The following is a 41,121-nucleotide window of genomic DNA, read 5'->3' as shown; positions in this document are numbered from 1 at the left end:
ACCTACATATTCCGTCGGTACTGCCCGCCGACTTCATATAAAGCTGTTGTAATTTGGCCTAAGCTTGCGACTTTCACGGTTTCCATCAATTCTTCGAAGATGTTGCCGCCCGTCTTCGCGACTTGCTTCAGGCGCTCCAACGCTTCGGTGGAATCGTTGCGTTCCTGGAAGGCGCGCAAGTTGTTGATCTGTGTTTCTTTTTCTTCGGTTGTGGCGCGGGCGATTTCCATCGCGTTGATGTCGTCGTCTGATTGCGGATTCGGGTTCAAGTAGGTATTGACTCCGATGATCGGCAATTCGCCTGTGTGTTTCTTCATTTCGTAATGCATGGATTCTTCCTGAATTTTGCCGCGCTGGTACTGTGTTTCCATTGCGCCCAGAACGCCTCCGCGGTCGTTGATGCGGTCAAACTCGGTCAATACCGCTTCTTCCACCAATTGCGTCATTTCTTCGATGATGAACGCGCCTTGCAGCGGATTCTCGTTTTTCGACAATCCATGCTCTTTGGTGATGATCATCTGGATCGCCATCGCGCGGCGAACCGATTCTTCGGTCGGCGTCGTGATCGCTTCATCGTAAGCATTGGTATGAAGCGAGTTGCAGTTATCCTGCAGCGCCATCAATGCCTGTAACGTTGTGCGGATGTCGTTGAAATCAATTTCCTGTGCATGCAGACTGCGCCCGGATGTCTGTACATGGTATTTCAGTTTCTGGCTGCGTTCGTTGGCGCCGTATTTATCGCGCATGACAACTGCCCAGATGCGGCGTGCCACACGGCCGATGACGGTATATTCCGGATCCAGCCCGTTCGAGAAGAAGAACGACAGGTTCGGCGCAAAGTCATCGATGTTCATGCCGCGGCTCAAGTAATATTCCACATACGTGAAGCCGTTGGACAGTGTGAAGGCCAATTGGGAAATCGGATTCGCTCCCGCTTCGGCGATATGGTAGCCCGAAATCGATACAGAGTAGTAATTGCGCACTTTGTGATCGATGAAGTATTGCTGGATATCGCCCATCATGCGCAACGCGAATTCAGTCGAGAAGATGCAGGTGTTCTGCCCTTGGTCTTCTTTCAAAATATCGGCTTGTACGGTGCCACGAACGACTTGCAGCGTGCTTTCACGGACTTCTGTAAATTCTTCGACAGTCAACGTGCGGCCCAGTTTTTCTTCATTCAACTTGACCTGCTGATCAATTGCCGTGTTCATGAACATCGCCAAAATGATCGGTGCCGGTCCGTTGATGGTCATGGAAACTGAAGTCGAGGGCGCACACAGATCAAATCCTGCGTAAAGTTTCTTCATATCATCAAGCGTACAGATTGATACACCTGATTCGCCGACTTTCCCGTAAATGTCTGGACGGTGATCCGGGTCTTCGCCGTAAAGTGTCACCGAGTCAAAAGCTGTAGACAAGCGTTTCGCATCGTCATCTTTCGATAGATAATGGAAACGGCGGTTCGTGCGTTCAGGCGTTCCTTCTCCCGCAAATTGGCGCTTCGGATCTTCCCCTTCGCGTTTGAACGGGAAAACCCCTGCCGTATACGGGAATGAACCCGGTACGTTCTCTGCGTAAACCCAAGACAGGATCTCGCCGTAATCAACAAATTTCGGCAATACCACACGCGGCACTTTGATGCCGGATAGGCTTTCCGTACGCAGGATCGTGCGGATTTCCTTGTCTCGTACTGATGTGACGAATTCGTCTCCGGCATACATCTCTTTCAAAGCATCCCAGTTAGCGAGAATGCGTTTTGATTCAGTCGTCAGTTCGTCGCGGACGCCGTCAGCCAGCGATTCGAGTGACGCGACCAATGCATCATCCGGCGCTTTTTCCTTAACCGCTTCGATGGCGCCTTCCAATTGGAACAAGCGGCGCGCAAAGGCGGCTTGTTCTTTGGATTTTGCGTGGTAGCCACGGATCGTGTCCGTCAGTTCACGCAAATAATAACGGCGATCATTTGGAATGATCAAGTTTTCTTTCTGGGTTTTGACGAATTTATCGTAATCCGTCTCCCAGTCGGTTCCACATTTTTCATTGACCGTAGCCACAAGTGCCGCGAACAGGGAGTTGGTCCCTTTATCGTTGAACTGGCTGGCGATTGTGCCGTAGACCGGCATTTCATCCAGGTCTTTATCCCATAGCAGATGGCTGCGCTGATACTGCTTCTGCACTTGGCGAAGCGCATCCTGCGAACCGCTGCGTTCGAATTTATTGATGACAATCAAATCCGCGTAATCGATCATATCGATTTTTTCAAGCTGTGACGGTGCACCGAATTCACTGGTCATGACGTACATGGAAATGTCCGAGAAGTTGGCGATTTCCGCATCTCCCTGGCCGATCCCACTTGTTTCCACAACAATCAAATCGAAATCCGCCGCTTTCACGACGTCCAAAACATCTCCGATTGCACCAGACAGCTCTGAGCGTGAACCGCGTGTTGCCAGGCTTCTCATAAAGACACGTTTATTGAAGATGGCGTTCATGCGGATGCGGTCACCCAAAAGCGCGCCGCCTGTTTTCTGTTTGGTCGGGTCGATCGACAGAATTGCGATTTTCTTGTCCGGAAGTTCAGACAGGAATCGGCGAATCAATTCATCGGTCAGCGAGCTTTTCCCAGCTCCGCCTGTTCCGGTGATGCCGAGGACCGGCGTGTTTTTCGTCTGTTCCCGTACCGCTCTCAACAATTCGTCGGTATCGGTGTCGCGCGTATGCGCTTCTTCCGCAGCCGTAATCAGGTTTGCCAGTACTACCGGTTCGTCGGCAGAAAGGTTTTCGATTTTCTGATCCGGTTTCACCGTCGAGAAATCACATTCCTCAACGATTTCCGTAATCATGCCCTGCAGGCCTTTTTTGCGGCCATCTTCCGGTGAGAAAATGCCGGCAATGCCGTATTCTTCAAGTTCTTTGATTTCACGCGGCAAAATAACGCCTCCGCCTCCGCCATAAATCCGGATATGCGATGCGCCTTTTTCCTGCAGCAAATCATACATATACTTGAAGTATTCCATATGGCCGCCTTGGTAGGACGAAATGCAGATCCCCTGAACATCTTCTTGGATAGCCGCATTGACCACTTCTTCAACCGAGCGGTTATGGCCCAAGTGAATCACTTCGGCACCGCTTGATTGCAGAATCCGGCGCATGATGTTGATGGACGCGTCATGGCCGTCAAAAAGACTGGAAGCCGTGACAAAGCGAATATGGTTTTTCGGCTGATAGGTTTTCGTTTCTTCGATTGTAGCCATTATGATCAAGCCCCCTGTATTGAAATGTTTTCTCCTGCCATCCCCTGCAAAAGAAATTTGGTTTGCATGTCGATAAATTCCTGAATGGTGAAGTCGCGCAACGCCCAGCGTCTGAAAGCCCACATTTGGCCTTGTACGAATAAATGATGGGAAGCCATGACCACTTCTTTCGGCGTCATTTTGATTTCCCCGTTGTCGACGCATTGCGTCAGCAAACGTTCAAAAAGCGCCACCATTTCAATTTCTTTATTCAGTACATAACTTAATGCGTCCTTCGGCAACGATTTGGATTCCTGGTACATGACCACGAATTCATCCTGCATATCATCGATCAAGGTGTAGTAATGCTCGATCGCCGTCACAAGGACATTAATGGAACCCTGTTCGATATCAAGCCGGTCCAGACGTGTGTGCACTTCGTCATAAATGGAGTCACAGACGAGGTACAGCACATCTTCCTTGGTCCGGATGTATTCATACAACGTACCGATACTGAAACCCGCGGCTTTGGCGATTTCCCGTGTCGTCGTCCGGTGAAAGCCTTTTTCTTTAAAAAGCGTGACAGCACCGCGAATCATCTGTTCGCGGCGCTTTTCAATCAAGCTTTCGTCTTTCACGGAGGACGCTATTTCACGCTTTTTGTTCATAAGGCAACCCTCCGCTTATTTCGTAACCATCCGGGAAATAACCAGACGCTGAACTTCCTGTGTGCCTTCGTAAATTTGAGTGATTTTCGCGTCGCGCATAAAGCGTTCAACCGGATAATCTTTCGTATAGCCGTAGCCCCCGAAGACTTGAACCGCTTCAACCGTTACTTTCATCGCTGTATCGCCGGCCATCAATTTCGCCATCGCCGACTCTTTGCTGTAAGATAATTTATTCGATTCCAACCAAGCTGCCTGGTAAGTCAATAGACGGGAAGCTTCGATTGAAGTCGCCATATCCGCCAGTTTGAATGACACGCCTTGATTGGCAACAATCGGCTTGCCGAATTGCTCGCGTTCTTTCGCGTAGTCGATTGATGCATCAAGTGCTCCTTGTGCGATTCCGACAGCCTGTGCCGCGATGCCGTTGCGTCCACCGTCAAGCGTCTGCATAGCGATTTTGAAGCCTTGGCCAAGTTCGCCCAAAACGTTTTCTTTCGGTACACGGCAGTTGTCGAAGATGATTTCAGTTGTCGGGCTTGAGCGAATGCCCAGCTTGCGCTCTTTTTTGCCGACCGAGAAACCTTCAAAGTCTTTTTCAACGATGAATGCTGTCGTGCCTTTATGCTTCGATTCCGGATCTGTTACCGCAAATACGATGTAGATGTCCGCAATTCCGCCGTTGGTGATGAAGATTTTCGAACCGTTCAATACATAATGGTCTCCATCTTCTTTCGCTGAAGTGCGCATAGCGCCTGCATCCGAGCCTGAAGCGGGTTCCGTTAAGCCGTAAGCGCCGATTTTCGTGCCTTCCGCCATTGGGCGAAGGTATTTTTGTTTTTGTTCTTCCGTTCCGAATGTATAAACCGGCCATCCTGCCAGAGACGTGTGGGCAGATAATGTAACGCCTGTCGATGCGCAGACACGTGATAATTCTTCAACTGCGATGCAGTACGCCAAATAATCCGAGCCGATTCCGCCGTATTCTTCCGGCCATGGAATACCCGTAAGGCCAAGTTCAGCCATTTTATCGAAAATCTCACGGTCAAAGCGTTCTTCTTCGTCGCGCTCTTCCGCTGTTGGCGCCACTTCTTTATTAGCGAAATCTCTTACCATTTTGCGGATCATTTCGTGTTCTTCAGACAGTTGAAAATTCATTTTCCATTCCTCCAATAAATTATTTAAGTAGTTGTTTGCTGATGACGATGCGTTGAATTTCGCTTGTGCCTTCATAAATTTCCGTTACTTTAGCGTCGCGGAACAGGCGCTCGACTGGGTAATCTTTTGTATAGCCATAGCCTCCGAACACTTGAATGGCTTCAATCGTGACATCCATCGCTGCTTTCGAGGCGAAAAGCTTGGCCATGGAAGCTTCTTTATTGCAATCCTTGCCTTGTGAATACAAGTCCGCCGCGTTGTAGACCAGCAGTTTCGCCGCTTCCACCTGAGTAGCCATATCCGCCAGCTTAAAGCCGATGCCTTGCTGCTGGGCAATTGGTTTGCCGAACTGTTCGCGTTCTTTGGCGTAAGCCACAGCATATTCATAAGCCGCTTCAGCAATGCCGAGCGCTTGTGCCGCGATGCCGATGCGTCCGACGTTCAAATTCGCCATGGCGATGCTGAATCCTTTATTTTCTTCGCCCAGCAAGTTTCCAGCCGGTACCCGCATATTTTCAAAGGTCAATTGGACCGTTTTCGAACCATGGAGACCCATTTTCTTTTCGTTTTTGCCGATGACCAAGCCCGGTGTATCCTTTTCAACAATGAAAGCCGAAATTCCACGGGAGCCTGCAGAAGGCTTTGTCGAAGCGAAGACGATATACGTATCCGCTGCGCCGCCATTGGTAATAAAGACTTTCGAGCCATTCAAAACGTAATGGTCTCCGTCTAGGACCGCTTTTGTCTTCAGGCTTCCTGCATCCGAACCTGCCGCCGGTTCTGTCAGACAGAAAGCGCCAAGGTATTCGCCGCTCGCCAGTTTTGGTACGTATTTTTCGATTTGCTGCTGTGATCCGAAATTGAGGATCGGGTTGGTGCCGACCGACGTATGGACTGACAGGATAACTCCTACCACGCCGCTCGCTTTCGATAATTCGTGGATAGCCGTGATATAGGAAGTGAAGTCCATTTCCGCACCGCCGTATTTTTCAGGAGCTGTGATTCCCATCAATCCGAGCTCGCCCATTTTCTTTAAAATCGCCGTTGGAAATTCATCGTTTTCCATGTTTTCGATAAACGGTGTAATCTCTTCTTTCGCGAAATCTCGCACCATGTTGCGCATCATAAGCTGTTCATCTGTAAAGTGCAAATCCATTGCGGTTTTCCCCCTAATATTAAGTGTAGTCATAGAAACCGCGTCCGGTTTTCTTGCCTAGCCATCCTGCTTTGACGTATTGGCGCAATAACGGGCTTGGGCGGTACTTGCTGTCGCCGAACCCTTCATGCAGCACTTCCATAATGTACAGGCAAGTATCCAAGCCAATAAAATCAGCCAATTGCAACGGTCCCATCGGATGGTTCATGCCGAGTTTCATGATGTCGTCGATTGCTTCTTTGGTGGCGACCCCTTCTTGAAGTGTGAAAATCGCTTCGTTGATCATCGGCATCAAGATGCGGTTCGCAACGAATCCTGGGAAATCATTCACTTCCACTGGTGTTTTTGACAGCTGAACCGTCATTTCTTCCACTTTTTTATAAACCTCATCAGAAGTTGCCAAGCCGCGGATAATTTCCACAAGTTTCATCACCGGTACCGGATTCATGAAATGCATGCCGATTACTTGCTCCGGGCGGTTGGTGACTGCCGCAATCTCTGTAATTGGAAGAGATGACGTGTTTGTTGCCAAAATAGCATGCTGTGGCGCCACTTCATCCAGCGTTTTAAAGATGCTGTGTTTGATGGCCATGTTTTCAACAGCTGCTTCGATGACGATATCCACATCATGAGCATCCTTAAGATCAAGCGACGGTGTAATGCGTCCAAGGACCTCATTCTTTTCTTCTTCCGTCATGCGGCCTTTTTCAACATTGCGGGACAGGTTCTTGGTGATGGTCCCGATTCCGCGATCGTATGCTTCCTGCTTCATATCATTCAGTTTCACGTTCAATCCTGCCTGTGCGCAAACCTGCGCGATGCCGGAACCCATTTGTCCGGCGCCAATGACCATTACGTTTTGAATCGACATGCTTATTTTGCCTCCTTAGGAACTTCAATCATGATTGCGTCGCCTTGTCCGCCGCCTGAACAGATGGCTGCGATGCCGATGCCGCCTCCGCGGCGTTTTAATTCATAAGCCAATGTCAGGATAATGCGTGCGCCGCTTGCACCAATCGGGTGTCCAAGCGCTACTGATCCGCCGTTGACGTTCACTTTTTCAGCATCCAAATCAGCGATTTTCGAACTTGCCAGCGCCACTGCTGCAAACGCTTCGTTGATTTCAAACAAATCGATGTCATCCAGAGATTTGCCGGTTTTCTTCAATAACTCGTTGATGACGATGCCCGGCGTTTCCGGGAAACGGTGCGGCTCGATCGCCACTTCCGTATGGGACAATATGTGCGCCAATACGTTTTTTCCTTCGTTCTGTGCGCGTTCTTCGCTCATCAGTACAAGTGCAACTGCACCGTCATTGATGCCAGGTGCGTTTCCAGCAGTAATTGTTCCGTCTTTGCCGAATGCCGGTTTCAGTTTCGCCAATGCTTCAATAGTGGAATTGGCGCGTGGCGCTTCGTCCACGTCAACTGTAATCGGATCCCCTTTGCGTTGTGGAATGTCGATCGCGACGATTTCTTCAGAGAACAGATCTTTGGCTTTGATGGCGCGTTCATGCGAACGTGCCGACCACTCATCCTGAGCTTCACGCGTCAGATTGAAATCTTCAGCAGTTGAGTTTCCGTAAGTCCCCATGTGGACTTTGTCCGGGTGGAACGAACACGACAATCCGTCATGGACCATGCCGTCAATTACTTGGGCATCTCCCATGCGAAGTCCCCAACGTGCTTTCGGAAGATAATAGGGTGCGTTGGACATGGATTCCATGCCGCCTGCAACAATTACTTCCTCATCGCCCAAGCGAATGATCTGGTCTGCCAACGTGACGCTGCGCATGCCGGATGCGCAGACTTTGTTGATTGTTTCAGATTTGACGCTGTAAGGAATGCCGGCTTTTTTCGCGGCTTGGCGTGAAGGGATCTGCCCTTGCCCTGCCTGCAATACGTTGCCCATGATGACTTCCTGGACGTCTTCCGGCTGGATATCCGCCCGGCTCATTGCCGCTTTGATCGCTTCTGCCCCTAATTCACTTGCCGATAACGTGCTCAAGTTTCCTCCAAATTTCCCGAATGCTGTGCGTGCCCCATCGATAATAACTGTTTTTGCCATGATGATTTCCTCCCCTTTGCGTTTGCTTGTAAACGGTTTCAAGTATAGTGAAAAATATAAATGGTGAAAGTAGAGCAGGGTTTAAGAAGTCGCTCCAAGCAACATTTTCTGCTTTTTCTTTTATACATCATTTAATTACTTTTGAATGAGCAGCGGTTAAAAACATTGTTCCTGCATCGCTGCGCTAGCTTAGTCGCAAGTTCCACAAGCTGAATTTTATTCAGCCCATAAAGTTGACTGAACGCTCGCTCGGTATGAGTGCAAAAGAAAAGGGAGTACTTCACTCCCTTTCTTTTTTCTTGCTTATGCTGTTATTCTACTTAATTTTCTGTCATTTGGCAATTATTATTTACTCATTGGTGTTTCTTAGTGGAGCTTCAGCTTATTGGACCACTGACTCAGGCTCAGGCATTGGTGTTTCATTGCCAAGAACGGCCATTTCCAATAGCTCAGCTACATCGTATGTTCCAACTTCATCTTCGACTTCTTTCGCTTTCGTACCATCTGACAGCATTGTCAGGCAGTATGGACAGCCTGAAGAAATCATGGTCGGATTGACTTCAAGTGCTTGTTCCGTACGGGCAACGTTGACGCGATGGCCTGCATCTTCTTCCATCCACATCATTCCCCCGCCGGCTCCACAGCACATGCCGTCTTGGCGGTTGCGGACCATTTCGACCAATTCCACGCCTTCGATCGCTTTCAATATCTCGCGCGGTGCGTCGTAGACATCGTTGTAGCGGCCGAGGTAACAGGAATCGTGGAACGTGATTCGTTCGTTTACCGGGAATTGCGGTTTCAAACGGCCATCTTGGACCAGTTCGAACAGCATTTCGGTATGGTGGTAGACTTCTGCTTTAAAGCCGAAATCCGGGTATTCGTTTTTAAAGATGTTATAAGCATGCGGGTCAATCGTGACGATTTTCTTGATTTCCGCTTTTTCGAATTCTTTGATGTTGCCTGTCGCCAGTTCCTGGAACAGGAATTCATTTCCGAGACGGCGTGGCGTATCACCCGAGTTCTTTTCTTTGTTGCCCAGAATCGCGAATTTCACTCCTGCTTCGTTCATCAAACGGGCAAATGACAAGGCGATTTTTTGTGAACGGCTGTCGAATGAACCCATTGATCCAACCCAGAACAGGAATTCGAATTCTTCGCCGGCTTTGTTCATTTCTTTAACAGTTGGAATTGAAATATCTGGACGTGCATCTCTCCAGTTTTCTTTTTCTTTACGGTTAAGTCCCCAAGGATTCCCTTGCTTTTCGATGTTTGTCATCGCACGCTGAGCATCTTTGTCCATTTTCCCTTCCGTCATTACCAGGTAACGGCGAAGGTCGATGATTTTGTCGACGTGCTCGTTCATAACCGGACATTGGTCTTCACAGTTACGGCAAGTCGTACATGCCCAGATTTCTTCTTCTGTGATGACGTCTCCAATCAAGCTCGGGCTGTATAGCTCGTCGATGCTGATTCCTTCAGCGCCGGCAGCCATCGCCAATTGGTTTCCTTGCGTATTGTTGAATGCCATTGCCGGCACCCATGGTTTTTTCTGTGTCATGACGGCACCTGTATTCGTCAGGTTGTCACGAAGTTTTGTAATAAGATCCATCGGAGACAGCATTTTCCCTGTTCCGGTTGCCGGACACATATTTGTACAGCGTCCACATTCTACGCAGGCGTAGAAATCGATCATCTGCCCTTGTGTAAAGTCGGTGATTTTTCCGACACCGAACGAAGGCACAGCATCCGGATCTTCTTCATCTTCCATCTCTTCAAAGTTGATCGGCTTCAAACGGCCGACATGGTCCACTCGGTGGAACCATGTGTTGACCGGTCCGAAGATCAAATGAGCGTGTTTCGATTGTGGAACATAAACCAGGAATGTCAGCAGGAACAATAAGTGTGCCCACCACATAACATAGAAAATCGTTACAGTTGCAGCTTCAGGCAACCAAGAGAATGCAGCAGCGACAAGTGAAGCGACTGGTTCAGGCCAAGCACCTTCGTGTCCGTGCCAAAGCATGGCCATTCCGTTGCCGATTAATACAGTTACCATCAATCCACCGATGAAAATAAGCACCAGCCCTGATTTCCATCCGCGCTTCAAACGGACAAGCTTTTCAATGTAACGTCTGTAAAACGCCCAGACCACCGCTACCAGAATCGTCAATGTGACGATTTCCTGGAAGAAAGTGAAAGCCGGGTAAAGCGGTCCTAACGGCAAATGTGAATCCGGTGACAAGCCTTTGATGATGAAATCAATGGCACTTGCCTGAACCAACAGGAAGCCATAGAAGAACATCACGTGAATCGTTCCGCTCTTCTTATCTTTCATTAATTTCTTTTGTCCAAAAACATTGACCATAACTTTCCGTAAGCGCTCGTTGAAGTTTTCCTCAAACTCGACCTTTTGGCCAAGCTTGATGAAATCATATCTCGACTTCAATAAATAAATGAAGAGATAGATGGCGTAAGCGGTTACAGCTATGAATAAAACCCAGTTTGCAATGAGCAATGGCTCCATCGTGATATCCCCCTTGTGTGTATATTCTAAAAATTCCCTACCTAAAGTTTACGTGAACACTAATAGATTGTCGATACTATGTTCTAGTTTAAAATATGAATGAGCATTCAGTCAACCTAAATTTAAAAGAGTTTTCAAATATCAAGCATTGAATGTTTGCTACACATAAGATACCAGTTAACGATTTTAAAATCTACAGTTCTTTTGTATGGAGAATAATTGCCGGACGACAAAAAACCATCATCCATAAATGGATGATGGCTCTGCTTTATTGAAAATCAATCGAAAAAAGATATTCTCCGAAATAATCTTGAACATGTTTTCTCTTTTCTGGCATTGCACCGACCAGAACGCAAGTTGCCGGTCCGGCGGAGCTGCCGACGTCAAGATCCGCAGAAAATTCCACGGCATTGCCCATCAGCAATTCTGCTTCATGCGCAATGCCTTTCGATCCGACTGGCCAAACACGTTCGATCAGCTCCGATTCCAAAGCTTTTTTAATGGCAGCCAAATCAGCGATTTGATCGGCCTTCGTGAGGACGTCTTCTCCGACCAATGGAATCCCGTAGACAAACCAGTTCAAAGATCCAGCCGCTGCTTGTTTGCGAGACTGTTTTCCGATTATCGTCACGGCGATTCCGGATTGTAAAGTGGCCATATTGGTTTCCGTGCTGCCCGAAATCGGCGGCAGCCGGGTTTCGGCTTCAGCAAAAAGGTCAGCGATGCCCGCCGCATAGGCATCCCAATGAGCAGCACCACTAAAATTGTGAAGCAACACGGCCTGCGGTTCGCTGCCGGATGCCCATTGTTCAAGCAACGCGACCCGTGCGGCAAATTTAGCCGTGATGGAATCTGGAGCCTGGACCACATCCTGCTGTTTTTCACCGATGGCTGCAGAATTATCTGAAGTGATGACAAAACCATCTATCGAAATCTCATGACGCATGCAGTAAACCTCCACGTACTCTCAGCACGTAAGGCATCAGCAAAGCAGCCACTCCGGCATTAATGGAAGCCGCAATTACCAGACCCGGTACCGAAGCATAGAAAAATGCCGGCGACAAAAGAAAGTAGAACGGAACGGCTGCGACCATACCGTTGCCAACGATGAATGCTGGCCATTTCAACCACCGTTTTCCCGCACTATGCAATATCGCGAACAGCCAGACGACTGCCCACATTTCAAACGCAATGATCAGATGAAACGGTCCGAGCGGCATGCCGCCAAACAAAGCCGAAATCAAATGGCCGAATGCCGCGATGGTCCCTGCGAGCGGTGCTGAAAAAAACAACACGGCTACCAAGGCCGGCATTGAATCAAGTGCAATGGATGCAATGCCGAGCGGAATTTTGATCATGCCGCCAATTGCGGATAAGCTGATGAATAAAGCCGCCAGCGCCAGTTTCTGAGCCGTCATCCTATTCCACCGACTTTTTGCTGCGCCCGCCGTTCTTGAAAACTTTGGCGCTGCGTACGTATTCATTATCCGGAACGCCGGCACGTGAATTGACGACACGGGCTGCAGCGAACAGGTAATCGGACAAGCGGTTCAAATAGCGCTGGACTACAGGCGGGAAATCTTCTCCTGCTCTCATCAATGTTACTGTCTGGCGCTCAGCACGGCGTGTAATCGTGCGGGCAATATGCATAGTTGCCGCTGCCGGCGAACCTCCGGGCAGGATAAATCGTTCCAGCAATGGCGGCTCTTCCATCAATTCATCGATGCGTTTTTCTAAAACTTCCACCGGTTCTTCCGTCATTTTGTAATTGGGTTCTTTACGGACATCGGCCAAGTCGCCGCCGCAATCGAACAATTCGTTTTGGATGGCTTCCAAGTCCGCCAACAAGTCGGCGTATAAGTCAGGTGCCAATTCGGTCATCGCTTTGCCGATAAATGAATTCACTTCATCAATGGTGCCGTAAGCCTCAACGCGTGGTGCATCTTTGTCTGTGCGTGCTCCGATTAAACTAGTTTGCCCTTTGTCTCCGGTTTTTGTGTAAATTTTCATGTTCATCTGCCCCTTTTTCCGCTTTCACGGAATGAATTTTTACTTCAGTTTTTCTGGAATCCCATACCAAATGCGTGTAATGCTGTGTGCTTCAGCAAATAAGAACTGATAGATCCTGCCCAGAACGTCGCGCATTTCCCGTTCAATCCGCTCAGTCGGCACAATGCCGCGATTGAGATCTGTTAAAATCCAGGTTTGCTGCGTTTGTTCCCGACCGACCGTTTTTTTCACTTGCTCCATTAAATATTCTTCTGTAAAACCCTGTTCAAGCTGCTGTTTGACCCACAGCTCCAAACCGGCAATGACTATATTTATTTCTGTAGCTGAAGGTTCTGGCAACCGCCCTTCATTCCATTGGGCTACCTGGCCTTCCAGCCGGTCTTTCACATATTGCCGCTTGCCGTTAAAGGCTCCACCGAAAACGATGTGCATAATGCCCGCTCCTCGAACGCTTGGCGGTTTGGCCACGTTAAAATGTGGCAGCCCCCGTGTAGCGCAATTTGATCTTGAAATTTTTCATTCAATGCCTGAGCCATTAGGTAACGAATCGGACCGCCGTGGAGAACCAATGTAACTGTATTGCCTTCCGGCAGTTTTCGGATGCCTTGTTCAATCCGCTGAGCCATGTCCGTAAGGCTTTCACCGCCAGGAGGCTTGCTGTTCCAAGGATTATCTATCCAGTTGCGGTACAGTTCAATGTCTTTCAGCTCTTCATAGGTTTTCATTTCCCATTGGCCAAAATGGCATTCCCGTAAATCCCGGTTTGCCCGGTAGACTGCATTCGGAAACAGTATCGCTGCCGTCTGGCGGCACCGCTTCAGGTCACTGCCCATAACGGTTTGAAGTTTCAGGTCAGGTTGTGTCTGAAACGGAAGGATCGCTTCATCGGTCCAACCGATATAACACTTTTGTTGATTGCCTTTTGTAGGGGCATGGCGAATTAAACGAAGAATAAAAGGCTGATCCATAATAAAATCTCCACTCCTTCCACATACGCACCGAACAAATCACCCGTCACGCCGCCGAAATTCCGAAGGCACCAGGCGCGGAACAGCCAAAGCGATCCGGCCACTAGCACCAGCAGCGTCAGTGCAATCCAACTAGTTGTGCTCCAAACCAATAACACGAAACCGATGGCAATAAAAATCAGCGCAGCTATGAACAGCTTTCTGTGGTCTGCCCGTTGTTGGAAAAATGCTGCCAGCCCTTTTGGTTTTGCTGAACAGGTCGTGCTGAACAATGCCAGCAAGCCGATTCTGGCTAACACCGGGATGAATAAAATCAGCACCAGCGAAACGGCCTGTACCGATTCCGCCACCACAATGATTTTCCCGACAATCGCCAACAGCAAAATCATGGTGCCAAAAGCGCCAATCCGCGGATCTCCCATGATGTCTAACCGTTTATCCCGGTCCTGATAGGAAAAATAAGCATCCCCGGTATCCGCCAGGCCGTCCATATGGAGTCCCCCGGTCAGTACCATGCCAATGACTACGACGGTAAATCCGATCAACAGCGAACTGACATCCGTTGTTTCTCTCAAAAGCCATACTGCTCCGGCCAAGGCACTGCCAAAAAGCACACCCAGTACAGGCAACATCGCATACATCGCAGTGATATGGGCTTTTTCCATCGGCAGCTGTTTCTTTACCGGAATCACCGAGAAAAATTGAAGCGCCAATAGTAATCCTGTCCCTAACTGCCGGCTCATAAACTCGCCTCCATGATTTCTTCGACTTTCTGCCAGTCCAAGTGGCTCTTGACATGTTGTGCCCAGCGGTCAAATGGGTCTGCCACAGCTTCGGGTAATGGCACTGGCAAATTTTTCCGCTTGCGGATAGGTGCCAAGAAGGCAGTCCGGCACTCGCGATTCCGGAAAAATCCATGCAGATGCGTGCCCAGCACCTGTTCATGGAAATAGCCTTCTGCAGAACTTCCACTGCTTATGAGCGGATAGTCTGTTTGCTTCACGTTGCCGTGGTGGATTTCATAGCCGGTGACAGAAACTTTCGCATCTGAAAATGCAGCGAGGCCGTTCTTTCGTTGGACCACTTTCTGTTTTTCGAACTGGACATGCATATTCGGCACCAAGCCAAATCCCCGTTCTCTTTCTATTGCGATGCCATCATGGCCTTCGGGATCCGCCAGGGTTTCAGCCAACATCTGAAATCCGCCGCATAAGCCGACAATCCATGTATTCCCCTTCAATTCCTGGAGTTTTATGCCAAGCCCCTGCTTTCTCCAATAGCGCAAATCTGCAATCGTGCTTTTTGTGCCTGGCAGCAACAAGATATCCGGCTGTCCAATGTCTTCGACCGTTTCCGCCCAGCGGATGGTCACATCCGGTTCATTCAGAAACGGTTCTACATCTGTGAAATTCGAGATGTAAGGATGCCTGCAGATGACCAGTTCAATAGGATTTTCCACTCTGGCTATCCGCTGTACGGCCTGCACACCAAGTGAATCTTCCTGTTCGATTTCATGGCTGGCCATGTACGGGATGACCCCGAGCACCGGAATGCCTGTATACGATTCCAGAAACTGGACGCCGTCTTTAAAGAGCTGCGCATCGCCATGGAATTTATTGATGATCAAGCCTTTGATCCGTTCCGGTTCAGGCATCAAAGCGAGCGTTCCGACAATCGAGGCAAACACACCGCCGCGTTCGATGTCGGCGACCAAAATCACCGGCACATCCGCCCGTTTTGCCACCGCCATGTTGACCAGCTCCCGGTCGTTCAAATTGACTTCAGCCGGGCTTCCGGCTCCTTCGATGACCACATGGGAAAAGTCTTTGGCAAGGTTGGCAAGTGCCTGATCGATGACCTCCAGCCCTTTTTCATAAAACCGGGTCCGGTAATCCATGCCATCCATCGTCACCAGTTTTTTGCCGAACAGCACGACCTGAGATTTCATGCCGCTTTCCGGCTTCAGCAGAATCGGATTCATATCCACTGTCGCCAGTGTCCGTGCCGCTTCGGCTTGGACACCCTGGGCACGGCCGATTTCTTCGCCTTTTACTGTCACATAGGAATTATTCGACATGTTCTGTGATTTGAAAGGAGTTACTTTTATTCCCTGATCGGACATTATCCGGCATAAGGCCGTACAGATCATGCTCTTCCCGACATCTGAAGCGGTTCCTTGAATCATAATTCCGCGCATCTTGTCACTTCCTTCTGAATGCCAGGCCGTTTTCCATTTCAATGGCCTGATCGGCTTGCTGCACAAGCCAGATGTGGATACGCCCGAGCCAGCTTTGGTAAAGTTCGTCGCGCACGAAATCGTCCAGCACTTCGTTCGAAACGACTGTCAACAAGTCAACGGTATGCAGCATGGCAAGAATCGACTGCTGCAGGCCGTTCCATTTCTCTTCCATGCACCCCGGTTGATCGGCGCACATATTGCCCGTCTCCCAGCCCTCGTAAAGCTCATTAGCCAGCCACGTCGTCACACAATCCCATAACACCATGTCTTCCGGCTGCAGTTTTTCTAAAACACTCTCCATGCGGTAAGCTTGCTCAATGGTATGCCAACCGTCTTGAAAACGATCTAGACGGTGGCGTTCAATGCGTTTCTTCATTTCTTCATCATAAGCTTGCCCGCTGGCTATATATACTTTCCGCGCGCTTCCCGCAGCGCGGACGACAGATTCCGCATAGGCACTTTTGCCGCTTCGGACTCCGCCGCTGATAAATATCAATTGGCCTTGAGCCACTCCTTAATCGCCTCCCGCAATTTCGCCATGTTTTCCGTTGATTTCATGCCGATTCGAAACCAGTTGCCGTCCATTCCTTGAAATGATTCGGTATGGCGAAGGACGATTCCAGCTTTTAAGAAATCTGTAAAAAATGCTGCAGAACAACTTGAATCCGGCAATTGGAATGACAGGAAATTAACTGCGGAATCAGTGCTCCGGCAATTGTTTGCTGCTAAAAACTGCTGCATTTTTCGGCGTTCCCCGGAAGCGGCTTGGATGACGTTGCGGCGGTAATCTGCTTCTCCTAAACACTTGGCTCCGATAACAGCCGATAAGGCATTGACGTTCCAATGCGCTGCCCCTTGCTTCAATTGGCCGATCTTTTCTGCCGCACTGACCACATAGCCGAGGCGCAACCCTGGAATGGCGTACATTTTGGTCATCGAACGGACAATGAAAACATTCGGAAAAGCCGGCAAGAACGGCATGAAGGAAGCCTCTTCTCCAATAAAATCAATAAAAGCTTCATCAATCACAAGTTCACAGTGGTGTTCCAGGCAAATCTGCGCAATTTCCTGAAGGGTGTCGGTGTCCAGTAACGTACCTGTCGGATTATGCGGATTGCAGATGTACAGCGCTGCGCATCCCGGGATTATGTTCCGGACATCTTGAACGGTCAATTGCCAGCCGTTTTCCGGCACCAATTGCAGCGCTTTGATCTGGACATTTTCCGCTTCCAGCGTTTGGCGGTATTCGGAAAATGCCGGTTCGATCAAGACAACCTGCCGGCTCCGATATCTTCTGGCCAGCCAAGTGAAAATTTCAGCTGCCCCGTTGCCTGCAGCGACTTCACCGGCCGCCACATCATGGAATTTGGCAGCTGCCGTACGGAACGGTTCTCCATCGGGATCTGGATAAGAACCGGTCAAACCCAGCATATCGGGCCAAATCTCTTCCAAAAAAGCCGGTGGGCCAAAAGGATGGACATTTTCGCTGAAATCTAAAATCTGTGGCGGCGGGCTGATGCCTGCCTGTTTGTATAAACGAAGTGGATTGGCTCCATGATTAGGCAATTCCAAACAAAATTCCTCCTAAAGCAAATATGATGAAAAAACCAGTGGTGGCCGTCTGCATCTGGCTGACAGCTTCTTTAATGTGGCTTGCTTCCAGTGGATAAACCGGCATACCCATACGTGCACGCTCCGACTCGATTCCACGGTAGCGGTTCAATCCGCCCAGTTCTACACCTAATTGCACGGCTGTCGCCGCCTCCAGCCAGCCGCTGTTCGGGCTCGGATGCTTTGGTGCATCCCGCAGCCATTCCGCCAAACGCTGACGCATGGTCAGTGATCGTTTGTTAGATGTGAGGATTAAAATCAAAAATCCGGTCAGGCGGCTCGGAATGAAGTTTAGTACATCATCCGCTTTTGCAGAGGCAAAACCGAACTGCTCAAACTCTTCATTTCGGTAGCCGACCATCGAATCAAGTGTATTGACGGATTTATACAGCCACAAGCCCGGAGCGCCGAGCAGAAATGCCCAGAACAGCGGTGCAGTGACACCATCGCTGGTATTCTCCGACACCGTCTCCACGACGCCTCTTGTAATTTCACTTTCATTTAAACCTTCTGTATCCCTGCCGACAATCCAGGACAACTTTTCACGTGCCAGGACAAAGTTTTTATTCGTCAATGGATCGTAGACCTCCATCGCTGCGTCTTTCAGGCTCTTCTGTGCAAGCCCGGAAGCGATCAATACGGCTTCTACAGCAATTCCCAAAAACGCATTTAAAGAATAAGCCCAAAAAACAACCGCGTAAACGAGCAGAAAAACGGTCACAGCAATCGTTCCCAGCAGCCAAAAACCGTTCCGGAAAGCGTTCGGTCCGTGATTCCAGCGTTTGGTCAACTTGCGGATCGCAGTCCCGATCCAGCGGACAGGATGTGGCCAATTGGGCGGATCACCAATCATACGGTCGATGGCCAGGCCCAGCGCAATAGCAATCAGATGCGAAATCATAGGCTTTTCGCTTTCGCCAACTGATACAATTTGAGCGCTTCAATAGTGCATTCGAAAACACCGACGCCGATCAATTTTCCAAGTTCGGTGATGGGGCCGGCATAAGGCAACTCCTCGCCTTGCTGCGTGGCTGCTACCAGGCAGCTGTCAGTGGACGTGCCGGTCGCGATCGTGCCGGTCAGTGGATCTTTGACTTGCTCCTGCTGAAGGGCTTTGGTCTTCGCTTCTGTTGCAGTGATCATTGCCTGGATAAACGCTTCATCGGATAAGATGCCATTGACCAGGATCCAGGTATTGATGGTCCCGACACGCAAGGTGCGCTCTACCGCTTTTGAGACGTCAACGCCGTTTCCAACACCAGCAGTGACAGCAATCACCACTGAGCCGAATGGGCCCTCATACTCTTTAATGATGGCATCTTCCGTTTGGACAGCTGTCATCATCCCTACAGTGTCCGTCGTTTTCAGTCCGCTTTCTTCGATATACTCGGACATTTCCTGGACACTGTTGTTGATGTTGTAAAATGCATCCACATGGCGGTTCATGAAATTGCGGAACCAACCGGAGCCTGCATTGACGACTGCGGATGATACCGTCTTTAACGGAATCGGACTCTGGTAGAGCACCATGTCTTTGGAAATCCGGAAGTCCTTTGCCCGTATGCTTGCCTCACTGGATTCGCGCTCGACGCCCGGCAATAAAGTGATCTGCGGTTTAGGCAGTTCCGGATGCGGGTGGTTGCTGACGCGTGTATGATAGACGGTTTCAATATCTTGTTCCCGAACCACTTCATGCGGTTCGCCGATCCGGACGACCCCTCCTCCATCCATCAGCAGCAATTGATCGCAATACATGGAAGCCAGGTTGATATCATGAAAAATAGAGACAATCGTCAAGTCTTTTTCAATGGCCTGCTTTTTGATGGTATCGAGCAATTCCTTCTGGTGGTTGATATCCAGATGGTTGGTCGGCTCATCCAAAAGCAGGATCCCTGCATCTTGTGCCAGAGCCTGTGCCACGAAGACGCGCTGTTGTTCGCCGCCCGACATCCGATCGATTTGTGTCTGTTCATATTGGCTGATGTCCATCAACCCCATCGCTTCCACAACAGCTTCTTCGTCTTCATCCGACCAGGAAGAAAACCAGCCGCTTTGATGCGGATACCTGCCAAGTGAAACCGTTTCACGAACCGTATGGGCAAAAGCGTGTGCATGCAATTGAGGCAAGACCGCCATTTTCCTGGCCAGTTCTTTCGCCGTAAAATCAGCCATGGGTTTGCCGTCAATCCGGACTTCTCCACCTGCAGCGGGAAGCACTCCACTGATCAATTTCATCAAGGTAGATTTGCCGCTTCCATTGGGTCCCAAAATCCCGAGGATCGAGCCTTTATTGACAGTAAAAGATACGTCGTTGACGATATTCTTCTCGCCATAGCCGCCTGTTATTCCTTTTATTTCAAGCATGGTCATGCCCCTCCTTTGCGTTGCCGGAAAAAGATGAATGCAAATACCGGTGCTCCGATAAATGCGGTAATGACACCGATCGGCAATTCCGTCGGTGAGATGATTGTTCTCGACACCAAGTCACAAATGATCAATAACGCGGCTCCATTGATGAACGATAATGGCAGGACGTGGCGATGATCCGATCCCCATAATAAGCGGGTCATATGCGGCACCACCAGACCGACAAATCCGATGGTTCCGGAAACTGAAACGGCTGCTCCTGTCAGTACCGAACCGCCGATTAAGATGATCATTTTGCTCTTTCTGACATCGACGCCCAAATGTTGTGCGCGTTCTTCACCAAACAGCATGGCGTTCAATTCTCTGCGTTTCAGCCACAAGACGAATGAACCGATCAAAACAAACGGCAGCGCCATCCGTACATATGGCCATCCGCGCATCGACACACTGCCCAGCAGCCAGCCGATGATTTGGCGCAGCTCTTCTCCGGTCAATGCAATCATCAGGGAGATGATTGAGCCCAGAAAAGAACTGAAGATGATGCCTGTTAAAATGACGGTTTCCATTTTCATGGAGCGATCCACCAATTTTGCGAAACTCATCACGGCGAGCATTGTCAGCAACGCCCCGATCATGCTCATGACCGGCAAAGTGAATGGTCCTAAAAATGGGATGGATATGCCAAAAAAGAGCGTCATCACAGCGCCGACTGAGGCACCGGAAGACACTCCCAGGGTGTAAGGATCGGCCAATGGGTTCTTCAGAAGCCCTTGGAACGCAGCCCCGGCAATCGCCAGTGCCGCTCCGACAAGCCCGGCTAAAATAACACGGGGCATGCGGATATTCCATAAAATATTGGCTGCTGCCTCATCCGAAGACGGATTCCATAACACGACGGGCGAAATGGAAACCGTTCCGACCGTCACCCCCAGCAAAATGGCGCCTGCTAAAATCAGCAGCGAGACGCTGTATGCCAGTACATTCTTACTCATTGAACACTTCAGGGTAAACAGCTTTCGCCATTTCCATCAGCCCTTCTGATAAACGTGGGCCTGAACGGGTGAGCATGTCCGAATCCAGGTTATAGACAGCATCTTCTTTGACAGCTGTCACTTCCGCAAATCCATTGCGCGATTTGATTTGGTCGACCGCATCTTCGATATAGCCGCCTTCTGTTGTGATGATGACGTCTGGATCAGCTGCAACGACGGCTTCTGCGTCCATTTTTGCCCAGCCTTCCAAATCGCCCGCTATATTTTCAGCGTTGATGAGCGTCAACATTTCATCCATGAACGTGCCTTTTCCGGTCGTGTAGATGTCGGGTTCACTTCCGACTTCCAAAAAGACAGTCTTCGGCTCTTCGATTGTGCTTGCCAATTCTTCGATTTCCGCCACTTGGACTTCCATTTCAGAAACGATGCTTTCCGCCTCTTCCATGGTGCCTGTCGCTTGCGCGATCACTGTAATGGAATCGTAGACTTCATCAAAGCTGACGGCATTGTTGACTACAAATACATTGAGTCCAGCGTCACGCAACTGCTGCAACCCTGCATCGCCAACACCCAATCCCGATTCATGCGCAAGCACCAAATCCGGTTGCAGGCCAATGATTTTTTCCACATTGAATTCCTGGCCGCCGATTTTTTCAATTTGCCCCGCTTCTTCCGGATAATTATCAAAATCCGAAACGCCGACTAATTTGTCACCAACGCCAAGTTCATAAGCGATTTCTGTATTTGATGGCACCATCGAAACAATGGCTCCCGGTTCTTCCTCGATCACCACTTCTTCGCCTACTGCATCCGTCAACGTCACTGGAAATTCTACATCCGCAACTTCCGTCGGCGGTTCCGCCGGTGTTTCAGTATCCTGTTCTTCTACGGGCGTCGCCGTATCTCCGCAACCCGCCATCAATACCGCGGCCAATCCTGCGGTTGCACCAAACTTCCAAATCTTCTTCATGAATAAATCCCCCTTGTTGTGTGTAGTGCTTTTTGAACTAATGATTTGTAGTAGCCGATATTCCGTAAAACAGCTACGCTTTCGGGCCCACAGGATGTGGGTCATGCAGCCGGCGCGACAGGACGTCGCGGTGCCAGCTGCCAAGGGCTAGGCGAAGCGAGAAGACAGGTGTCCTTTGCCTGGCTTCTTGCGGGTGCAAATGAGGGAACAGGCATTCCTGGGACCTCATCTGCGACGAGCTTACGCAGGAGCAATCGTCTTCGCTCTACCCAGAGCGTCCGAAGCATTGGGTAAAAGCCAGTTTCTTTAGTTCAACTTATCTAGCAATTTTTATATACGATATAAATAATTTCTCAAATGATTCAGATGCAGAAAGTTTGAAGAAATCTCCTTGAGAACACAAAATCCCCCGCAGCAAACTGCGAGGGATGGAAAGGACGCCATAAAAAAGCATGCGCATCCAGCCTTTCCTCGCAGGCGTTTGGGTGTGTCGTCATAAAGGCAGGTCTCCTGGCTTGTGGTCTTCGGTTTCTGCACCTTCCCAAAGCATTGCTTCAGTGGCATTTTGCAGATTCCTCTCACATACAGTGGCGGGACCGCGCCGGAATTAAACCGGCTTCCCTTTTAACTCATGTTCTTAGACATAAGCACCTTTATGAATGGTTCTCATATTCTGTTTCTTCATTTCATCCCGCTTCTAAAAGCGATAGATTCATTGATTGAAGTTTCTCTTTATTATACACGTAAACGTTTGTCTGTCTCTTACATTTTTTCCGGAGCTGCGACGCCGACTGTCTTCAACGCGTTGGCCAAGGTTGTTTTCACAGCCATGATCAATGCCAGACGGGCACCGGTCAATTCCGGGTTAGAGGCATCCAAGACTTTGTTGGCATTGTAGAAACTGTGGAAATTAGATGCCAATTCATGAATGTATGTCGTGATTCGGTGAGGTGCACGCTGCTTGGCTGCATCCGCAATGACTTGCGGGAAATCACCGATTTTCTTCAGAACATCGATTTCTTTTTCAGAAGTCAATAAGTTCAACTGGTCTTCTGAAACCGTCAATCCCTGTTCTTCTGCCTGACGCAAAATCGAAGAGATGCGGGCATGCGCATATTGCGAATAAAAGACCGGGTTTTCATTGGATTGTGACACAGCCAAATCCAGATCGAAATCCATATGCGTATCGCCGGAACGCATGGCGAAGAAATAACGCACAGCATCCAAGCCGACCAATTCGACAAGCTCGCGCATTGTTACTGCTTTACCCGTACGTTTGCTCATCTTCATTTTTTCGCCGTCTTTGTACAATTGCACCATTTGGATGATGCTGACTTCAAGCGTGTCGCGGTCATAGCCAAGTGCTTCAATCGCCGCTTTCATGCGCGGGATATAGCCGTGGTGATCAGCTCCCCAAACATTGATGAGCTTTTCGAAGCCACGCTGCAATTTATCTTCATGGTAAGCGATATCGGGCATCAAATACGTATATGTACCGTCATTTTTAATCAAAACACGGTCCTTGTCGTCACCGAACGTTGTCGAACGGAACCACGTTGCTCCGTCTTCTTCAAAAACATGGCCATTGGCACGCAATTTAGCTAAAGCTTCATCAATCTTGCCGTTTTTGTAAAGAGACGATTCAGAATACCATACATCGAATTTCACACGGAAATCCGCCAGATCCTGCTGCAATTTCGCCAATTCCACTTTCAATCCGTGCTGGCGGAATTCTTCAAAACGCTCTTCATGAGTCATGCTGACAAATTTGTCGCCATGTTCCTGTACCAACGCGTCCGCAATATCTTTAATATCCTGTCCGCGGTAGCCATCTTCCGGCATGCTGTCGCCTTGGCCAAGTGCTTCAAAATAACGGGCTTCTATCGACAATGCCAAATTATTGATTTGATTGCCGGCATCGTTGATGTAGTATTCGCGTGATACGTCATATCCTGCAAGGTCCAATACATTGCACAGCGAGTCGCCGACTGAAGATCCGCGGGCATGGCCCAAATGCAGGTCGCCTGTCGGGTTGGCTGATACAAATTCCACTTGGATGCGTTCGCCTGCACCTGCAGTTGAACGGCCGTAATCCGCTTTCTGGTCGAGCACGGTTTTGACGACGTCCTGTAAGTAATCCTTTTTGATGGTGATGTTGATAAATCCGGGACCGGCGATTTCCACTGTCTGGATGTTCGCTGTGTCTTTATCGAGGTTTGCTACAATCGCTTCTGCAATCGCGCGGGGCGGCTTTTTCGCCAAACGCGTCAATTGCATCGCAATATTTGTGGCGTAATCGCCGTTCGCTTTGTCTTTTGGTGATTCTAAACGAACTTCAACCGGTTCGGCTGTCAATTCCGCTTTTTCAATTGCTTCCGTAAATGCCGTTTTAATTGCCTGTTGGACTTTTTCTACTGCGTTCATCATTTAGCCTCCATAAACTGTATTTCCATTTCGTATTCACCGACAGGATCCGAGCCCAGTGCAAGGTCGTATCGGACTTTAAACCGCGTATCGCTGACCGACAATTCATGCGCCTTTGTCGTCAGCATAAATGACCCCTGTTCATTCGTCAGATTTCCCGTCTGTTCTTTATGTAATAAAAACGGGAGCCGCATCTGCAGGCCGCCGCTTCTCATAATCACCGCTTCGTCTTTTTGAAGTTTGACCGTTGTCCGGATTTCGAGTTCGTCCTGCTGTTCGGCATATTGCAGGTAACGCAGCTCGTTTTTCTCCGTCAAGGTTCCATGAGATTCCAATACCATCACTTGCTCTTCCATATCCGGCTGACGGATCGTCGTCGTCAGTTTGATCGTCACTGTCTTTTGCATGGCTCTCCGCCTCCCCGTCCTTTGATAACCTTTATATTATAGCTTGACTCGACTGTGTTTTTCAATGAAGGATTGGCGGTAACGGCAGATTAAGCAAAAGACCACATGTTTCAGCCTGAGCTGAATGCACGTGGTCTTTCATCAATTGTTCATTTTAATGTGTCGTTGCTCATCTTGTATAGGTTGTGACAAAAGAAGGGCGCGGGAAAATATTCGGGCGTTTATCGATGCCTTCCGCTGTGCCGCGCTTAGCATGAGCATGGCCATACGCTTGCGATTCCTGCCAGTCTTTAAACGATTGTTCGTCTTTCCATAAGGTCAGAATGGCGTACGTATCCGAATTCACCGGCCGCAATACGCGAATTGCCGCGAATCCTGGTTCTTTCTCCACCATCCCAGCTCGATTCTGGAAGCGCGACTCGAACAGCTCACGGCCTTCCTCCGACACCGGAATGTTATTGAATACGGCGTAATAGCCATCATTGATATCTCCCACAGCATTCAACACCTGGTATGCTTCTGCGCCCTGCAAACCAGGACCGCCTTCTGATTCATAGAGCAACACGGCTTCGTCATCATTGACCAGATAAATCAGCCGTGCATTTGCCAGGTTCGCCATCAGCATCACCGCCTGATCGCGATGGCCTGTCCATTTATACAATTCCATTGTCAGCACCTCTTCCAGATAAGTAGTCTCCATCTATCTTACCGGTTTTAAATTAAAGATTCTATTTTGGAGAGTCAGGTAGCTTTGAAGATCCCAAATGGTTTGTGAATCGATACGTAAAATACAATAGAAAAAGCCGACTTGGAAAATTCCAAGCTGGCTCTTGCTGCAATTATATTGATTGATATAAATTTGTGCCTTTGCTTTTCTTATTGTTTAGCTCCAACAGCCAGCCCCTCGAGTCGCTTCGGCCTTTCCAGTAACGGCACAGAACGCCATTACCGGTAAGGCTTCCAGCGCTTGTCGCGGCTAGACGGCTGCCTCCGCTTTTCTCTACTTAACCCAACCCAAAATCATTTCACGCATCAGCTTGCTGGCTGTGTTTGCGGTTTGGTCGGAATGGTCGTAGACAGGAGCAAGCTCCACAAGATCAAAACCAACGACGTTGACGCCTGATGCTGCGATTGCATGGATTGAAGCCAGCAGTTCACGTGATGTGATCCCGCCTGCGTCAACTGTACCGGTACCCGGTGCATGTGCAGGATCCAAGACGTCCATATCGATCGTCACGTAGACATTGCGTCCTTCAAGAGTCGGCAATACTTCTTTTAGCGGCTCCAGCACTTCAAATTTCGAGATGTGCATGCCTTGTTCTTTGGCCCACTCGAATTCTTCTTTCATGCCGGAACGGATGCCGAATGAATAGACATTCTTCGGTCCGATATGGTCCGCAATTTTACGGATCGGCGTTGAATGGGAATATTCTTCGCCTTCGTAGTTTTCTCGAAGATCGGTGTGCGCATCAAAATGGATGATCGCCAAGTCGTCATATTTACTGGCGACTGCTTTCATAACCGGCAATGACACCAAATGCTCGCCACCCATGCCCATTGGGATTTTATGATCAGCCAACAGGGTGTGGACGTAAGTCTCGATTTCGATCAGGCTTTTTTCCGGATTGCCGAACGGCAAAGGAATGTCACCTGCATCAAAAAATTTCACGTCCCCGAGCTCGCGGTCAAGGTATGGGCTGTATTCTTCCAAACCAATGGACACTTCACGGATTTTATTCGGGCCAAAACGGGATCCCGGACGGTAGCTGACTGTCCAGTCCATCGGCATGCCGTAGAGTACGGCTTTTGATTCTTCGTAATTCGGATGGCTTTTGATGAATACTTTTCCTGAATAAGTCTCGTCAAATCTCATCATTTACTCTCCTGTCAAATCTTTCACGAATTTCGGCAACACGAAAGCGGCGTTGTGCAGCTCAGGCGTATAGTATTTCGTGTCGATTTCATGGAAACGTTCAGCCGGAACTTCCAATGGGTTGTATTTCTTCGAACCGATGGTGAATGCCCACAGACCGCTTGGGTAAGTCGGGATATTCGCCAAGTACAAGTTGGTGATTGGGAAGATTTCTTTAACATCGCTCTGTACCTGCTTGATCAAATCTGCTTTGAACCATGGGTTATCAGATTGAGCCACAAAAATACCGTCTTCTTTCAACGCTTTTGAAATACCTGCGTAGAAGCCTTTTGAGAACAAGTTGACTGCCGGTCCGACCGGTTCAGTTGAATCCACCATGATGACATCAAATTCGTTTTCCGATTCTGCGATGTGCATGAAGCCGTCGCCGACGATCACTTCCACGCGTGAATCTTCCAGGCCAGAAGCAATGCTTGGCAGGAATTTTTTCGAGTACTCGATCACTTTGCCGTCAATGTCGACAAGCGTCGCTTTTTTGACAGACGGGTGTTTCAGGATTTCACGGATGACGCCGCCATCGCCGCCACCGACAACCAGCACGTTTTCCGGATTCGGATGCGTGAACAATGGAACATGTGCAACCATTTCGTGATAGACGAATTCGTCTTTTTCAGAAGTCATGACCATGCCGTCCAAAAACAGCATATTGCCCCATTCCGCGGTTTCCGCCATTTCAAGGTATTGGAATTCCGTTTGCTCCGTGTGAAGCGTCTTGTTGATTTTCATTGTGATTCCGAAATTCTCTGTCTGTTTTTCTGTATACCAAAATCCTGCCATCTATAATCAAACTCCTTTTCAATCTAAATAAAATCCACCTAAAAAAGTATAAGTGTTTTCGGTAAAAGTGCAATATTTTTTTCCTATTCCTCTTTACCCGGGCTAAACTTCGTTACACATAAAATAAAAAGGTTTTCTGCACAGGGAATTTTTCCCTTCACAGAAAACCTTTTTAAAAGCCTGATGGTGCGGAGAAAGAGACATGAGGCATTGGCTTGGGTTTGTTCGCAATGGCTCACGGCACTTGCTCGCTATCAGGTGTCCTAGCTTTCTATTGAAAAGCTGTAGTTCTAGTGTACTGCCTTTTATAGACAACTTCAACCATCCGTTGGAAGCAAATTGAAATGTCACATTCTGTTCAAAAAGCTGGTTGTTCTCTGTAAATCTCACTTTGACAAAACCTTTATTTATTGGCCAAGCGGATTTCCTTACTTCCGGCCAAGATCATGATGAAGCTGTTCCGAGCTGCGCTGCCACATTTCCGGGTTATGGGTTTCCAGGTAGTTGGCCAGCACTTTTTTCGATGGTTCATCCATTTGATCGACGAGAATTTTGCGTTTCATCGATTTATCCATCCGGTTGACGTGGTCGGCCAAAATTTTATAGCCTCTGCGTTTCTCACGGTTAACCACCATTTCACATGCTGCGACTCCTGCGTAATAGGGACCTTCCGGATTGAAGTCGATGGTGATCCATACCAGCCAATAATCTTTGCCTCCGGCAGAGTCTTCCGGGTTAGTGGTGAATTTGATGCCGCGCTCCACTTCACTGCGGGCATGCATGGCGCCGATATCGATGAAAGCTTCCTGCTCTTCCACGTCGATGAACAGCGGAGAAACGTTCTCCAGAGACAAGGAACCGATGCCGTAGCCTTTATGGCCGTCTGTCGGATCGTTTTTTATGATGGTAAAGCCTACTTTTTGTTTTGGTTTTTCTTCGTTCGCCATTGTCTGAATCCTCCGTTCTGCTATGATGATAGTATTCTCAAGAAAAGGAGCTGTATCCATTATGCCATACGTAACTGTCAAAATGCTCGAAGGGCGCACAGAAGATCAAAAACGCGCACTTGTCGAAAAGGTATCTGAAGCCGTTTCTGAAACAACAGGGGCACCGATTGAAAACGTCACCGTTTTTATCGAAGACATGAAAAAAACCGATTACGGCACAAAAGGCAAACTTTTTTCAGATCAATGAGAAAAGTGAAAATGGCCGTTCAGCTCCGACAAGCATAAGGCGTGCTGGCGAAGTGGCGTGTTTTCAGCCACACAGCCAGAGTGTCTTATGACTCGAGGAGTTGGCCATTGCCACTGGATCCCATGAAAAGTGGAAGTGCCTGTTCAGCTCTGACAGGCATAAGGCAGACCGGCGAAGTGGCGCTTTTTGCCACGCAGCCAGGTTGACTTATGACCCGAAGAGCTAGGCACTGTAACTGGACACCGGGTTGACTTATGACCTGAAGAGCTAGGCACTGCAACTGGATCCCATGAAAAGTGAAAATGGCCGTTCAAAACTCCCGTAATGGGAGTTTTTTTCATTCCCACCGCTTACGAACGCAGTTCCTCTATAAATGCAAATGCCTCATCGATCTCCTCAGCCGTAAAGTTCAGCTTTCCTTTGACGACATGCAATTTATCGATTTGTTCCCCGCGGTTTAAATTATCAAAATACAGGAGCGTCGCGGTCAATTCCAGGAAGCGGCCGCTTTTGGCATTCAGCTTCTCTGCCGTCAACGGGTTATCCAAAACGGATTTCCCCAATACTTTGCGGAACTCCTGGCCTTCTTCTGTGACGCTATATTTATATTGAACGTAAGAGCCTTTGTCCTCCAAGGCCTCGGACAAGAAACCCATGTCGCATAATTCATGTACACGGGCAGTCAATTCTTCAGAATACGGCCCATAAATATGGAACTCGTATTTTTCCTGGAACGGAATGTCCATCTTTTTCATTATGTAAATCATTTTCTGCAATTTCTTGCGGCCGGTTACACCTTCCGCGGTGGCAATAAAGTCCACGATTTTTGCGTGTTCCTGGAGCAACTATACCCCTCCTTCTCGAAGCATCTCCAAAATCTGCTGCTTGATGGCTTTTTTCTTGCCATCGATCAATAGCTCAGCTGGAAAATACAATTTATAATCGGTTCTGCGTTTGCCGGAAATGGCGTCTACAATTTGGGACAAACGCGATAATTCCTTGATGTCGCCGTTCGGCATCAGCAAATGGATCGGCAGGCGCTCTTCTTCCTCTCCCGGACGATAAAAATCGTAAGGCAAATCGGATGTCGAATCGTCGATCAAATAATATTCCGGGTCGATGCCTGCAGAATGAAACAGCTGAGCAAGTTCGCCAAGCTTTTTGTAATCTTTGCCCGGATCAAAATCCACGTACTGGAACAGGCGTCGGTTGACGAAACGGTCGCACAGATCCGCTAAGATCGGGTCGCGCTCCGTCATCCACAATTGGAAATAAGTCATCAAGACGCCTTCGTCCAAAGCCAAATACTCTTTCAGCGTAAAGCTGCGGTCGAAAAACGACAGGAAATGGGTCGGCGGCTGTGCGAATTTATAGCCGAGACCATGCAATTCCTTGGCCCGCTGAAGTATCTTCCGCAAAATCACTTCTGCACTGCGGGCAACTGGATGGAAATACACTTGCCAATACATCTGGTAGCGGCTCATGATGTAATCCTCAACCGCATGCATGCCGCTCGACTTGATGACAACCTGGTCATCGAGCGGGCGCATGACACGAAGAATCCGCTCCATATCGAAATGGCCATAGGAAACCCCTGTATAATACGCATCGCGCTGAAGGTAATCCATGCGGTCCGCGTCAATTTGGCTGGAAATCAACGACACCACTTGTTTATTCGAATAGGTTTTGGCAATCACTTCAGCCACTTTTTCCGGAAAACCGGTGGATACCTTGGACAGGATTCCATTGACTTCCGTGTCTCCAAGCAGAATTTTTCGTGTAAAGGCTTCATGGTCAAGCGCAAAAACCTTTTCGAATGAGTGAGAGAACGGCCCGTGGCCCAGATCATGAAGAAGTGCCGCGCACAAAACCACCAAGCGTTCACTTTCGTCCCATTCCGGACGGCCATGAAAAATATCATCCGAAATCCGCCGGACGATTTCGTATACGCCCAGTGAGTGGTTGAAACGGCTGTGTTCTGCGCCGTGGAATACTAAGTACGAGGTGCCCAATTGCTTGATTCTGCGCAAACGCTGAACTTCACGCGAATTGATCAGATCCCAAATCACTTGGTCGCGCACGTGGACATATCGGTGGACCGGATCTTTAAAGACTTTTTCTTCAGCTAATTTTTGCGTTGCGTAGCTCACTTGCGCACCTCCGTTTTTTTCATGTAACAGCTATTCTACACCAGCGCCTCTTCTCTATTCAAGAGGACGTTCCAGCATTTTGCGGTTGCGTTCAACCACCCGTTCCAAATAAAATCCGTACAATTCCGTCTCATCCGGCTGCAGCGGCATAGGTGCCGGTGCGCCCATCAAAGCGTGAAGGTCGAGCACCACTTCCTGGACAGTGATGGGTCTGCCAAGCAGCTCGCTGAGCGACGCCATCGTTTCAGGTTTTATTTCCGGGTAGGTGAATTTTGTCTCTTCGCCTTGCAGTCCCGCTTCGTAAAATTCACGGATAATTTCTGCACGTTCCGAACCGCTGCCTTCAACGCATAGATAAACCTGCACTGCGATACCGCGGCGGATCCGGCGTTGAGAGATGCCCGCGAATTTCCGGCCGCCAATGCTGAGGTCATAAGATCCCGGGCAATACGAGCCGACGATTTCATAGGCTTCGATGTCAGCTTCCGGAAATAATTCCTTCACCAGTTCAAGCATCAGTTCATACCCGGCTGGAATGTCGATGGCGTTGTCCTTTTCCGACAGCACCAGCGAAATGTTCAGGACACCGGCGTCCAATACCACCGCCAGTCCACCCGAGTTGCGTACAATCGGCGTAAAACCGTGCGCTTTCAAGACCTCCATGCCTTCCTCGATATGGGGCAGGCGGTGGTCCTGGATGCCCAACACCACTGTGTCATCATGCACCCATGTGCGGACGGCCGGTTCACTTTTTCCGCTCCCCACCAATTCACAAAGTGTGTCGTCTGCTGCAAATGATTCCAGTGCTGAGCGGTTTTTGGCGCTCAAGGACTGGTCCCAAAAACGCCAGGATGTTTCTTCAAAAAATAACGGCATGCTGCTTCTCCTCTTTCTGCAATTCCTTGACTTCAGTTTACCCTTTTACAGACCCGCTGAAAACCCGTGCGCGTCATGTCAAATTGGTGACAGCCGGTAGTTTTGCAGGAAGTTGGTGAGGCGTTGTGATAAACTGAATGGTGAGAGATTTACATTAAAGGAGTGTTTGATTAATGAATGAAGCAGCGATTACATTAGACGGCTGGTACGTCCTGCACGATTTCCGTTCGATGGACTGGGTAACGTGGAAAATGCTGACGGAAGAAGAACGCCAATTCGCGATCGATGAATTCCAGGCATTTATGGACAAGATCAACCAAGCCGATGAAAATAAAACCGGCGCACACGCATTGTATTCAATTGTTGGCCAAAAAGCTGACTTGATGCTGATGATGCTGCGTGAAACAATGGACGAATTGAATGAACTTGAAACAGAATACAACAAGCTGACGTTGATTGCCTACACGGTTCCTACGTACTCTTACGTTTCTGTCGTTGAGCTTTCCAACTATCTGGCTGGCAAATCAGACGAAGATCCATACCAGAACCCGCATGTCCGCGCGCGTTTGTACCCTGAACTTCAGCGTTCACAGTACATCTGCTTTTACCCGATGGACAAACGCCGCGACGGCGACGATAACTGGTACATGCTTCCGATGGATACCCGCAAAGAATTGATGCTGTCACACGGCAAAATCGGCCGCAGCTATGCCGGCAAAGTAAAACAGATCATTTCTGGATCTGTCGGTTTTGACGACTACGAATGGGGCGTTACTTTGTTCGCAGACGACGTTCTTCAATTCAAGAAATTGATCTACGAAATGCGTTTTGACGAAGTCAGCGCGCGTTACGCAGAATTCGGTTCATTCTATGTAGGCACACGCCTGGATGCCGAAAGAACCGTTAAGTTCTTGGAAGTTTAATCAAAATATGCTGAAAGCCGCCTCTTTGGGCGGCTTTTTTTGTTTGATTTGTATGGAAAGTGGATTTCTTAAGGGATATTTCCCAGTTAGTTGGATATACTTTCTGTTCTACGCAAAATACTTTCCATATTGGCACAAATACTTTCCAAAGTGAATGAATTACTTTCCATTAAACCGTTTTTACTTTCTATAACAAAAAGAGGGCCATCCTCGTAAAACGGATGGCCCTCCTTCTATCATTACAATGCTTTCACTGCGGCAACGATGATCATCACCCAAGCGGCGATAAATGCAACGCCGCCGATTGGCGTGATGGCACCGAGAATGCTGATGCCTGTTAAACTCAGGACATATAAGCTCCCTGAAAAAATGACGATTCCAGCAAGCATCAAATAACCTGCCCAGTTCAATGAACTAAGCGGCCCAAGCAGAGATGAGCTCATCAAGATGGCGATGACCATCAACCCGACTGCATGGAACATCTGATACTGCACGGCCGTTTGCCATGTATCCAAATACTTGTCCGCAACGCGCCCTTCCAGCAAATGTGCACCGAACGCACCAAATGCTACAGACAGAAGAGCGTTAACCGCTCCGGCAATCAAGAAAAACTTCATAAGTAACTTCCTCTTTCCATTTAAAATTCAAACAGCGAATCGCCGTTCGCGTCTTCTTCTTTCAGCTTGTTGACGGCAGATACCGTCTGCGGCTGAGGGGAATCGAGCGGCACGGCACGCGGTGTTTGATGATTGATCATCGGTTGATCGTCCTCCAGCAGCAAATCGCATAAAGCCCGGATTGCTGCAACTGAGTCACGCACCTTCGCCGGATCGCCGTTTCGCGCTCGCGTCGTGTGCCTGTCGATTTCATTTAAAATACGCATGTTGTCGATGGCCATGTTCCAGCCCCCTCTCCGATTTAGATTAATTCCAGTTTACCATGCAATTCTGCCGCAGGTCAGTCCAAACAGAAATCGATGGGCGCCTGCCCGCGGCTTTGTAACAGACTGTTCACTTTTGAATAAGGACGGCTGCCGAAAAATCCGCGGCTGGCACTGAGCGGACTCGGATGCGGCGCTTCGAGTACATCATGCTTGTCCAGGTCGATGAGCCGTTTCTTCGTTTGGGCAGGCTTGCCCCATAAGACGAAAATGACCGGTTCTTCACGTTCAGATAATTTGCGGATTACTTCGTCCGTAAATGTTTCCCATCCTTTATTGCGATGGGAATTCGCTTCTCCGCCCCTCACTGTCAACACCGTGTTCATCATCAGCACGCCTTGGTCGGCCCATTTCGTCAAAGTGCCGTCTTTCGGTTTGTCGCAGCCGATGTCTTCCTTCAGCTCTTTCAGCATATTGCGCAGACTTGGCGGATGAGGCACTCCCGGCTGGACCGAGAAACTCAACCCATGCGCCTGGTTGGGTCCATGATAGGGATCCTGTCCCAAGATGACGACTTTGACATCTCCATACGCTGTATGTTTAAAAGCCGACCAAATGTTTTCCTTGGCCGGGTAGACGGTTTGATTGGCGTATTCTTCTTTTAAAAACTCGCGCAGCTCCAAATAATACGGTTTGTCGAATTCCTGACCCACGACCTCTTGCCAGTCGTTTTGAAAAATCTGTTTTCCCATATTCATCACTCCTCAAATTCTACTGTAACGTCATAGTCAACCAGACCGAACATTTCCTGGACCGAGCGCGCTGCATTGTCTTCTGCCGTCTGCAGCACACCCTGCCCTTCCGTTTCTGCCAACATCAGCTTTTTAGCTTCTTCGGCCAGCTCATAGGCCTCGGAAATATCAGCACCGCTGCGGAATAGCCCTTCATATGAATAAACCTCCACCTGATCCATGAACAATTCCGGTCCTCCTAAAAATTCGGCCGGCGGCAACGTCAATGTCGCTGTTTTCGCTTCTTCGTCAAGTACAATATCGCCCTCTGATACTTTTGAAAAATCAATGCCGGCACGAACCGATCCCGGAATGACCACCAGCAATTGGCGTTTCGTACCGGGCAGGTCCAGACCGATTTCCTGGCCGAATACCGCATTGTCCTGGCGCTCAATAATGACTTTCGAAAAAGCTTCGGCAGTCGAGAGTTCATTCAATTCCTGGATCTGTTCCAAAAACGCACCTTTGCTCTCAGTTGCAGTACTGCCTTTGATCATCCAAAACGTACCCAGCGGCAAAGCCACCAACAACAGCAATAAAATGGCAATCAATACAAGAAAAGAGTTCCGCCAGACACTCATCATCAATTTGGTTGTTTTCCAGAAGCCGGACTCTTTTGTTTCTCCTTGCCCTTTCACTTCTTCCAATAAACGTTCGATTTCCGTCAATTTTGGATCTTTCGCCAACATAACCCCTACTTTCTTGTATTCTATTCACTCTATCTTCATGTTACGATTATCTAAAGGAGCGATCAGCATGGCCGATTGGCGCGAAAAAATCACCAGTGTTTCAAAAACCAAGGGAACAACTGCTCCAGAAGGCGCGAAACGCGCCGGATTAGGCTGCCTTGGACTTATTATCGTAGCTGTTTCCATTCTAACATTACTCATTACCATTGGTCTTTTCAAAAGCGGCTTTGTCTTAATGGGAATTTTCACTACTGTATTCCTGCTTATCTGTGTTGCTACGGCAGTTCTCCTGCTCGTGCCGAATAAGCGCAATCCGTTGTAAATGTATGAATTTTTGTTAAAATGAGAACAAAGACATAATCCACTTAAAGGAGATTTACGCATGACACTCAAAAAAACACTAACTATCGCCGGATCAGATACTTCCGGCGGAGCAGGCATACAAGCAGACCTTAAAACATTCCAGGAACATGGAACGTACGGCATGAATGCATTGACTGTCATCGTAACCATGGATCCTGAAAATGGCTGGAGCCACGGCATTCACCCTATTGCATTAGATACTGTGGACGCCCAGTTGAAAACCGCCTTTTCTACAGGCGTTGACGCATTAAAAACCGGCATGTTGCCGACTGTTGATATCATCGAAATGGCGGGCAAGGCAATTGCTGATTCCGGCATCAGAGATGTCGTCATCGATCCAGTTATGGCATGCAAAGGGGAAGACGAAGTTTTGTTCCCTGAAAATGTAGATGCCATGATCAAGTATTTATTGCCAAACGCGAAAGTCGTTACACCAAACTTGGTGGAAGCAGGGCAATTATCAGGCGAAGGAACGCTGCAGACAGTAGAAGACATGCAAGCGGCAGCAGAAAAAATCCATGCCCACGGCGCTGAATTTGTTGTCATCAAAGGCGGCAAACAACTCAAGCACGACAAAGCAGCAGATTTGCTGTTCGATGGCAAAAAACATTATTTGCTGACTTCTGAAAAAACGGATACATCTTATAACCACGGCGCCGGCTGCACATTCGCAGCAGCAATCACAGCTAACTTAGCTAACGGCCAATCGGTTAAAGATGCGGTCTTGAATGCTAAAATCTTTGTTGCTACAGCCATCCAACACGGCTGGAAGCTGAACGAATACGTCGGACCGGTTATGCACGGCGCCGCATCGAAATTCACAAAACCTGAAGTTGAAGTAACTGAATTGTAAAATACACCCCCTTCAGCTGTCCCGAAAAGTCATGAAAATGACTTTCTGTGGACAGCCTTTTTTTTATTGATTTTGCCAATGGCCTCCTCGCTTCTTCACGTTCAGCATTCATACTGTACATTTTCACCACAGCTAACTTGTTAAACAACCTAGTTGACACCCCGCACAACCAAATGCTATATTGTATTGCAACATAGCTGATGTATTTACCCCAGCAAAATATTGATCAAAGGAGATGACACAATGTCTTCAAGCCAGATGCTTAAAGGTATACTCGAAGGTTGCCTTCTCGGCATCATTGAAAAAGGCGAAACGTATGGTTATGAAATGATTGAGAAACTGGAAGCGTACGGATTCCAGATGATTAGCGAAGGCAGCATCTACCCTGTACTGATGCGCATGCAAAAAGAAGGATTTGTGCAATCCGTCCTGAAAGCGTCTCCAAGCGGGCCAAAGCGAAAATATTATACACTCACCGACTTGGGGCAAAAAGAATACGAAGAGTTTAAGCTGCGCTGGAATGAATTGTCCCATTCAGTCAATCGACTCGTAGAGGAGGAAATAGAATGATGCTGTCAAAAGAAAGCGAAGAGTTCATCGCAAACTTAAAAATGTACTTGATGACTTCCGGGAAAAATGAAAAAGAGATCCATGAAATCTCGCAAGAATTAAGAGATCACCTGGAAGATGCAGAAAGCCGCGGGAAAACGGTGGATAGTGTCACCGGCGGTTCTCCTGAAACATATTTGAAAAACCTCAGCAGCGAAATGAAGTTTGATGTTTTTGGCATCTTAAAAGTATTGCCGATGCTGATTCTCTTACTGGCAGCTTATTTCATCACCGGTTCAGCTATACGCGGAGATTTGAGTTTTTCTTTATTGTCGATCATCGCTTATCCAGTAATCACTCTGTTCGGCGTCGTTTCTTATATTTACTTCATGCGAAAAATGAGCATCAGCACATGGTCTACTAAAAAAACAATGGTGATTCTTATGACGGTTCAATTTGTCATAAGCATTTCTTTTTTAGCCGTGTTGTTTTTAGATACTTTCATTTTAGATCCGCTGTATATTTATATTCCTTCGCGCGAAATCATGTGGGTCATCGCAGCTGCAGGAATCGCTACTTTTATTGCAGGCGCTTTATGGAGTAAATCCTGGTTCACTATCATCATCCCCATTCTTTTAGTTGGTCCCGATTTCGCCATGCATTTTGTTGATGTAACCGTTACACAGCAACTGATCATCAGTTCTTCCACTCTCTATATCGGTTTGGCTCTTGTCATGTTGTTCATCTTTCTCAAAAACAGAAAGCAAACGGGGCAATAGAGTTTCATCTGCCAAAGCATCCTAATCGCAATATCCCGCATATTTCCCTATACTGAAAGAATACCGATTCTTTAGGAGGAACATCATGGAACTAGTCGAAGTAAAAAAATTACAAGTACAATTGGACGCATTTGCAGGCAAAGATGTCTACCTTCATTTGGAAACGACAAACGGCTCATATGCGACACACTTTAACGAAGGCTTTTTCAATGCCGGCGCGTTCATCCGCAACGTCGTCATCAATTACGAACTTGGAAAAGTGGTCGGCGACAGCCCGCACCGCGTGGGACTGAAGCTGCCGCATGGCTGGGTCTATGCGCAGGGCATCACACATTACGAATTGGATGAACAGGGCCGCCTTTTGCTAGCAGGGCATGACGGCACTGGGAAATTGGCGGTGGCGCTGGAGATCAGCGAAACACCGTTCAGTTATTAAGGGAGGAACTTACGATGACAATTCCACAAGAACGCCATGTGCTGGTCGTCTTCCCTCACCCGGACGATGAAGCGTTCGGTGTTTCCGGAACGATCACCACACATATCAACCAGGGCACACCCGTTACATACGCGTGTCTGACACTCGGCGAAATGGGCCGCAACCTCGGCAACCCGCCATTCGCTACAAGAGAATCATTGCCGGTCATCCGCAAGCAGGAACTTCTGGCTTCTGCAGAGGCGATGGGATTGACTGACCTTCGGATGATGGGATTGCGCGACAAAACCATCGAATTTGAAGACGACGAGAAGATGGTTGGCCTAATGGCAGAGCTGATCGAAGAATTGAACCCGTCGAAGATCATCACCTTCTATCCGGACTATGCTGTCCACCCAGATCATGAAGCAACTGCCCGCGCGGTTGTCCGTGCAGTCCGCCGAATGAAGGACCGCCCGACCTTGCATTGTGTCGCTTTTGCGAACAATACACTGGAGGTGCTTGGCCAACCGGATGTCGTTTACGATATTCAGGATGTTCGTGAGCAGAAAATGAATTCCATGAAAGCGCACATCTCGCAAACTGCTTGGATGCTTGCCGAGATGGAGCACAAGCTGCAGCAAGGCGATACAGAGACCGAAAACTGGTTGACGAAAGAACGCTTTTATAATTATCGCTGGCATGAGGATTTTGAAGAATCCTTCTAAATATTACCCCCTCAATATTTTCTTTATTGAGGGGGTATTTTTTATGGATGTTTTCAGATAATATAAACATTGGTTGTGGAGCGCTTTCATAGGGGAAAAGCGTTGTATAATCAGTTATAATTATGTGTATTCATACACTCAGAAAAGGGGATTTATTTGTGAAAAAGTTTTCTATCTCAACCTGGCTGCTGTTTTTGATTCCTTCTCTACTCGGAATCATACTGTTTTTGGTACCAATTCCAACAGACGAAGGCTGGATGGTGACCATAGCAGTCCTCGCCAACCTTATGGCGGGATCCATCGAATCCATCGTACCGTGGATCATGATGGGCATTTTAATTGTAGCGGCCTTAGGTTCATTGGTTTTCATCACCAAAAAAGTCAACGAAACAGATTATGTTCCGTTTATGGACAAGCTTTTTAACGTCAATCTTTTTTGGACCATTGTCCGGATTCTTGGAGCAGTATTTGCAGTCATGGTGTTGTTCCAAGTTGGGCCAGAACCTATTTGGAATGAAAATACAGGAGGGCTCCTTCTTGCCGGCGACGGTTTACTGTCTTTCCTTTTCACCATTTTCCTTTTTGCTGGCCTGCTTCTCCCTCTATTGATGAACTTTGGCTTATTGGAATTTTTCGGCACGATGATGGTGAAAATCATGCGCCCGCTGTTCCGCCTGCCTGGCCGTTCATCCATTGATGCTTTGGCATCGTGGGTTGGAGATGGCACCATTGGGGTCCTACTGACAAGCAAGCAATACGAAGCGAATAAATACACGCAGCGTGAAGCCGCGATTATCGGAACAACATTCTCCGTCGTTTCCATCACGTTTGCGATTGTCGTCATTCAGGAAATTGGTCTCGGCAGCTACTTCCTCCCTTATTACGCAACGGTCATTTTAGCAGGCGTCATTCTTGCACTTATTATGCCGCGGATTTACCCATTAACGAACAAGCCGACCACTTTCATGGACGGTTCACCACAGGAATCCCAGTCAGAAGACGTGCCGGCTGGTTATAGTGTCACTTCGCACGGCATCGAAAGTGCTTTGACGAAGGCGGAAGATAACCGCTCAGTCAGCAAATTCTTCAAAGACGGCTTTAAAAACGTATTGGATATGTGGATTGGTGTTGCACCGGTTGTTATGGCATTCGGTACTGTCGCATTGATCTTGGCTGAATACACTTCGGTGTTCACGATTCTGGGTACACCGTTCGAACCGTATTTGCGTTTGCTGGGCGTGCCAGAAGCGGCTGAAGCTGCGCAATTGATGGTCGTCGGTTTTGCCGATATGTTCCTGCCGGCTATTTTAGGTGCAGGCATCGAATCTGAAATGACGCGCTTTGTTGTCGCCACCATGTCCGTTACACAATTGATCTACATGTCTGAAGTTGGCGGCTTGCTGTTAGGTTCCAAGATTCCTGTAAATATCCTGGACCTGATCATCATCTTCCTGCTTCGCACAATCATTGCATTGCCGATCGTTGTGGGCGTCGCACATCTGCTATTCTAATCAAATAAAAAAACGAAAAAAACGCCATCCGCAGATTAGACTGCGGATGGCGTTTCTTATTGTTCATTTAATGAAATTCACTCAAGCGGGCTGGAGCTTTTTTTTTAATTTTTCCAGCATGTCATATGTCATGGCATCCAAATCGTAAGAAGCTTTAAAGCCCCATTCGGTCTGGGCAGCAGAAGCATCGATGTTATCCGGCCAGCTGTCTGCAATTTCCTGTCTGATCGGATCGACCGCATAAGACATCTTGAAATCAGGAATGTGCTTGCGGATGGAAGCGGCAATTTGTTCCGGCTCAAAACTCATCGCTGTTACATTGAACGCATTTCGGTGGATCAATTTGGCTGGGTCTGCTTCCATCAAATCAACAATGGCCTGCAGCGCGTCCGGCATATACATCATATCCATGTAGGTGCCTTCTGCAATGTAAGACGTATAGCTGCCTTGTTCGATCGCCTTGTAATAGATATCGACTGCGTAATCGGTCGTTCCGCCGCCCGGCTGAGCTACGTTGGAAATCAGTCCTGGGAAACGGACGCCGCGCGTGTCCACTCCGAATTTTGTAAAGTAATAGTCACAAAGCAATTCACCAGCCACCTTGTTAACGCCGTACATAGTTGTCGGACGCTGCAACGTGTCTTGCGGTGTGTTTTTCTTAGGCGTTGACGGACCGAAAGCGCCAATGGAACTGGGTGTGAAAAATTGCATGCCGAGTTCACGAGAAGCTTCAAGCGCATTGACAAGTCCGCCCATATTCAAGTTCCAGGCAAGAAGAGGTTTTTCCTCAGCAGTCGCTGACAGCAAAGCCGCCATGTGGACCATTGTATCCGCTCCAAAGTCTTTTGCCAAATCGTGCATTCTCTGTGCATCGGTAACATCCAAAATTTCAAAAGGTCCTGACTGGTCGGAAGACTGGCGG

At 48.4% G+C, this 41,121-nt stretch carries 43 protein-coding genes and 1 riboswitch (1 of these 44 running past the window's edge); of the genes, 9 read left to right on the top strand and 34 right to left on the bottom strand.

The window, feature by feature from the left end; genetic code table 11:
• Window positions 1-2 precede the first annotated feature (2 nt).
• The 26 genes from icmF to QMA01_RS11005 form a co-directional block, all read right to left on the bottom strand.
• Window positions 3-3,254: a fused isobutyryl-CoA mutase/GTPase IcmF gene (gene icmF, locus QMA01_RS11130; RefSeq protein WP_290214978.1), complete on the bottom strand. Its 3,252-nt coding sequence runs from the start codon at window positions 3,252-3,254 to the stop codon at window positions 3-5.
• 5 nt (window positions 3,255-3,259) lie between these two features.
• Window positions 3,260-3,901 carry a TetR/AcrR family transcriptional regulator gene (locus QMA01_RS11125; protein ID WP_203339052.1) on the bottom strand — a complete coding sequence of 214 codons (642 nt, stop codon included), beginning with the start codon at window positions 3,899-3,901 and terminating at the stop codon, window positions 3,260-3,262.
• A gap of 15 nt (window positions 3,902-3,916) precedes the next feature.
• The gene (locus QMA01_RS11120; protein WP_191713534.1) at window positions 3,917-5,056 is read right to left on the bottom strand and encodes an acyl-CoA dehydrogenase; all 1,140 of its coding nucleotides are present in this window, start codon (window positions 5,054-5,056) and stop codon (window positions 3,917-3,919) included.
• Window positions 5,057-5,075: 19 nt separating this feature from the next.
• Window positions 5,076-6,212: an acyl-CoA dehydrogenase gene (locus tag QMA01_RS11115; protein ID WP_191713533.1), complete on the bottom strand. Its 1,137-nt coding sequence runs from the start codon at window positions 6,210-6,212 to the stop codon at window positions 5,076-5,078.
• Between the two features lie 19 nt (window positions 6,213-6,231).
• Entirely contained in the window at window positions 6,232-7,083 is an 852-nt protein-coding gene (locus tag QMA01_RS11110; RefSeq protein ID WP_191713532.1) for a 3-hydroxybutyryl-CoA dehydrogenase, read from the bottom strand.
• Window positions 7,084-7,085: 2 nt separating this feature from the next.
• The gene (locus QMA01_RS11105) at window positions 7,086-8,279 is read right to left on the bottom strand and encodes an acetyl-CoA C-acetyltransferase (protein WP_290214977.1); all 1,194 of its coding nucleotides are present in this window, start codon (window positions 8,277-8,279) and stop codon (window positions 7,086-7,088) included.
• A gap of 382 nt (window positions 8,280-8,661) precedes the next feature.
• On the bottom strand, window positions 8,662-10,803 hold the full coding sequence (locus QMA01_RS11100) for a (Fe-S)-binding protein (RefSeq protein ID WP_290214976.1): 2,142 nt from the start codon (window positions 10,801-10,803) through the stop codon (window positions 8,662-8,664).
• 268 nt (window positions 10,804-11,071) lie between these two features.
• Entirely contained in the window at window positions 11,072-11,749 is a 678-nt protein-coding gene (locus QMA01_RS11095; protein ID WP_203339048.1) for an alpha-ribazole-5-phosphate synthase, read from the bottom strand.
• A complete protein-coding gene (locus QMA01_RS11090) occupies window positions 11,739-12,221 on the bottom strand; it encodes an ECF transporter S component (RefSeq protein WP_290183993.1) in 483 nt (160 codons plus the stop codon). The genes QMA01_RS11095 and QMA01_RS11090 overlap by 11 nt, the downstream gene beginning before the upstream one ends.
• 1 nt (window position 12,222) lies before the next feature.
• Window positions 12,223-12,813, bottom strand: a complete 591-nt coding sequence (locus tag QMA01_RS11085) for a cob(I)yrinic acid a,c-diamide adenosyltransferase (protein WP_191713527.1) — start codon at window positions 12,811-12,813, stop codon at window positions 12,223-12,225.
• Window positions 12,814-12,852: 39 nt separating this feature from the next.
• Window positions 12,853-13,245: a bifunctional adenosylcobinamide kinase/adenosylcobinamide-phosphate guanylyltransferase gene (locus QMA01_RS11080; protein ID WP_238943028.1), complete on the bottom strand. Its 393-nt coding sequence runs from the start codon at window positions 13,243-13,245 to the stop codon at window positions 12,853-12,855.
• Window positions 13,197-13,781 carry a histidine phosphatase family protein gene (locus QMA01_RS11075; RefSeq protein ID WP_191713526.1) on the bottom strand — a complete coding sequence of 195 codons (585 nt, stop codon included), beginning with the start codon at window positions 13,779-13,781 and terminating at the stop codon, window positions 13,197-13,199. The genes QMA01_RS11080 and QMA01_RS11075 overlap by 49 nt, the downstream gene beginning before the upstream one ends.
• Complete coding sequence (gene cobS, locus QMA01_RS11070; RefSeq protein ID WP_191713525.1) at window positions 13,754-14,524, bottom strand: adenosylcobinamide-GDP ribazoletransferase; 771 nt, start codon at window positions 14,522-14,524, stop codon at window positions 13,754-13,756. The genes QMA01_RS11075 and cobS overlap by 28 nt, the downstream gene beginning before the upstream one ends.
• Window positions 14,521-15,978, bottom strand: a complete 1,458-nt coding sequence (locus QMA01_RS11065) for a cobyric acid synthase (RefSeq protein ID WP_290214975.1) — start codon at window positions 15,976-15,978, stop codon at window positions 14,521-14,523. The genes cobS and QMA01_RS11065 overlap by 4 nt, the downstream gene beginning before the upstream one ends.
• 4 nt (window positions 15,979-15,982) lie before the next feature.
• The gene (locus tag QMA01_RS11060) at window positions 15,983-16,531 is read right to left on the bottom strand and encodes a bifunctional adenosylcobinamide kinase/adenosylcobinamide-phosphate guanylyltransferase (protein WP_290214974.1); all 549 of its coding nucleotides are present in this window, start codon (window positions 16,529-16,531) and stop codon (window positions 15,983-15,985) included.
• Window positions 16,513-17,592, bottom strand: coding sequence for a pyridoxal phosphate-dependent aminotransferase (locus tag QMA01_RS11055; protein WP_290183989.1), 1,080 nt, complete (start codon window positions 17,590-17,592; stop codon window positions 16,513-16,515). Before QMA01_RS11055 ends, QMA01_RS11060 begins: the two co-directional genes overlap by 19 nt.
• Window positions 17,579-18,532, bottom strand: coding sequence for an adenosylcobinamide-phosphate synthase CbiB (gene cbiB / locus QMA01_RS11050; RefSeq protein WP_191713521.1), 954 nt, complete (start codon window positions 18,530-18,532; stop codon window positions 17,579-17,581). Before cbiB ends, QMA01_RS11055 begins: the two co-directional genes overlap by 14 nt.
• Window positions 18,529-19,995, bottom strand: coding sequence for an adenosylcobinamide amidohydrolase (locus QMA01_RS11045; RefSeq protein ID WP_191713520.1), 1,467 nt, complete (start codon window positions 19,993-19,995; stop codon window positions 18,529-18,531). The genes cbiB and QMA01_RS11045 overlap by 4 nt, the downstream gene beginning before the upstream one ends.
• Window positions 19,996-19,997: 2 nt before the next feature.
• A complete protein-coding gene (locus QMA01_RS11040) occupies window positions 19,998-20,990 on the bottom strand; it encodes a FecCD family ABC transporter permease (protein WP_290214973.1) in 993 nt (330 codons plus the stop codon).
• Window positions 20,983-21,960, bottom strand: coding sequence for an ABC transporter substrate-binding protein (locus QMA01_RS11035; RefSeq protein WP_290214972.1), 978 nt, complete (start codon window positions 21,958-21,960; stop codon window positions 20,983-20,985). The genes QMA01_RS11040 and QMA01_RS11035 overlap by 8 nt, the downstream gene beginning before the upstream one ends.
• 483 nt (window positions 21,961-22,443) lie before the next feature.
• Window positions 22,444-22,630, bottom strand: a riboswitch (cobalamin riboswitch).
• 92 nt (window positions 22,631-22,722) lie between these two features.
• Window positions 22,723-24,384: an arginine--tRNA ligase gene (argS, locus tag QMA01_RS11030; protein WP_191714460.1), complete on the bottom strand. Its 1,662-nt coding sequence runs from the start codon at window positions 24,382-24,384 to the stop codon at window positions 22,723-22,725.
• Window positions 24,384-24,791 (bottom strand): YwiB family protein, encoded by a 408-nt coding sequence (locus tag QMA01_RS11025; RefSeq protein ID WP_191713517.1) that lies wholly within the window; start codon window positions 24,789-24,791, stop codon window positions 24,384-24,386. The genes argS and QMA01_RS11025 overlap by 1 nt, the downstream gene beginning before the upstream one ends.
• A gap of 169 nt (window positions 24,792-24,960) precedes the next feature.
• Window positions 24,961-25,458 (bottom strand): antibiotic biosynthesis monooxygenase family protein, encoded by a 498-nt coding sequence (locus tag QMA01_RS11020; RefSeq protein ID WP_203339038.1) that lies wholly within the window; start codon window positions 25,456-25,458, stop codon window positions 24,961-24,963.
• A gap of 333 nt (window positions 25,459-25,791) precedes the next feature.
• Entirely contained in the window at window positions 25,792-26,664 is an 873-nt protein-coding gene (gene speB, locus QMA01_RS11015) for an agmatinase (RefSeq protein WP_191713515.1), read from the bottom strand.
• Between the two features lie 3 nt (window positions 26,665-26,667).
• Window positions 26,668-27,501: a spermidine synthase gene (gene speE / locus QMA01_RS11010; RefSeq protein ID WP_191713514.1), complete on the bottom strand. Its 834-nt coding sequence runs from the start codon at window positions 27,499-27,501 to the stop codon at window positions 26,668-26,670.
• Window positions 27,502-27,929: 428 nt separating this feature from the next.
• A complete protein-coding gene (locus QMA01_RS11005) occupies window positions 27,930-28,448 on the bottom strand; it encodes a YwhD family protein (RefSeq protein WP_191713513.1) in 519 nt (172 codons plus the stop codon).
• Between the two features lie 61 nt (window positions 28,449-28,509).
• Between QMA01_RS11005 and QMA01_RS11000 the strand changes: the two genes are divergently transcribed.
• Window positions 28,510-28,695 carry a 2-hydroxymuconate tautomerase gene (locus QMA01_RS11000; RefSeq protein WP_038704761.1) on the top strand — a complete coding sequence of 62 codons (186 nt, stop codon included), beginning with the start codon at window positions 28,510-28,512 and terminating at the stop codon, window positions 28,693-28,695.
• A 350-nt stretch (window positions 28,696-29,045) separates the two neighbouring features.
• Here the strand turns inward: QMA01_RS11000 and QMA01_RS10995 are convergent, their stop codons facing one another.
• The 3 genes from QMA01_RS10995 to lipL are packed head-to-tail and all read right to left on the bottom strand — an operon-like array spanning window position 29,046 to window position 31,721.
• Window positions 29,046-29,540, bottom strand: coding sequence for a YwgA family protein (locus QMA01_RS10995; protein WP_191713512.1), 495 nt, complete (start codon window positions 29,538-29,540; stop codon window positions 29,046-29,048).
• The gene (locus tag QMA01_RS10990) at window positions 29,541-30,845 is read right to left on the bottom strand and encodes an HD domain-containing protein (protein WP_290214971.1); all 1,305 of its coding nucleotides are present in this window, start codon (window positions 30,843-30,845) and stop codon (window positions 29,541-29,543) included.
• A 54-nt stretch (window positions 30,846-30,899) separates the two neighbouring features.
• On the bottom strand, window positions 30,900-31,721 hold the full coding sequence (lipL, locus tag QMA01_RS10985; protein ID WP_290214970.1) for an octanoyl-[GcvH]:protein N-octanoyltransferase: 822 nt from the start codon (window positions 31,719-31,721) through the stop codon (window positions 30,900-30,902).
• 173 nt (window positions 31,722-31,894) lie between these two features.
• Between lipL and hemQ the strand changes: the two genes are divergently transcribed.
• Window positions 31,895-32,644 carry a hydrogen peroxide-dependent heme synthase gene (gene hemQ / locus QMA01_RS10980; RefSeq protein ID WP_191713509.1) on the top strand — a complete coding sequence of 250 codons (750 nt, stop codon included), beginning with the start codon at window positions 31,895-31,897 and terminating at the stop codon, window positions 32,642-32,644.
• A gap of 239 nt (window positions 32,645-32,883) precedes the next feature.
• On the opposite strand, the gene QMA01_RS10975 is transcribed toward hemQ, so the two are convergent.
• The 4 genes from QMA01_RS10975 to QMA01_RS10960 are packed head-to-tail and all read right to left on the bottom strand — an operon-like array spanning window position 32,884 to window position 35,001.
• A complete protein-coding gene (locus QMA01_RS10975; protein ID WP_191713508.1) occupies window positions 32,884-33,261 on the bottom strand; it encodes a DUF423 domain-containing protein in 378 nt (125 codons plus the stop codon).
• 20 nt (window positions 33,262-33,281) lie between these two features.
• Entirely contained in the window at window positions 33,282-33,542 is a 261-nt protein-coding gene (locus QMA01_RS10970) for a YwdI family protein (RefSeq protein WP_191713507.1), read from the bottom strand.
• A gap of 59 nt (window positions 33,543-33,601) precedes the next feature.
• On the bottom strand, window positions 33,602-34,276 hold the full coding sequence (locus tag QMA01_RS10965; RefSeq protein ID WP_191713506.1) for a uracil-DNA glycosylase: 675 nt from the start codon (window positions 34,274-34,276) through the stop codon (window positions 33,602-33,604).
• A 5-nt stretch (window positions 34,277-34,281) separates the two neighbouring features.
• On the bottom strand, window positions 34,282-35,001 hold the full coding sequence (locus QMA01_RS10960) for a DUF4230 domain-containing protein (protein WP_191714459.1): 720 nt from the start codon (window positions 34,999-35,001) through the stop codon (window positions 34,282-34,284).
• Window positions 35,002-35,071: 70 nt separating this feature from the next.
• Between QMA01_RS10960 and QMA01_RS10955 the strand changes: the two genes are divergently transcribed.
• The 7 genes from QMA01_RS10955 to QMA01_RS10925 all read left to right on the top strand — a co-directional run bounded on the left by QMA01_RS10955 (window position 35,072) and on the right by QMA01_RS10925 (window position 40,199).
• A complete protein-coding gene (locus QMA01_RS10955; RefSeq protein ID WP_290183985.1) occupies window positions 35,072-35,326 on the top strand; it encodes a hypothetical protein in 255 nt (84 codons plus the stop codon).
• A 60-nt stretch (window positions 35,327-35,386) separates the two neighbouring features.
• The gene (thiD, locus tag QMA01_RS10950; RefSeq protein WP_290183984.1) at window positions 35,387-36,220 is read left to right on the top strand and encodes a bifunctional hydroxymethylpyrimidine kinase/phosphomethylpyrimidine kinase; all 834 of its coding nucleotides are present in this window, start codon (window positions 35,387-35,389) and stop codon (window positions 36,218-36,220) included.
• 243 nt (window positions 36,221-36,463) lie between these two features.
• Complete coding sequence (locus tag QMA01_RS10945) at window positions 36,464-36,790, top strand: PadR family transcriptional regulator (RefSeq protein ID WP_290183983.1); 327 nt, start codon at window positions 36,464-36,466, stop codon at window positions 36,788-36,790.
• Complete coding sequence (locus tag QMA01_RS10940; RefSeq protein ID WP_290183982.1) at window positions 36,787-37,548, top strand: HAAS domain-containing protein; 762 nt, start codon at window positions 36,787-36,789, stop codon at window positions 37,546-37,548. The genes QMA01_RS10945 and QMA01_RS10940 overlap by 4 nt, the downstream gene beginning before the upstream one ends.
• Window positions 37,549-37,633: 85 nt before the next feature.
• Window positions 37,634-37,984, top strand: coding sequence for a YojF family protein (locus QMA01_RS10935; RefSeq protein WP_191713501.1), 351 nt, complete (start codon window positions 37,634-37,636; stop codon window positions 37,982-37,984).
• Between the two features lie 14 nt (window positions 37,985-37,998).
• On the top strand, window positions 37,999-38,688 hold the full coding sequence (gene bshB2 / locus QMA01_RS10930) for a bacillithiol biosynthesis deacetylase BshB2 (protein WP_290214969.1): 690 nt from the start codon (window positions 37,999-38,001) through the stop codon (window positions 38,686-38,688).
• 158 nt (window positions 38,689-38,846) lie between these two features.
• The gene (locus tag QMA01_RS10925; RefSeq protein ID WP_290183981.1) at window positions 38,847-40,199 is read left to right on the top strand and encodes a YjiH family protein; all 1,353 of its coding nucleotides are present in this window, start codon (window positions 38,847-38,849) and stop codon (window positions 40,197-40,199) included.
• Between the two features lie 81 nt (window positions 40,200-40,280).
• Here the strand turns inward: QMA01_RS10925 and QMA01_RS10920 are convergent, their stop codons facing one another.
• Window positions 40,281-41,121, bottom strand: the 3' portion of a protein-coding gene (locus QMA01_RS10920; protein WP_203339027.1) for an L-threonine 3-dehydrogenase. Its footprint extends 104 nt past the window's final position; 841 of the gene's 945 nt are visible here — the last part of the coding sequence; the start codon falls outside the window, past its right edge; its stop codon occupies window positions 40,281-40,283.

Source organism: Planococcus notacanthi (assembly GCF_030407825.1).
GTDB classification, from domain to species: Bacteria; Bacillota; Bacilli; order Bacillales_A; family Planococcaceae; genus Planococcus; species Planococcus notacanthi.
The sequence above is the reverse complement of the archived record's forward strand: the minus strand, read 5'-3'. Positions and strand labels throughout refer to the sequence as shown.

Excerpts from the sequence above, each read along its gene's own strand:
- icmF (WP_290214978.1), bottom strand. The coding sequence starts at position 3,254 with ATGGCTACAATCGAAGAAACGAAAACCTATCAGCCGAAAAACCATATT.
- QMA01_RS11125 (WP_203339052.1), bottom strand. The coding sequence starts at position 3,901 with ATGAACAAAAAGCGTGAAATAGCGTCCTCCGTGAAAGACGAAAGCTTG.
- QMA01_RS11120 (WP_191713534.1), bottom strand. The coding sequence starts at position 5,056 with ATGAATTTTCAACTGTCTGAAGAACACGAAATGATCCGCAAAATGGTA.
- QMA01_RS11115 (WP_191713533.1), bottom strand. The coding sequence starts at position 6,212 with ATGGATTTGCACTTTACAGATGAACAGCTTATGATGCGCAACATGGTG.
- QMA01_RS11110 (WP_191713532.1), bottom strand. The coding sequence starts at position 7,083 with ATGTCGATTCAAAACGTAATGGTCATTGGCGCCGGACAAATGGGTTCC.
- QMA01_RS11105 (WP_290214977.1), bottom strand. The coding sequence starts at position 8,279 with ATGGCAAAAACAGTTATTATCGATGGGGCACGCACAGCATTCGGGAAA.
- QMA01_RS11100 (WP_290214976.1), bottom strand. The coding sequence starts at position 10,803 with ATGGAGCCATTGCTCATTGCAAACTGGGTTTTATTCATAGCTGTAACC.
- QMA01_RS11095 (WP_203339048.1), bottom strand. The coding sequence starts at position 11,749 with ATGCGTCATGAGATTTCGATAGATGGTTTTGTCATCACTTCAGATAAT.
- QMA01_RS11090 (WP_290183993.1), bottom strand. The coding sequence starts at position 12,221 with ATGACGGCTCAGAAACTGGCGCTGGCGGCTTTATTCATCAGCTTATCC.
- QMA01_RS11085 (WP_191713527.1), bottom strand. The coding sequence starts at position 12,813 with ATGAAAATTTACACAAAAACCGGAGACAAAGGGCAAACTAGTTTAATC.
- QMA01_RS11080 (WP_238943028.1), bottom strand. The coding sequence starts at position 13,245 with ATGCACATCGTTTTCGGTGGAGCCTTTAACGGCAAGCGGCAATATGTG.
- QMA01_RS11075 (WP_191713526.1), bottom strand. The coding sequence starts at position 13,781 with ATGGATCAGCCTTTTATTCTTCGTTTAATTCGCCATGCCCCTACAAAA.
- cobS (WP_191713525.1), bottom strand. The coding sequence starts at position 14,524 with ATGAGCCGGCAGTTAGGGACAGGATTACTATTGGCGCTTCAATTTTTC.
- QMA01_RS11065 (WP_290214975.1), bottom strand. The coding sequence starts at position 15,978 with ATGCGCGGAATTATGATTCAAGGAACCGCTTCAGATGTCGGGAAGAGC.
- cbiB (WP_191713521.1), bottom strand. The coding sequence starts at position 18,532 with ATGATTTCGCATCTGATTGCTATTGCGCTGGGCCTGGCCATCGACCGT.
- QMA01_RS11045 (WP_191713520.1), bottom strand. The coding sequence starts at position 19,995 with ATGCTTGAAATAAAAGGAATAACAGGCGGCTATGGCGAGAAGAATATC.
- QMA01_RS11040 (WP_290214973.1), bottom strand. The coding sequence starts at position 20,990 with ATGAGTAAGAATGTACTGGCATACAGCGTCTCGCTGCTGATTTTAGCA.
- QMA01_RS11035 (WP_290214972.1), bottom strand. The coding sequence starts at position 21,960 with ATGAAGAAGATTTGGAAGTTTGGTGCAACCGCAGGATTGGCCGCGGTA.
- argS (WP_191714460.1), bottom strand. The coding sequence starts at position 24,384 with ATGAACGCAGTAGAAAAAGTCCAACAGGCAATTAAAACGGCATTTACG.
- QMA01_RS11025 (WP_191713517.1), bottom strand. The coding sequence starts at position 24,791 with ATGCAAAAGACAGTGACGATCAAACTGACGACGACGATCCGTCAGCCG.
- QMA01_RS11020 (WP_203339038.1), bottom strand. The coding sequence starts at position 25,458 with ATGGAATTGTATAAATGGACAGGCCATCGCGATCAGGCGGTGATGCTG.
- speB (WP_191713515.1), bottom strand. The coding sequence starts at position 26,664 with ATGAGATTTGACGAGACTTATTCAGGAAAAGTATTCATCAAAAGCCAT.
- speE (WP_191713514.1), bottom strand. The coding sequence starts at position 27,501 with ATGGCAGGATTTTGGTATACAGAAAAACAGACAGAGAATTTCGGAATC.
- QMA01_RS11005 (WP_191713513.1), bottom strand. The coding sequence starts at position 28,448 with ATGGCGAACGAAGAAAAACCAAAACAAAAAGTAGGCTTTACCATCATA.
- QMA01_RS11000 (WP_038704761.1), top strand. The coding sequence starts at position 28,510 with ATGCCATACGTAACTGTCAAAATGCTCGAAGGGCGCACAGAAGATCAA.
- lipL (WP_290214970.1), bottom strand. The coding sequence starts at position 31,721 with ATGCCGTTATTTTTTGAAGAAACATCCTGGCGTTTTTGGGACCAGTCC.
- hemQ (WP_191713509.1), top strand. The coding sequence starts at position 31,895 with ATGAATGAAGCAGCGATTACATTAGACGGCTGGTACGTCCTGCACGAT.
- QMA01_RS10975 (WP_191713508.1), bottom strand. The coding sequence starts at position 33,261 with ATGAAGTTTTTCTTGATTGCCGGAGCGGTTAACGCTCTTCTGTCTGTA.
- QMA01_RS10970 (WP_191713507.1), bottom strand. The coding sequence starts at position 33,542 with ATGGCCATCGACAACATGCGTATTTTAAATGAAATCGACAGGCACACG.
- QMA01_RS10965 (WP_191713506.1), bottom strand. The coding sequence starts at position 34,276 with ATGGGAAAACAGATTTTTCAAAACGACTGGCAAGAGGTCGTGGGTCAG.
- QMA01_RS10955 (WP_290183985.1), top strand. The coding sequence starts at position 35,072 with ATGGCCGATTGGCGCGAAAAAATCACCAGTGTTTCAAAAACCAAGGGA.
- thiD (WP_290183984.1), top strand. The coding sequence starts at position 35,387 with ATGACACTCAAAAAAACACTAACTATCGCCGGATCAGATACTTCCGGC.
- QMA01_RS10945 (WP_290183983.1), top strand. The coding sequence starts at position 36,464 with ATGTCTTCAAGCCAGATGCTTAAAGGTATACTCGAAGGTTGCCTTCTC.
- QMA01_RS10940 (WP_290183982.1), top strand. The coding sequence starts at position 36,787 with ATGATGCTGTCAAAAGAAAGCGAAGAGTTCATCGCAAACTTAAAAATG.
- QMA01_RS10935 (WP_191713501.1), top strand. The coding sequence starts at position 37,634 with ATGGAACTAGTCGAAGTAAAAAAATTACAAGTACAATTGGACGCATTT.
- bshB2 (WP_290214969.1), top strand. The coding sequence starts at position 37,999 with ATGACAATTCCACAAGAACGCCATGTGCTGGTCGTCTTCCCTCACCCG.